The 57454-nt window shown below is 70.5% G+C and carries 46 protein-coding genes, 1 tRNA gene and 1 pseudogene (2 of these 48 running past the window's edge); 25 read left to right on the top strand and 23 right to left on the bottom strand.

All coding sequences use genetic code 11. The features are described from left to right. The 3 genes and pseudogenes from LQ326_RS17515 to LQ326_RS17505 all read right to left on the bottom strand — a co-directional run. On the bottom strand, window positions 1-66 hold the 5' end (the start) of the coding sequence (locus tag LQ326_RS17515) for an MBL fold metallo-hydrolase (protein ID WP_234537753.1). The gene continues 858 nt to the left of window position 1, outside the view; only the first 66 of its 924 coding nucleotides appear in the window; its start codon is at window positions 64-66; the stop codon falls past the left edge of the window. Window positions 67-171: 105 nt separating this feature from the next. Continuing rightward, window positions 172-327 (bottom strand): annotated as a pseudogene (locus tag LQ326_RS17510) (transposase); the annotation flags it as partial. A 481-nt stretch (window positions 328-808) separates the two neighbouring features. After that, window positions 809-1777 (bottom strand): LysR family transcriptional regulator, encoded by a 969-nt coding sequence (locus LQ326_RS17505; protein WP_234537704.1) that lies wholly within the window; start codon window positions 1775-1777, stop codon window positions 809-811. 92 nt (window positions 1778-1869) lie between these two features. On the opposite strand from LQ326_RS17505, the gene LQ326_RS17500 reads away from it, so the two are divergent. Further along, window positions 1870-2715 (top strand): alpha/beta hydrolase, encoded by an 846-nt coding sequence (locus LQ326_RS17500; RefSeq protein ID WP_234537702.1) that lies wholly within the window; start codon window positions 1870-1872, stop codon window positions 2713-2715. After that, window positions 2712-4109 (top strand): MFS transporter, encoded by a 1398-nt coding sequence (locus tag LQ326_RS17495; RefSeq protein ID WP_308401946.1) that lies wholly within the window; start codon window positions 2712-2714, stop codon window positions 4107-4109. The genes LQ326_RS17500 and LQ326_RS17495 overlap by 4 nt, the downstream gene beginning before the upstream one ends. 313 nt (window positions 4110-4422) lie before the next feature. Here the strand turns inward: LQ326_RS17495 and LQ326_RS17490 are convergent, their stop codons facing one another. The 3 genes from LQ326_RS17490 to LQ326_RS17480 form a co-directional block, all read right to left on the bottom strand. After that, a complete protein-coding gene (locus tag LQ326_RS17490; protein WP_234537697.1) occupies window positions 4423-4845 on the bottom strand; it encodes a hypothetical protein in 423 nt (140 codons plus the stop codon). Next, complete coding sequence (locus LQ326_RS17485) at window positions 4842-5666, bottom strand: IS5 family transposase (RefSeq protein WP_234537695.1); 825 nt, start codon at window positions 5664-5666, stop codon at window positions 4842-4844. The genes LQ326_RS17490 and LQ326_RS17485 overlap by 4 nt, the downstream gene beginning before the upstream one ends. Before the next feature lie 211 nt (window positions 5667-5877). Continuing rightward, window positions 5878-6255, bottom strand: coding sequence for a hypothetical protein (locus LQ326_RS17480; protein WP_234537693.1), 378 nt, complete (start codon window positions 6253-6255; stop codon window positions 5878-5880). 206 nt (window positions 6256-6461) lie between these two features. On the opposite strand from LQ326_RS17480, the gene LQ326_RS17475 reads away from it, so the two are divergent. Further along, window positions 6462-7427 (top strand): recombinase zinc beta ribbon domain-containing protein, encoded by a 966-nt coding sequence (locus LQ326_RS17475; protein ID WP_234537751.1) that lies wholly within the window; start codon window positions 6462-6464, stop codon window positions 7425-7427. Here LQ326_RS17475 and LQ326_RS17470 read toward each other — a convergent pair. From LQ326_RS17470 to sucC, 4 genes are all read right to left on the bottom strand, one after another. Next, window positions 7409-7493 (bottom strand) — tRNA-Leu (locus LQ326_RS17470). The two genes, LQ326_RS17475 and LQ326_RS17470, sit on opposite strands and share 19 nt — an antisense overlap. 745 nt (window positions 7494-8238) lie before the next feature. After that, on the bottom strand, window positions 8239-9798 hold the full coding sequence (locus LQ326_RS17460; protein WP_234537691.1) for an aldehyde dehydrogenase family protein: 1560 nt from the start codon (window positions 9796-9798) through the stop codon (window positions 8239-8241). Between the two features lie 3 nt (window positions 9799-9801). After that, window positions 9802-10698: a succinate--CoA ligase subunit alpha gene (gene sucD / locus LQ326_RS17455; RefSeq protein WP_234537689.1), complete on the bottom strand. Its 897-nt coding sequence runs from the start codon at window positions 10696-10698 to the stop codon at window positions 9802-9804. 11 nt (window positions 10699-10709) lie between these two features. Next, window positions 10710-11840, bottom strand: a complete 1131-nt coding sequence (gene sucC, locus LQ326_RS17450) for an ADP-forming succinate--CoA ligase subunit beta (RefSeq protein WP_234537688.1) — start codon at window positions 11838-11840, stop codon at window positions 10710-10712. 144 nt (window positions 11841-11984) lie between these two features. Here sucC and LQ326_RS17445 point away from each other — a divergent pair, with 144 nt between their 5' ends. The 5 genes from LQ326_RS17445 (at window position 11985) to LQ326_RS17425 (ending at window position 19989) form a co-directional block, all read left to right on the top strand. Continuing rightward, the gene (locus tag LQ326_RS17445) at window positions 11985-13667 is read left to right on the top strand and encodes a thiamine pyrophosphate-binding protein (protein WP_234537687.1); all 1683 of its coding nucleotides are present in this window, start codon (window positions 11985-11987) and stop codon (window positions 13665-13667) included. A gap of 11 nt (window positions 13668-13678) precedes the next feature. Beyond that, window positions 13679-14911 (top strand): formyl-CoA transferase, encoded by a 1233-nt coding sequence (gene frc / locus LQ326_RS17440; RefSeq protein WP_234537686.1) that lies wholly within the window; start codon window positions 13679-13681, stop codon window positions 14909-14911. A gap of 4 nt (window positions 14912-14915) precedes the next feature. Further along, window positions 14916-17075 carry an acetate--CoA ligase family protein gene (locus LQ326_RS17435; RefSeq protein ID WP_234537685.1) on the top strand — a complete coding sequence of 720 codons (2160 nt, stop codon included), beginning with the start codon at window positions 14916-14918 and terminating at the stop codon, window positions 17073-17075. Between the two features lie 126 nt (window positions 17076-17201). Next, a complete protein-coding gene (locus tag LQ326_RS17430) occupies window positions 17202-18590 on the top strand; it encodes an OFA family MFS transporter (RefSeq protein WP_234537682.1) in 1389 nt (462 codons plus the stop codon). A gap of 1 nt (window position 18591) precedes the next feature. Continuing rightward, window positions 18592-19989 carry an OFA family MFS transporter gene (locus tag LQ326_RS17425; RefSeq protein WP_234537679.1) on the top strand — a complete coding sequence of 466 codons (1398 nt, stop codon included), beginning with the start codon at window positions 18592-18594 and terminating at the stop codon, window positions 19987-19989. Window positions 19990-20173: 184 nt separating this feature from the next. On the opposite strand, the gene LQ326_RS17420 is transcribed toward LQ326_RS17425, so the two are convergent. Then, complete coding sequence (locus LQ326_RS17420; protein WP_234537677.1) at window positions 20174-22594, bottom strand: tetratricopeptide repeat protein; 2421 nt, start codon at window positions 22592-22594, stop codon at window positions 20174-20176. A 522-nt stretch (window positions 22595-23116) separates the two neighbouring features. Between LQ326_RS17420 and LQ326_RS17415 the strand changes: the two genes are divergently transcribed. Together LQ326_RS17415 and LQ326_RS17410 are read left to right on the top strand one after the other, a co-directional pair. After that, window positions 23117-23299 carry a hypothetical protein gene (locus tag LQ326_RS17415; RefSeq protein ID WP_234537675.1) on the top strand — a complete coding sequence of 61 codons (183 nt, stop codon included), beginning with the start codon at window positions 23117-23119 and terminating at the stop codon, window positions 23297-23299. 432 nt (window positions 23300-23731) lie between these two features. Then, window positions 23732-24724 (top strand): WD40 repeat domain-containing protein, encoded by a 993-nt coding sequence (locus LQ326_RS17410; protein WP_234537674.1) that lies wholly within the window; start codon window positions 23732-23734, stop codon window positions 24722-24724. A gap of 110 nt (window positions 24725-24834) precedes the next feature. On the opposite strand, the gene LQ326_RS17405 is transcribed toward LQ326_RS17410, so the two are convergent. From LQ326_RS17405 to LQ326_RS17395, 4 genes are all read right to left on the bottom strand, one after another. Next, entirely contained in the window at window positions 24835-25512 is a 678-nt protein-coding gene (locus tag LQ326_RS17405) for a GntR family transcriptional regulator (protein ID WP_234537672.1), read from the bottom strand. Between the two features lie 136 nt (window positions 25513-25648). After that, window positions 25649-26596 carry a beta-ketoacyl-ACP synthase III gene (locus LQ326_RS17400; protein WP_234537670.1) on the bottom strand — a complete coding sequence of 316 codons (948 nt, stop codon included), beginning with the start codon at window positions 26594-26596 and terminating at the stop codon, window positions 25649-25651. 147 nt (window positions 26597-26743) lie between these two features. Then, window positions 26744-26878 carry an MFS transporter small subunit gene (locus tag LQ326_RS47915; protein ID WP_258574734.1) on the bottom strand — a complete coding sequence of 45 codons (135 nt, stop codon included), beginning with the start codon at window positions 26876-26878 and terminating at the stop codon, window positions 26744-26746. Further along, on the bottom strand, window positions 26853-28181 hold the full coding sequence (locus LQ326_RS17395; protein WP_234537667.1) for an OFA family MFS transporter: 1329 nt from the start codon (window positions 28179-28181) through the stop codon (window positions 26853-26855). The genes LQ326_RS47915 and LQ326_RS17395 overlap by 26 nt, the downstream gene beginning before the upstream one ends. A 267-nt stretch (window positions 28182-28448) precedes the next feature. On the opposite strand from LQ326_RS17395, the gene LQ326_RS17390 reads away from it, so the two are divergent. From LQ326_RS17390 to fdhD, 5 genes are read left to right on the top strand one after another with little or no spacing between them, the layout of a single operon-like run. Next, entirely contained in the window at window positions 28449-29420 is a 972-nt protein-coding gene (locus LQ326_RS17390; protein ID WP_234537665.1) for a 2-dehydropantoate 2-reductase, read from the top strand. After that, complete coding sequence (locus LQ326_RS17385; protein ID WP_234537663.1) at window positions 29417-31336, top strand: molybdopterin oxidoreductase family protein; 1920 nt, start codon at window positions 29417-29419, stop codon at window positions 31334-31336. Before LQ326_RS17390 ends, LQ326_RS17385 begins: the two co-directional genes overlap by 4 nt. Before the next feature lie 5 nt (window positions 31337-31341). Beyond that, entirely contained in the window at window positions 31342-33159 is a 1818-nt protein-coding gene (locus LQ326_RS17380; RefSeq protein ID WP_234537749.1) for an NADH-ubiquinone oxidoreductase-F iron-sulfur binding region domain-containing protein, read from the top strand. Continuing rightward, window positions 33156-34016: a 2Fe-2S iron-sulfur cluster-binding protein gene (locus LQ326_RS17375; protein WP_234537661.1), complete on the top strand. Its 861-nt coding sequence runs from the start codon at window positions 33156-33158 to the stop codon at window positions 34014-34016. The genes LQ326_RS17380 and LQ326_RS17375 overlap by 4 nt, the downstream gene beginning before the upstream one ends. Window positions 34017-34023: 7 nt before the next feature. After that, window positions 34024-34872, top strand: coding sequence for a formate dehydrogenase accessory sulfurtransferase FdhD (fdhD, locus tag LQ326_RS17370; protein ID WP_234537658.1), 849 nt, complete (start codon window positions 34024-34026; stop codon window positions 34870-34872). Window positions 34873-34997: 125 nt separating this feature from the next. Here fdhD and LQ326_RS17365 read toward each other — a convergent pair whose 3' ends face one another. After that, a complete protein-coding gene (locus LQ326_RS17365; protein WP_234537655.1) occupies window positions 34998-35525 on the bottom strand; it encodes an isochorismatase family protein in 528 nt (175 codons plus the stop codon). 92 nt (window positions 35526-35617) lie between these two features. After that, a complete protein-coding gene (locus LQ326_RS17360) occupies window positions 35618-36667 on the bottom strand; it encodes a bile acid:sodium symporter family protein (protein ID WP_372496881.1) in 1050 nt (349 codons plus the stop codon). Between the two features lie 159 nt (window positions 36668-36826). Between LQ326_RS17360 and LQ326_RS17355 the strand changes: the two genes are divergently transcribed. The 3 genes from LQ326_RS17355 (at window position 36827) to LQ326_RS17345 (ending at window position 40990) form a co-directional block, all read left to right on the top strand. Continuing rightward, entirely contained in the window at window positions 36827-37690 is an 864-nt protein-coding gene (locus LQ326_RS17355; protein ID WP_234537652.1) for a LysR substrate-binding domain-containing protein, read from the top strand. 483 nt (window positions 37691-38173) lie between these two features. Continuing rightward, complete coding sequence (locus LQ326_RS17350; RefSeq protein ID WP_234537649.1) at window positions 38174-40000, top strand: AMP-dependent synthetase/ligase; 1827 nt, start codon at window positions 38174-38176, stop codon at window positions 39998-40000. Between the two features lie 153 nt (window positions 40001-40153). Further along, the gene (locus LQ326_RS17345; RefSeq protein ID WP_308401945.1) at window positions 40154-40990 is read left to right on the top strand and encodes an aldo/keto reductase; all 837 of its coding nucleotides are present in this window, start codon (window positions 40154-40156) and stop codon (window positions 40988-40990) included. A gap of 106 nt (window positions 40991-41096) precedes the next feature. On the opposite strand, the gene LQ326_RS17340 is transcribed toward LQ326_RS17345, so the two are convergent. After that, window positions 41097-41708: an antibiotic biosynthesis monooxygenase gene (locus LQ326_RS17340; RefSeq protein WP_234537647.1), complete on the bottom strand. Its 612-nt coding sequence runs from the start codon at window positions 41706-41708 to the stop codon at window positions 41097-41099. A gap of 226 nt (window positions 41709-41934) precedes the next feature. Here LQ326_RS17340 and LQ326_RS17335 point away from each other — a divergent pair, with 226 nt between their 5' ends. Continuing rightward, window positions 41935-42630, top strand: a complete 696-nt coding sequence (locus LQ326_RS17335) for a glycoside hydrolase family 75 protein (protein ID WP_234537646.1) — start codon at window positions 41935-41937, stop codon at window positions 42628-42630. 238 nt (window positions 42631-42868) lie between these two features. Here the strand turns inward: LQ326_RS17335 and LQ326_RS17330 are convergent, their stop codons facing one another. Then, entirely contained in the window at window positions 42869-43786 is a 918-nt protein-coding gene (locus LQ326_RS17330) for a class I SAM-dependent methyltransferase (RefSeq protein ID WP_234537643.1), read from the bottom strand. An 87-nt stretch (window positions 43787-43873) separates the two neighbouring features. Between LQ326_RS17330 and LQ326_RS17325 the strand changes: the two genes are divergently transcribed. Beyond that, a complete protein-coding gene (locus LQ326_RS17325; RefSeq protein WP_234537642.1) occupies window positions 43874-44773 on the top strand; it encodes a phytanoyl-CoA dioxygenase family protein in 900 nt (299 codons plus the stop codon). Here the strand turns inward: LQ326_RS17325 and LQ326_RS17320 are convergent. Continuing rightward, window positions 44751-46466 carry a glycoside hydrolase family 6 protein gene (locus LQ326_RS17320; protein WP_234537640.1) on the bottom strand — a complete coding sequence of 572 codons (1716 nt, stop codon included), beginning with the start codon at window positions 46464-46466 and terminating at the stop codon, window positions 44751-44753. The genes LQ326_RS17325 and LQ326_RS17320 overlap by 23 nt on opposite strands. Window positions 46467-46532: 66 nt before the next feature. After that, the gene (locus LQ326_RS17315) at window positions 46533-48014 is read right to left on the bottom strand and encodes a cellulose binding domain-containing protein (protein WP_234537638.1); all 1482 of its coding nucleotides are present in this window, start codon (window positions 48012-48014) and stop codon (window positions 46533-46535) included. Window positions 48015-48294: 280 nt separating this feature from the next. Between LQ326_RS17315 and LQ326_RS17310 the strand changes: the two genes are divergently transcribed. Both LQ326_RS17310 and LQ326_RS17305 read left to right on the top strand, forming a co-directional pair. After that, window positions 48295-51213 carry a glycoside hydrolase family 48 protein gene (locus LQ326_RS17310; RefSeq protein WP_234537743.1) on the top strand — a complete coding sequence of 973 codons (2919 nt, stop codon included), beginning with the start codon at window positions 48295-48297 and terminating at the stop codon, window positions 51211-51213. Between the two features lie 262 nt (window positions 51214-51475). Continuing rightward, window positions 51476-54139 carry a cellulose binding domain-containing protein gene (locus LQ326_RS17305; RefSeq protein WP_234537636.1) on the top strand — a complete coding sequence of 888 codons (2664 nt, stop codon included), beginning with the start codon at window positions 51476-51478 and terminating at the stop codon, window positions 54137-54139. A 202-nt stretch (window positions 54140-54341) separates the two neighbouring features. Here LQ326_RS17305 and LQ326_RS17300 read toward each other — a convergent pair whose 3' ends face one another. Together LQ326_RS17300 and LQ326_RS17295 are read right to left on the bottom strand one after the other, a co-directional pair. Further along, complete coding sequence (locus LQ326_RS17300; RefSeq protein ID WP_234537633.1) at window positions 54342-55124, bottom strand: class I SAM-dependent methyltransferase; 783 nt, start codon at window positions 55122-55124, stop codon at window positions 54342-54344. Window positions 55125-55129: 5 nt separating this feature from the next. Further along, entirely contained in the window at window positions 55130-55435 is a 306-nt protein-coding gene (locus LQ326_RS17295; RefSeq protein WP_234537630.1) for a 4a-hydroxytetrahydrobiopterin dehydratase, read from the bottom strand. A 147-nt stretch (window positions 55436-55582) separates the two neighbouring features. Here LQ326_RS17295 and LQ326_RS17290 point away from each other — a divergent pair, with 147 nt between their 5' ends. From LQ326_RS17290 to LQ326_RS17280, 3 genes are all read left to right on the top strand, one after another. After that, complete coding sequence (locus LQ326_RS17290) at window positions 55583-56422, top strand: helix-turn-helix domain-containing protein (RefSeq protein ID WP_234537627.1); 840 nt, start codon at window positions 55583-55585, stop codon at window positions 56420-56422. An 86-nt stretch (window positions 56423-56508) separates the two neighbouring features. After that, window positions 56509-57372 (top strand): Sco1979 family transcriptional regulator, encoded by an 864-nt coding sequence (locus tag LQ326_RS17285; RefSeq protein ID WP_234537624.1) that lies wholly within the window; start codon window positions 56509-56511, stop codon window positions 57370-57372. A 17-nt stretch (window positions 57373-57389) separates the two neighbouring features. After that, window positions 57390-57454, top strand: the 5' end (the start) of a protein-coding gene (locus LQ326_RS17280) for an SAM-dependent methyltransferase (RefSeq protein WP_234537621.1). Its footprint extends 763 nt past the window's final position; the window shows 65 of its 828 coding nt (coding positions 1-65); it begins with the start codon at window positions 57390-57392; its stop codon lies beyond the right edge, outside the window.

The raw sequence follows: 57454 nt of genomic DNA, 5'->3' as shown, positions 1-57454 counted from the left end.
TGCGAAAGCACCGTGCCACTCGGTGACGCGGACGATCTCGAAATCCCCCAAGGTGAACATTTGCATGGCCCAACCATAAGGACCGGCCGGGTAGACCCTCAATAATCAGAAGTACCTCATGTATGCGTGATCGTCTCGCCTGAAGAGTCATGGATGGCGGCGTTTGTTCAGCGCCGAGCCGCCCAGGGCAGCGAACGAGGAGAGGAAGAAGAACCTTTTAAGCTGCTTGCTTCCCCGCCGGGAGGGTTGTTCGCCGCGGTTCGAGGAGCCCGAGTTCCGGGGCGCCGGGGCGAGACCCGGATAGGCGGCGAGGTGGCCGGTGGTGGGGCTTTCGGCCGTAGCAGGATGGCCAGGCACCGACGGCGGGCCTTACGAACGTGAGCCGGGGATCCGAACCCCTCCCAGCAGTGTGAGGACGACTGGATGCTGCAGCCCCGGGTCTCCAGGATCCGTTCCCGCGACGGATGGATAGGGTCTGTCAAACGAATGGCCCTGTCTCACTTTCGGTGATGACGGAGCAGCGACAGAGCCACTTCGTGTGGTTCGCGTATGCAGGGTGACTGTCCGCTTTGGTGCCGGTTGGGTTCAACGCAATACTGGAACCGCATGCCAGAGCGGCCCCAGCGCGCGGCTGCCGCGCGGGTGCCGATCTGAAACGGCGGTGGCCGATCAGCAGGCCTGCCAGATGCCCACACTGTGGCGGGAAACGTCGAGCGTGGCAGCGCGAGTCGTGCCGACGGTGGTGCGGAGCTCGGTGCCGAAGCACAGGAACGGGGTGAACTTCTCCCACTCGTCCGGCGAGGCGAAGTCAGGAAGGGGCCGAGTCGCGGTCGCCTTCTTCTTGTGGTCCGAGTGGGCCGAGCCGGTGGTCGAGCGCGGCACCGACTTCGGGGCAGTTCTTGCGGATGACGTCGAGGAAGGCGTTCAGTGCCGGGGAACGGTCCCGGGCGCCGAAGGACAGGACCAGATCGGGCAGAGGTGTGTGCGGGGTCACCTCGCAGAACCACGTGCCCCGTCGTGGGGCCGTCAGCATGCGAGAGGGTCCCAGACCCACGCCCATCCCGCAGGCGGCGAGGCCGATGATGGTGTGGATGTCCCTGGCGACGGTCGCGCCGGAGAGCGCCGGGGAGTCCTTGCCCAGGAGGGTCCGCAGCCCGGTGACGACGGCGGGCTCGTCCTCCCCCGGCGCAACGATCAGTGGCTGTCGCCGCAGCTGGTCCACGTCCACCGACGACTGGCCTGCGTACGGGTGCGTGCTGCTCACGACCGCGACCAGGTGGTCGTGTCCGATCGGGACCGATACCAACTGCTCGGCCCCGACGTCCCCTGCCCGGCCGAGGCCGATCGCCACGTCCAGTTCGCCGGCGACGAGCGCAGCCGTGCTGCGCCTGGTCGCCATCTCGTGCAGTTCCAACCGCACGTCGGGCCGTTCGCGGCCGAACCGGCCGAGGACGTCCGGCAGGGGTTCGAGCAGCGCGGAGGCAATGAACCCCAGGCGCAGTCGTCCCGTCTCGCCGCGCGCTGCCCTGGCCGCGTCGACCGAGGCCGCCGCGATCTCGTCGAGCGCCCTGCGCGCCCGGGAGAGGAAGGCCGCGCCCGCAGCCGTCGGAAACACCCCCTGACGGGTGCGATCGAACAAGCGGGCGCCCACTTCCCGTTCGAGGTCGGCAATCTGCTTGGACAGCGGAGGCTGCGCGATGCCCAGCGCACCGGCTGCCCGGCCGAAGTGTGCGTGCTCGGCGAGGGTCAGCGCGTACCGCAGGTGTCGCGCCTCCATGTCAGCCTCCCAGTCATATCTGACATGTATCGTCGGCCAGCTTGTCAGATCTTTCGCTAGATGATCGAAGCCGGGTCGCGTGGAATGCGGTCATGACTGATTCTTCCTCCACAGACACCGTCTTCGTCTTCGTGCACGGGGCCTGGCACGGCTCCGGGCAGTGGGCGGCGACGCAGCGTGCACTCGCCGCACTCGGTGCTGCGAGCATGGCCATCGACCTGCCGGGGCACGGCTTCGACGCGCCACTGCCCAGCGGATACCTCCAGCCGGGCCAGCCGGGCCTGTTGACCGAGAAGTCCGCGCTCGCCACCGTGACGATGGACGACAGCGCCGAGGCCGTGCTGGACACGCTGCGCCAGGCCCGCCACCACCGTCGTGTCGTGCTCGTCGCGCACAGCGCGGGCGGCGGCCCCGCATCACTGGCCGCCGAGCGCGCACCCGTACTCGTCAACGAGATCGTCTACCTCTCGGCCTTCGTGCCCGCCGGCCGGCCCCGGTTCTTCGACTATCTCGGCTCGCCCGAGAACGCCACGGCCCGGGGCCAGAGTCTCAACCTCGGCGACCCCGGGGAACTGGGCGCCGTGCGGATCAACCCGCTCTCGCAGGATCCCGCCTACGTCGAGGAACTGCGGCAGACTCACTACCACGACACCGCTCTGGACCGCTTCGACCGCTGGCGCTCGGCACTGAGCCCCGATCTGCCGCTGGCGATCCCAACCACCCCGGTCATCGTGACTCCACAACGGTGGGGGCGCATCCCGCGGACCTTCCTGCGCTGCGCGGAGGACCGGGCACTGCCCACGGCCGTCCAGGATCTGATGATCGCGGAAGCCGACCGGGTCATGCCCGGCAACCCGTTCACCGTGCGCACCCTCCCAGGCAGCCACAGCCCATTCGCCGCCCGGCCCCGTGAGCTCGCCGCGGCTCTGCTGCCGTGAGCGGCGGACGCCTCATCCTGCCGGTGGTACTCAGCGCCACTTTCATACAACTGCTCAACGTCACTGTCGCCCAGGTGGCTGCGCCGACGATACAGGCCGGCCTGGGCGCCGGTCCGGGCGCCGTGCAACTGATCCTCGCCGGATACACCCTGACGTACGCGTGCCTGCTCATCCCCGCCGCACGGCTGGGCGACCGGTACGGCTACCGCCGACTGTTCGTGACGGGCACCGTGATCTTCACCGCAGGTTCGCTAGCCAGCGCGTGTGCCCCCGACACCGCATCGCTGATCACGGCCCGGCTGGTGCAGGGCGCGGGCAGCGGTCTGGTCGCCCCGCAGGTCCTGTCGCTCATCCAGGCCGCCACTCCCGCGACACGCCGGCCGCATGCCCTCGGCCTGTACGGCGCCACCATGGCCGTCGCGTCACTGGCCGGGCCGCTGATCGGCGGCCTCGTCCTCAGTGCCGATCTCTTCCGCCTCGGCTGGCGGCCGGTGATGCTCCTCACCGTGCCGGTGGCGCTCGCGTCGCTGGCCGGAGCGACCGCGCTGCCTCGCACCCGCGGGGCGGACGGACTCCGCGTCGACAAGCAGGGTGCGCTGCTGGTCACCGTGGGAGCCGGCGCGCTGGTCTTGCCCCTGGCGCTGGGGCGGGAAGCAGGCTGGCCCTGGTGGACGTGGGCCGGTTTCGCCGTGGCCGTGGCGGCTCTCGGCCACTTCGTCCGGAGCCTCCCGCACCGGCCTGACCCGCTGATCCATCCCACGGTGCTGCGTGACCGGTCGGCTCGGAGGGGCACGTTGCTGGTGTTCGTGTTCAACACAGGTGTGCCCTCCTTCACCTACCTCCTCTTCCTCCACCTTCAGTCCGCCGTCGGGTACTCGGCCCTGGCGGCCGCGCTGACGTCAGCACCGTTTGCCGCCGCAGCCGTCGTCGGCAGCAGAGCCGCACCCGCTCTCACCCGCCGGCACGGGCCGACGGTTCTCACCGTCGCGTCCCTGGTGCTGGCCGGGATGTGCCTGGCGCTGGCCCCGCTCGTCGGCTCGGCGGCGGGACGCCAGGCGGCACTGCCCGTGCTGGCCGTCGGCGGAGCCGCGTTCGGCGCCTTCACCGCGTCGGTGTTCACCCTGGTCCTGGCCGAGGTACACGGCCCCGCCGCCGGTTCGGTCTCCGGACTGCTGCCCACAGCACAGCAGCTCGGCGGATCCATCGGAGTGACCGCGGCCGGACTCGCCTACTACGCCCCCGCCGCCGATACGGACACCGCGTTCTGGCACGCCATGCTCTACCAGGTCGCCGCCTTCACGATCACCGCGCTGATCAGTCTCCGGCTCCGCGACCGGCCTGGCACCGAGCCCGTACACGGCCACAGCAGTCGGAGCGGAACGGCACGCATGTAAGGCGCGCAGCTGACTCCGAAGACGGCGTCTTCCTGCTTCCTTAGGGTTTGCAGAGGAACAACATGCGGGCGCATGGTGCGCTGACCTGCGATGTCAAGCCGCAGAACCCGCAAGTTATTTCACGGCAAGCCCTTAGCTTGAGATAAAATCTCAGGGCTCGCGCAGGGAGATGTTCGAGTCCCCCACATGGGGAAACGCCGGACACGGCGACAGCCCCATGATCCTCGGGTTGTGAGAGTGCGGGATGTGAGCTGATGTCCGTTTCGGGGTTGGGTCTGGGTGAGGAGCTTTGGTCGGCGGGGCGAGTGGACGGTCAGGGGCGGGGCTGAGCGAACAGGCCGGGCTCCGGTTCGGTGAGGATGCCCCGTGTGACCAGGCGTTTCAGCTTGGACCGGATGCCTTCGGTGTTCTTCGGGACGATGGGCAGGTCGAGGGCCTGGCAGAGGTCGCGGGCGCGCAGCGGCTTTTCGGTGTCCGCGAAGGCGGTGAGGATCTGCTGGCAGGCCGGGTGGTCCGGGACGTCGGGCCGGGCCGGTTCGTCGGCGGGGGCCGGTGCGGAAATGTCGAAGAGAGTCTTGCGGGTGATGCGCAAGTTCTCGCTCTCCGCGTCGAGTTCCCCCAGCCGGGCGGTGAGGTCCTCAATGCGGGAGCAGATCTCTCCAGCCTGCTCGCCGAGTTCGGCCTCACGGGCCTCGATGTACTCCAGAACGGCGCTGATCTGCGGGTTGTCGCTCACGCTGTCCTCCAGGAGGCGATGGTGGATCCGGTGAGGCGGCGGGCCATGACGGAGGTCATCGCCCAGAACACCCGGGAGCGGGCGGGCCGGTGCTCGTAGTCGCGCACGAGACGCCGGTAGAACATCAGGATCCCGTTGGTATGCTCGATGATCCACCGCTTGGCCTGCGGGACGAAGCCGGTGTCGGCCGGGTTGCGCTCGACGATCTCCACGTCGATGCCGTACTGCTTGCCGTGATCGACCACGGTCTTCTTGAGCCTCTGGTCGACAAGGGCTTTTGGGACCCTGTCGGTCTGTGCGGCCACGCCGTCCAGCAGGGCGGTGCCCGCGGCGTTGTCGTGCGCGGACGCCGGCAGCACGACGGCCTCGACGACCAGGCCCAAAGTGCCCATGGCCAGGCATCTCTTCCTGCCCGGCACCCGTTTCGAGGCGTCCTTGCCGGTCGTGGTGGCCGGCACCCCGACGGAGACGCGGATGCTCTGGGTGTCCATGACGATCAGGCTCGGGTCGGCTAATCGCTTCTTCTTCTCCCCTAGATGCCAGCGCAGCAGGTCGTGCACGGTCTGGTCGGTGCCGTCGTCGCGCCAGAGGTAGAAGTAGTACTTCACCGCACCGGGCGGAGGCATGTTGTGGGGCAGGAACTCCCACCGGCAGCCGGTGCGGTTCTGGTACAGGATCGCGTTCACGATCTCCGGCATCGCGTATTTGCCCTGGTGACCGCTGACCGAGGGATGCTGGGCCTTCCATGCCGTGATCACGGGTTCGATGAGCTCCCACTGCTCATCGGTGAGATCGCTCGGGTACGGCTTGCCCATGTCCATGCCGCAACCCAAGCGAACCTCGAACGTCCGACCGGCAGCGATGCCCCAACGTCACACCATCGAGCGACGACCAGCCGGACGGAAGGTCACATCCCGCACTCTGACAGTCAGGGGCCCCATGGTCGTGGGCCCCGACCAGCCCTGTCCCTGGCGGCAGGCGATCAAGCCGACGGCCGCCAGGCCTGTCAACGTTCAGATCCCGCCTCCATGATCATGATGGAGAGATCTCCCGCAGTGTGCCGAGCACGCGGGCCAAACGGAGGGCGAGGCTGTTGCCTTGGTCCGGTCCGTCGGCAAAACCTCGGCAGATTGCCGGCGATTCGGTTCCGAGGGTTTTGTGACAGACCACGTGCCCCTCGGTTTCGCGCGCCCGGGTGACCATGGATGCGACACGTCCGGGCTGCAGGTGCATGAGGTTGCCCGGGTGGAAGATGCAGGAGTCACAGCGGCGGGCGCATACCCGGACGGCGCCGGTGAGCGGGTCAGCAACCTCGTCGTACGGCCCACCGCCTTCGGGCTCGGCGCCGCCGTCGTCGAAGGCGTGCCGCATCGTCAACTCGGCGTCGCCGCACGGGGCGTGCCGGTTCATCGTCATCCTTCGCAGCCCGCGTGCCCGCAGCCTCCGCAGAAACCACCGCTGTTGCACGGGCACGGGCAGGCCCCCCTCGCATGGTCCCGCGGGGCCGTCTGTCGTCCCGGGGCCGGGGCGAGCTTGGCGGGAAGCGGGATGCTGTGGGGGTCGGGTGCCGTGTACCGGATGACCACGGTGAGCAAGCTACTGAACTTGAATGGGTGATGTCGGGCTGGTCGGCTGCGATCCTCATCAACCCCCGCTACACCGGCTACGAGATCTGGAACAAACAGCGCAAGGAGGAGCACCTCTACGACATCGACGACGTCACCCTCGGCCACCGCACCCGCATGACACACAACCCGGTTGAACAGTGGGTGTGGTCCAATGACACCGCTCACGCGGCCATCGTCACCACCCAGCTCTTCGACACCGTCAAGAAGATCCGCCAGCAGCGCGCCCGCATGCCACAGCGCCTCGAACGCCCCGGCCGACAACAGCAGGGGCAACGGACGTACGCACTGCGCGGACGCGTGCGATGTGAGACGTGCGGGCGCAAGATGCAGCCCGCGACGATCCGCAACACCGTCTACTACCGCTGCGAGTTCAAGGAACAGGAACAGTCCCTCCACCCCGGCATGAATCACCCCCGGGCCGTCTGCCTCCGGGAGGACGTGGTCTGCCGGGCCCTGGACCGATGGATCGCGAAAGCCTTCGCCCCCGACCGGCTCGCCGCCACCCTCACCGCCCTTGCCCAAGCCAGCGCGGCAGCGAATGCGGCCAAAACACTCACGCCGGAGCAGACGCAGGCCCGCAAAATGGTCAAGGAGTGCGAGCGGCGTCTCGCCCGCTACCAGGCCGCCCTCGAAGCCGGCGCCGACCCCGCCGTCGTCACTCAATGGATCAACGAGGCGCAGGCGGACAAGGAGGCAGCACGCAAGAAGCTCGACACGCCACCTGCCGCCACTCCAAAGAAGGAGACCCCCTCAGCGCCGACCAGATCCGGGAGATCACTGAGAGACTCAGACACATCGCACAACGCGTGCAGGTCGTCGACGCAGAGAAGAAGAGCCCGCTCTACGAAGCCCTCGGGATCACGATCAGTTACGAAAACGCACGTAGGGCCACGACCGTTAGGTCGAGGCCCTCATCCGCGTATCGCTATAGCGAGTGTCCGAGGGGGGACTTGAACCCCCACGCCCGATAAAGGGCACTAGCACCTCAAGCTAGCGCGTCTGCCATTCCGCCACCCGGACTAGGTGTCTGCCGCCTGACCGGGGGTGTTCCCCGCGGCGACAGACACAACAATACCAAGCTTTCGGAGTGCCTTTCACCTGCGTTTCCGTTGGCATTCCCGCAGGTGGGCACCGTCCCAGTGCGTGCCCGGCCCGCTACCGCCCGGGCAGCGGCGCACGCAGCGCCCGGATCAGGGTCGCGGCCGTCGCGTCGTCCAGCGGCGCGAGAAATCGTCTCTCGGCCGCCGGCCGCGCCTCCTCGGCCCGCCCATGCGCCGGCGCCCGGCGTCGGTCAGTTCGACGATGTTGCGCCGTCGGCCCGGCGGACCGCGCCGGCGCTCGACCAGCCCGCGCCGTTCCAGCCCGTCCAGGAGCGCCACCATCGTCGTGCGGTCCACCCCCGGCGCCCCGCCACCTCGGTCTGGACAGCGGCTCGGACCCGGCGATTGCCCGGGCCGCCGCACAACACCGTGGAGTTCGTCACCGAACGCGCCCAGGTACTGGACGCGCGCTGCGCCGCCCTGGGCCGGTATCCGGCGGAGATCGTCCGCTCGGTCCAGGTCCTGGTGTCGTACGACGACCCGGCGGTGACCCGGCCGCCGGCGACCGCCAGCGCGTCACCACGTCGGCACCGCCGACCTGCCGCCCTCCCCGATGGGGCCGTGTGCCACGGGCACCGCCCTGGTACCCGCCGGAGCGAACTACATCGTGCCGAGCCCGCCCCGCCCCTCGCCGCATGGGGTGGCCCGGCGGCTCGCCGAGCGAGTCACCGCCCCGGTGCTCGCCCCCGTCCCGGCATGAGCTGGTACTCCGGGAAGTTCCCCGGCAGCCGCTCCCCCGCCGGTCCCTTCGTCACCGCCCGCACCAGCAGTTCCCCGCCGACGAAGGCTCCCCGCCAGGACGCGCCGAAGCCGCCGAAGAGTTCGTCGCGGTCGCCGCGGGAGCGTGGCTTGCCGTGGCCGACCTTGAAGGCGCGGATCTGCGGGGCCAGGCGGGCGAAGGTGGCCTCGTCGTCGGTGGAGAGCGTGGCGACCAGCGCGCCGTTGGAGGCGTTCATGGCGGCCAGCAGTTCGGCCTCGGTGTCGACCAGGACGATCGTGTCGACCGGGCCGAAGGGTTCCGCGTGGTGGAGCGGGGAGGAGGGGGGCGGGTTGAGGAGGGTGACCGGGTGGACGTACGACGACGTGTCCTGGCCGGGCAGGAAGCGGGCGTCGGCCGGACTGCCGCGGTGCAGGGGGACGGCGCCGCGGTCGACGGCCTCGGCGACCTGGTCGGTCAGGTCCTTGGCCTTGGCCGCGTTGATCACCGGACCGAAGTCCAGCTCGGGCGGCGGGTCGGCGGGGTCGGTGACCGCGAGGGGGTGGCCGATGCGGAGCCGGCGCACCGCCGGGAGGTAGGCGGTGAGGAACGCGTCGAACAGCTCCCGCTGGACGACGAAGCGCGGGTAGGCGGTGCAGCGCTGTTTGCCGTAGTCGAAGAGCTTGGGGACGACGGCGGTGAACGCGGCCCAGTCGGTGAAGTCCCAGATGCCCCAGGTGTTGAGTCCCTCCTGTTCGAGTACGTGGCGCTTGCCGAGGTCGGTGACGGCCGTGGCCACCGCCGCTCCCGTGTCCCGGCCGCCGACGAAGCAGACGCAGCCGATCTCGGTCGCCCGCACCAGCGCCTGTGACAGCTCGCCGCCGCTGCCGCTGAGCAGGGTGACGGGCAGGCCCTCCCGGGCGGCCAGCGCGCAGGCCAGGGTGAGACAGGCGACCCCGCCGTCCGTCGGGGTCTTCGCCACCACCGCGTTGCCCGCCAGAGCCTGGACCAGTACCGCGTGAACGAGCACGCTCATCGGGTAGTTCCAGCTGGCGATGTTGGACACCGGCCCGTCCAGCGGGCTCCGCCCCGCGAGCATCGGCTCGATGCCGTCGACGTACCAGCGCACCCCGTCGATCGCCCGGTCCACGTCCGCCCGGGCGAGCCGCCAGGGCTTGCCGATCTCCCAGACGAGCAGCAGGGCGAGGAGGTCGCGGTGCTCGGTCAGGGCGTCCAGGGTGGCGGCCACTCTGGCCCGGCGCTCCGCCAGGGGGACGTGCCGCCAGGCGCGGTGCTGGTCGAGGCAGGCGCGGACGGCCCGGTGCGCGGTGTCGCGGTGGAGCCGCGGGGCGCCGGCGATCGGGCTGCCGTCGACGGGGCTGGTCGCGGGCAGCGGCCGGCCGTCGGGCCGCCAGGCGGCGGACCAGAGGTTGAGGACCCGGTCGTCCCGGAAGGCCTCGGGGGCGACGGTCAGGCAGCGCGTCCAGGCGTCACGCCACGCGGTGCCGGGCTTCTGCACGAAAGCCATGGTTCAGCTCCCCTCGGGCTGCCGGGTGTCGAGCAGTTCCAGGACCAGCCGGGCGGTCTCGGTCGGGGTGCTCCCCACCCGCACCCCGGCCGCCTCCAGCGCCTCCCGCTTGGCCCGCGCGGTGCCGGCCGAACCGGAGACGATGGCGCCCGCGTGCCCCATGGTGCGGCCCTCGGGCGCGGTGAACCCGGCGACGTAGCCGACGACCGGCTTGGTGACGTGCTCCCGGATGTAGGCGGCGGCCCGCTCCTCCGCGTCGCCGCCGATCTCCCCGATGAGGACGACGAGTTCGGTGTCGGGGTCCTCCTGGAAGGCGCCCAGGCAGTCGATGTGACTGGTCCCGACGACCGGGTCGCCGCCGATGCCCACGCAGGTGGAGAAGCCGATGTCCCGCAGCTCGTGCATGAGTTGGTAGGTCAGCGTGCCCGACTTGGAGACGAGACCGATCCGGCCGGGCTTGGCGATGTCGGCGGGAACGATGCCCGCGTTGGACTGGCCGGGGGTGATCAGCCCGGGGCAGTTGGGCCCGATGATGCGGGTGCCCCTGCCCCGGGCGTACGAGGTGAAGGCGACCGAGTCGTGGACCGGGACGCCCTCGGTGATCACCACCGCGAGGCCGATGCCGGCGTCGGCGGCCTCCAGTACCGCCGCCTTGGCGAAGGCGGGCGGCACGAAGACGACGGTGACGTCCGCGCCGGTGGCCGCCATGCCCTCGGCGACGGTGCCGTAGACCGGGACGGTACGTTCGTCGAAGCCGACGGTCCGGCCGGCCTTGCGCGGGTTGACGCCGCCGACGACGTTCGTGCCCGCGGCGAGCATCCGCCGCGTGTGCTTCATGCCCTCGCCGCCGGTCATGCCCTGGACGAGGACCCTGCTCTCCTTGGTGAGGTAGATCGCCATGTCCCGGCTCCTCAGGCGGTGTGGGCGAGTTCGGCGGCGCGGTGGGCGGCGCCGTCCATGGTGGTGGCGTGTTCGACCAGGGGGTGCGCGCGGCCGTCGAGGATCGCCCGGCCGCGCGCCGCGTTGTTGCCGTCGAGGCGGACCACCAGCGGTTTGGTCAGCCGGACGGTCTCCAGCGCCTGGACGATGCCGTCGGCGACCGCGTCGCACGCCGTGATCCCGCCGAAGACGTTGACGAGGACGGACTTCACGGCCGGGTCGGAGAGGATCACCGACAGTGCGTCGGCCATGGTCCGGGCGGACGCCCCGCCGCCGATGTCCAGGAAGTCGGCGGGCCGTGCGCCGCAGCCGGCCACCGCGTCCAGGGTGGACATCACCAGGCCCGCGCCGTTGCCGATGACGCCGACCTCGCCGTCGAGCTTGACGTAGTTGAGCCCCTTCGCGGCGGCCGCCGCCTCCAGCGGGTCGTGGTGCCCGCTCTCGTCGGCGCCCCAACGGGCCTGCCGGAAGCGGGCGTTGTCGTCGAGGGTGACCTTGCCGTCGAGTGCCAGTATCCGGCCTTTCGTGCTGCGCACGAGCGGGTTCACCTCGACGAGCAGCGCGTCCTCGCGGACCAGCACCTGCCACAGCCGTACGAGGACGTCGGCCGTCTGCGGCGGCAGCCCGGCGGCCGCGGCGATCTCCTGGGCCTTGGCGGAGGTCACGCCGACCGCGGGATCGACGGGGACCCGTGCCACCGCCTCGGGCCGGGTCGCGGCCACCTCCTCGATCTCCGTGCCGCCCTCGGCGGAGGCGATCGCCAGGAAGCCGCCGGCCGCCCGGTCGAGGACGTAGGAGACGTAGAACTCGCTCTCGATGTCGACGGGCTGGGCCAGCATCACCTTGCCGACCCGGTGTCCCTTGATGCGCATGCCGAGCATCTGACGTGCCGTGAGTTCCGCCGCGGCCGGGTCGGCGGCCTGCTTCACTCCGCCCGCCTTGCCCCGGCCACCGGTCTTGACCTGCGCCTTCACGACGACCCTGCCGCCGAGCCGACGGGCGATCTCGCGGGCCTCCTTGGGCGAGTCGGTGACCTCGGCCCTCGGCACCACGATGCCGTGTTCCTCGAAGAGTTCCCTTGCCTGGTGTTCGTACAGGTCCATTTCGGCTCCTGTCTGGAAAGTGCCGCACGCCCCCTGGACACCACCCACCGGATGCGGGATAACAAGGTTCATACAGTATTCGTCGACTGTATGCAATGTACCGCGAGAGCGTTCCCACCCCCTACGAAGGGACAGGACTCCGCCATGCCCGACGACACCCAGGACGTGATTTCCGGTGGTCATCTCGTTGCCAAGGCGCTGAAGGCCGAGGGGGTCGACCGCATCTACACCCTGTGCGGCGGCCACATCATCGACATCTACGACGGCTGCGTCGACGAGGGCATAGAAGTCGTCGACGTCCGCCACGAGCAGGTGGCCGCCCACGCCGCCGACGGCTACGCACGCATCACCGGCAGGCCGGGGTGCGCGGTCGTGACCGCGGGTCCGGGTACGACCGACGCCGTCACCGGGGTCGCCAACGCCTTCCGCGCGGAGTCCCCGATGCTGCTGATCGGCGGCCAAGGGGCGCTCAGCCAGCACAAGATGGGGTCCCTGCAGGACCTGCCGCACGTCGACATGATGGCGCCGATCACCAAGTTCGCGGCGACCGTCCCGGACACCGCCCGCGCCGCCGACATGGTCTCCATGGCGTTCCGTGAGTGCTACCACGGTGCGCCCGGCCCCTCCTTCCTGGAGATACCCCGCGACGTCCTGGACGCCAGGGTCCCGGCGGAGAAGGCCCGCATCCCCAAGGCGGGTGCCTACCGGGCCGCCACCCGCTCGGCCGGCGATCCCGACGCCGTGGAGAAGCTCGCCGACCTCCTCGTGCACGCCGAGAAACCGGCCATCCTGCTCGGCAGCCAGGTCTGGACGACCCGCGGCACCGCGGCCGCCATCGATCTCGTCCGCACGCTCAACATCCCGGCGTACATGAACGGCGCGGGACGCGGCACCCTCCCGCCCGGCGACCCGCACCACTTCCAGCTCTCCCGCCGGTACGCGTTCTCCCACGCCGACGTCATCGTGATCGTCGGCACCCCCTTCGACTTCCGCATGGGCTACGGCAAGCGCCTCTCCCCCACCGCCGCCGTCGTCCAGATCGACCTCGACTACCGCACGGTCGGCAAGAACCGGGACATCGACCTCGGGATCGTCGGGGACGCGGGTCTGGTGCTGAAGTCCGTCACCGAGGCCGCCTCGGGACGCGTCGACGGGGGTGCCTCCCGGCGCAAGGAGTGGCTCGACGAACTGCGGGCCGCCGAACAGACGGCGATCGAGAAGCGGTTGCCGCAGCTGCGCTCGGACGCGTCGCCCATCCACCCGTACCGGCTGGTCAGCGAGATCAACGACTTCCTCACCGAGGACTCGATCTACATCGGCGACGGCGGCGACATCGTCACCTTCTCCGGGCAGGTCGTCCAGCCCAAGTCGCCGGGCCACTGGATGGACCCGGGCCCGCTCGGCACCCTCGGTGTCGGCGTCCCCTTCGTGCTCGCCGCCAAGCAGGCCCGCCCGGACAAGGAAGTGGTCGCCCTCTTCGGCGACGGCGCCTTCTCCCTCACCGGCTGGGACTTCGAGACCCTGGTCCGCTACGACCTCCCGTTCGTCGGGATCGTCGGCAACAACTCCTCGATGAACCAGATCCGTTACGGCCAGGCCGCCAAGTACGGCAAGGAGCGCGAGCGGGTCGGCAACACCCTCGGCGACGTCCACTACGACAAGTTCGCCCAGCTGCTGGGCGGTCACGGCGAGGAGGTCCGCGACCCCGCCGACATCGGCCCCGCCCTGCGCCGGGCCCGGGAGTCGGGCAAGCCGTCACTGATCAACGTCTGGGTCGACCCGGACGCGTACGCCCCCGGAACCATGAACCAGACCATGTACAAGTGAGGTGAACGCCGATGACCGCCAAGGCACTCGAGGGCATTCGCGTCCTCGACATGACCCACGTCCAGTCGGGCCCCTCCGCCACCCAGCTGCTGGCCTGGCTCGGCGCGGACGTCGTCAAGCTGGAGGCGCCGACCGGTGACATCACGCGCAGGCAGCTGCGCGACCTCCCGGACGTCGACTCCCTCTACTTCACGATGCTCAACTGCAACAAGCGGAGCATCACCCTGAACACCAAGACCGAGCGCGGCAAGGAACTGCTGACCGAGCTGATCCGCCGTTCGGACGTGATGGTGGAGAACTTCGGCCCGGGCGCGGTCGACCGGATGGGGTTCACCTGGGACCGCATCAAGGAGATCAACCCGCGGATCGTGTACGCCTCCATCAAGGGGTTCGGGGACGGGCCGTACACCGACTTCAAGGCCTACGAGGTCGTCGCCCAGGCCATGGGCGGGTCGATGGCGACCACCGGCTTCGAGGACGGTCCGCCGCTGGCCACCGGCGCGCAGATCGGCGACTCCGGCACCGGCGTGCACACGGTGGCCGGGATACTGGCGGCACTCCTCCAGCGGGAGCGCACCGGTCGCGGCCAGCGCGTCAACGTCGCCATGCAGCACGCGGTGCTCAACCTCTGCCGGGTGAAGCTGCGCGACCAGCAGCGCCTCGCCCACGGCCGGCTCGCCGAGTACCCCAACGAGGACTTCGGCGACGAGGTGCCCCGCTCCGGCAACGCCTCCGGCGGCGGCCAGCCCGGCTGGGCGGTCAAGTGCGCGCCGGGCGGCCCGAACGACTACGTGTACGTCATCGTGCAGCCGGTCGGCTGGCAGCCGATCACCCGGCTGATCGGCCGGCCCGAGCTCGCGGACGACCCCGAGTGGGCGACCCCGGAGGCCCGGCTGCCCAAGCTCAACAAGATGTTCCAGCTGATCGAGGAGTGGTCCTCGACGCTCCCCAAGTGGGAGGTGCTGGAACAGCTCAACGCCCACAACATCCCGTGCGGGCCGATCCTCTCCACCAAGGAGATCATCGAGGACGAGTCGCTGGTCGCCAACGAGATGGTGGTGACCGTCCCGCATCCCGAGCGCGGCGAGTTCGTCACCGTCGGCAGCCCGCTCAAGCTCTCCGACTCCCCTGTCGAGGTCACCGCCTCGCCGCTGCTCGGCGAGCACAACGAAGCGGTCTATGTCGGCGAACTCGGTCTCGGCGACGAGGAGTTGCGCCTGCTCAAGTCGAACGGAGTGATCTGACGTGATGGCAGAGGACCGAAAGCCGCGGGTCCGTGAACTCCTCGACGCGGTGCGGGCCGAGGGCCGTACGGCCCTCACCGCGCCGGAGGGCAAGGTGATCGCCGACGCGTACGGGATCGCCGTACCGGGCGAGGAGCTGGCCACCGACGTCGACGAGGCGGTGGCGTACGCGGCGCGCTTCGGCGGGCCGGTGGTGATGAAGATCGTGTCGCCGGACATCCTGCACAAGACCGACGCGGGCGGGGTGATCGTCGGCGTCGAGGGCGCGGCGGACGTGCGCGCGGCCTTCCACCGGATCGTCGAGAACGCGCGCGCCCACGCCCCCGGGGCCCGGATCGAGGGCGTCCAGGTGCAGGAGCTGCTGCCGAAGGGGACGGAGGTGATCGTCGGCGCGGTCACCGACCCCACCTTCGGGAAGGTCGTCGCCTTCGGCCTGGGCGGGGTGCTGGTCGAGGTACTGAAGGACGTGACCTTCCGGCTCGCGCCCGTCACCGCCGACGAGGCGCTGTCCATGCTGGACTCCGTCAAGGCGGCCGACGTGCTGCGCGGCGTGCGCGGGCAGGCCGGTGTGGACCGGTGGGCGGTCGCCGAGCAGATCCGCCGGGTCTCCCGACTGGTCGCGGACTTCCCGGAGATCGCCGAGGTGGACCTCAACCCGGTGATCGCGACCCCGGAGGGCGCGGTCGCCGCCGACATCCGGATCATCCTCGCCGAACGGCAGCCGCCACCGCGCCGGAAGTACTCCCGCGAGGAGATCCTCACCGCCATGCGCCGGCTGATGCAGCCCCGCTCCGTCGCCGTGATCGGCGCCTCCAACGAGCCGGGCAAGATCGGCAATTCGGTGATGCGCAACCTCGTGGACGGCGGGTTCGCCGGGGAGATCCATCCGGTGAACCCCAAGGCCGATGACATTCTGGGCCGCAAGGCGTACAAGAGTGTCACGGACGTTCCCGGTGAGGTGGATGTGGCCGTCTTCGCCATCCCCGCCAGATTCGTGGCAGCGGCGCTGGAGGAGGTGGGCCGGAAGCGGATTCCCAACGCCGTCCTGATCCCGTCCGGTTTCGCGGAGACCGGCGAGCACGAGCTCCAGGCCGAGATCGTCGAGATCGGCGAACGCCACGGCATCCGCCTCCTCGGCCCGAACATCTACGGCTACTACTCCACCTGGCAGGACCTGTGCGCCACGTTCTGCACGCCGTACGACGTGAAGGGCGGCGTGGCGCTGACGTCGCAGTCGGGCGGGATCGGCATGGCGATCCTGGGCTTCGCGCGGACCACGAAGACGGGGGTGTCGGCGATCGTCGGCCTCGGCAACAAGTCGGATCTTGACGAGGACGACCTGCTGACCTGGTTCGGCGAGGACCCGCACACCGAGTGCATCGCGATGCACCTGGAGGACCTGAAGGACGGCCGCGCCTTCGTCGAGGCGGCGCGGAACACCGTGCCGAAGAAGCCGGTCGTGGTCCTCAAGGCGGGCCGTACGGCGGCCGGGGCCAGGGCGGCCGGTTCGCACACGGGCGCGCTCGCGGGCGACGACGCGGTGTACGACGACATCCTGCGGCAGGCCGGGGTGATCCGGGCGCCGGGCCTGAACGACATGCTGGAGTACGCGCGGGGCCTGCCGGTGCTGCCGGCCCCGCGGGGCGACAACGTCGTGATCATCACCGGCGCGGGCGGCAGCGGCGTGCTGCTGTCCGACGCGGTGACCGACAACGGGCTCTCCCTGATGGAGATCCCACCGGACCTGGACGAGGCGTTCCGCCGCTTCATCCCGCCCTTCGGGGCCGCCGGCAACCCGGTGGACATCACGGGCGGCGAGCCGCCGTCGACGTACGAGGCGACGATCCGGCTCGGCCTCGAGGACCCGCGGATCCACGCGCTCGTCCTCGGCTACTGGCACACCATCGTCACCCCGCCGATGGTGTTCGCGGAGCTGACCGCGCGGGTGGTCGCGGAGTTCCGGGAGCGGGGTGTGCAGAAGCCGGTCGTCGCCTCGCTCGCGGGGGACGTCGAGGTCGAGGAGGCCTGCCAGTACCTGTACGAGCGGGGGGTCGTGGCATACCCGTACACGACCGAACGGCCGGTGGCCGTGCTCGGCGCCAAGTACCGCTGGGCGCGGGCGGCCGGGCTGCTGGGGAGCGGACTGTCGGGGGGCGGGTCATGACATAGCCGAGGAAGGGGCCGGCCGGCGGAGCGCGTCCCCGGCCGGCCCCGGGACCCGTGCGCGCACGAAAGGCATTGGACAGGGGGCGCTGGCCAGAACTTTCGACGCAAGGGGTGCTGAGCGAACATGTCATCCATCGATCTACCGGCGTCCGTCCCCTTCAGGGAGGTGACGGACCGCAACGGCCGCAGGTACCGGATCGGCGAGACAGACGTCGATCTCATGGGCCGGACCCGGACATGGATGGTCGTCCTGCCCTGGGTGGGCATGATGGGCATCAGCTCCGCCGCGTACGCGTTCGCGTCGGCGGAGGACACGCTGCACGAGGCGTATCTGTGGAGCAGCGGGCGCATCTTCTGGCTGCTGGGCGTCTGGGTGTTCTGCCAGGCGGCCGTGGCCTTCCCGGCCGGACGGCTGCGGGAGAGCGGACGGCTCGCCGCCCGTACGGCCATGCTGGTCGGCGCGGCCTGCACGCTGGTGGGCTGTCTGGCGCCGGCGTTCGCGCCGAACGTGATCGTCGCCTGTCTCGGCTTCGGCGTGTGCGGCGGTACCGGCGCCGGTCTCGTCTACGCGACCTGCGTGAACATGGCCGGCAAGTGGTATCCGGAGCGCAGGGGCGGCAAGACGGGCTTCGTGAACGGCGGTTTCGCGTACGGGTCCGTGCCGTTCGTGTTCCTCTTCCCCTCGGTACTCGACCTGAGCGACTACCGGGTCGTGCTGTCTTCGGCCGGCATCGGCCTGTGCCTGGTGGTGGCGTCGGCCGGCTGGTTCTTCAGGGATCCGCCGAAGAACTGGTGGCCGCCGCACGTCAATCCGCTGAAGGGCACTCAGGATCCGCGCGTACGGCGGGCGTTGGCGAAGAACCCGCCGGCGGTCAGGCAGTACACCCCCGGGGAGGCCGCGCGTACCCCCGTTCTGTGGATGATGTGGTGCTGCCTGCTCTGCACGGCCTGCGTCAATGTCTTCGGCATCGCCTTCCAGGTGCCGTTCGGCGAGGACATGGGGTTCGCGGGCGGGATCGTGGCCACCGCCCTGTCGTTGAAGGCCGTCGTCAACGGCACCGGGCGCGGGGTCGTCGGCTGGATCTCCGACCGGTACGGCCGCCGCAACACCCTGATCATCGTCTGCGTCGTGCTCGGCACCGCGCAGTTCGGTGTGCTGGTCTCCGGCCAGGTGCACAGCGTGCCGTTCTTCCTGTTCTGCTCGATGGTCTCCGGATTCGGCGGCGGGGCGGTCTTCCCGCTCTTCGCGGCCATGACGGCGGACTACTTCGGTGAGAACAACAACGCCACCAACTACGGAATGGTCTACAGCTCCAAGCTGGTCTCCGGCCTGGTGGGCTCCGGTCTGGGCGCGGTCGTCGTCGGTGAGTGGGACTACCACGGCGCGTTCGTGCTCGCGGGCTCCGTCGGCCTGGCCTCCGCAGTGCTGGCTCTCTTCCTCAAGGCACCGGGCAGGCCCAGCGCCCGGCGCATCGTCCCCAACCCGCATCCGCTCGGCGAGGAGATGGCGTGACATGTCGGCAGACCCTGTAGCCACGAACAGCACCGGCGCCGGACGGCGTCCGTACCGCGAGGTCACGGACGCCCGCGGCCGGGTGTACCGGATCGGCGAGACCGACCGGGACATCCTCGGCCACTCCCGCAACATCATGGTGTACCTGCCGTGGATCGCCATGATGGCCATCAGCGTCTTCGAGTACGCGTACGGCTCCGCGGAGGACACCCTGTCCCACGCGCACGGCTGGACGCAGTCCAACACCTTCTGGATCCTGAGCGTCTGGGTGTTCTTCCAGGCCGGCATCGCCTTCCCGGCGGGCTGGCTGCGCGAGAAGGGCGTCCTGACCGCGCGCCGCGCCATGTACACCGGCTCCGTGATGTGCCTGATCGGTTTCCTGGCCCTCTCCCACATCAGCGAGATCTGGCTGGCGATCACCGGCTTCGGCGTGATCGGCGGTCTCGGCTCCGGCCTGGTCTACGCGACCTGCATCAACATGGTCGGCAAGTGGTTCCCCGAACGCCGCGGCGCCCGCACGGGCTTCGTGAACGGCGGCTTCGCCTACGGCTCGCTGCCCTTCATCTTCATCTTCAACTACGCCTTCGACACGGCCAATTACCACAGTGTTCTGGACCTGATCGGCGTCTACGTGATGGTCGTGGTGCTGGTCTCGGCGTTCTTCTTCAAGGACCCGCCGAAGAACTGGTGGCCGGCCGACATCGACCCGCTCACCCACTCGGGCGCCGCCAGGACCGCGACGGCCCTCGCCAAGAACCCGCCCGCGGTACGGCAGTTCACCCCGAAGGAGGCGATCCGCACCGGCATGCTCCCGCTGATGTGGGTCTCGATCGTCATGACGGCAGGTGTCTCGATCTTCGGCATCTCGTTCCAGGTCGACTTCGCGAAGGACATCGGCTTCGGCCCTCTCGTCGCGGCCTCCTCCATGGGCGTGATGGCGGTCATCAACGGCATAGGCCGGGGCGTGGTGGGCTGGCTCTCCGACCGCCTCGGCCGAAAGCCGACCCTCGTCTTCGTCATCGTCGTCCTCGGTCTCGCCCAGTTCGGCGTGATCTGGGCCGGTGACGTCAAGAGCGAGTGGCTGTTCCTGTTCTTCGCCTTCCTCTCCGGCTTCGGCGGCGGCGCCTTCTACCCGCTCTTCGCCGCCCTCACCCCGGATTACTTCGGCGAGAACTACAACGCCACCAACTACGGCCTCGTCTACAGCGGCAAGCTCGTCAGCGGCCTCTTCGGCGGCGGCCTGGGCTCCATGGTGGTCGGCGCCTGGGGCTACGACGGGGCGTACGCGCTGGCCGGCGGCGTCTCGATGCTGGCGGCGGCGACAGCCCTGCTGCTGCGGCAGCCGGGGCGGGGGACGGCCACGGCGGTGGGGGCGGTCCAAACCCAGACCGCCACCTGACGGTTACCACCGAGCCTCGGGCCGAAGGTCCACCCGGTAGTGAGTCCCGGACCAGCCTCCGGGACTCAGCCGCTTCCAGAACACGGCATGCGTCGCCTTGCCGGACAACGCTGTGCCCGGTCCCGAGGGCGTCCGCCCGTACCCGGAACCAGAGGCTTCCCACGTTCGTTTCTCTCCGTGCAGGTCACCCGGCACCCGGGTCTCGGTTGCGATAACGGGCCAGTAGCTCTCGGGCCGCCTTTACGAGAGGAGCGTCCGCGGGCAGCACACGTTCCATGTCGGACAGCAGCCGAACCAGTTCGGTGATGGCGTCGGGAATGGCGGCGTCTCCCGTTTCCCCCAGTCTGCGTGCGTAGTTGTACCGGGCGATCAACAGATACGGATCGTCTTCGCGCAGGGCACGCCTCATGTCGATCAGCAGCTGCGCAAGGTGAGCCACGGCCCGGCGAGGGTCCCCGGCCTCGCCGTACCAGAAAGCAAGGTCCAGCCGGACCGCAAAGACCCGGCGATCGTCCCGGCGCAACGCCTGGATCATGTCCGTCCGAAGGCTCCGCAACTCTCTGGCGGCCGCGTCCGGATCTCCCGACTTGCCCCGCCAGACGGCGAGCCTGTGGCGGGTGACCAAGGTGTCGGGATGGAGTTCGCCGAGGATCCTCTCTCTTCTGGGTACGAGTTCGGTGAGCGCGGCCACGGCCCCTTGCGCGTCGCCCGCCTCCCCGAGCCAGCGAGCGTGATCGTTGCGGGCGCTGAGGGTGTCGGGGTGGTCGGCCCCCATGACACGCCCCAGGTCCGGCAGCAGTTCGGCGAACTCGGCCGCAGCCCGTTCTGCGTCTCCTGCTTCCCCCTGCCAGCGGGCGAGGCTGTGCCGGGTGGCGAGAGTGCTGCGGTGATCCGCGCCGAGTACGCGCGTCATATCGGGCAGGAGATCGGCGAGGTCGGCCACGGCGCGGTCTTGTTCCCCCGCCTCTCCTCGCCAGCGTGCCAAGTCGTGCCGGACGCCGAGAGTGTCGGCGTGGTCATCGCCCAGGACCCGCCGGTGGTCCAGCAGCAGTTCGGCGAACTCGGCCGCGGCGCGGACCGCATTTCCTGCCTGCCCCCGCCAGTAGGCCAGTCCGTGCCGGACGGCGAAGGTCTCGGGGTGATCGGCGCCCAGCGTGTTCTTCAGGCGGGGCAGTAGTTCATCGAGCGCTTCCACGGCTCCCACAGCGTCCCCGGCCTCCCCCTGCCAGTAGGCCAGATGACCGCGTGCGATGAAGTAGTCCGAGTGCTCGTGCCCCAGATATCGGTGCACGGACCGCGCCAGGGCCTTGAAATAGTCCCGGGCTGCGGCGGCCCGGCCGACTCCTCCGAGGCTGGTACCCAGTCTGAACAACACTCCGTGTGTGTCCGGGGTGTACAGCACGTCTTCGGCACAGCTGGTGAGCGCGCCGGCGTTGGAGCGCAGCGCGGCGGCCAGTCCCATGTCCCGTTCGCCGCCAGGCCACACGTCCAGGAGTGCATCGGCTGTACAGCGGGCGCACTCGGTCCTGTCCTCGTCTGCGAGGCGTTCGGTCACGGCCCGCTGAATCAACTGGTGGATGCGTACCGCCCCGCTGCCAGCCCGGGCATCGTATTCGATGAGGCTGAACTGACGCAGATTCGCCAGGGCGTCGGCGGCGTCCTGAGTTTCGGTGCGGCCTTTCCCGGCCGCACCTGGGCGAGCGGCGTGGCCGGTCAGGTAGCCCCGGGCCGGCGGGCTCAGCAGGACCGGCTCGGGAATGCCGTTCGGATCGAGCAGGCTGAGCACGTGGAGCATGGGCCGAGCCAGTCCCTGGGGTGGCTGCTGGTCGGCGAGGTCGATGGACAGGTCCCAAGCCGCTGCCACGGTGAGGGCTTGGTCGTCGGGCAGCCCGGTATCGGTGGGCAGCACGTCATCGAGTGATCTGGCCCGGTTGGCCAGACGCGCGCGGTAGGTGGCGCAGTCCAGACCACGGTTGACCATGTAGGGGATGGCCTGTGCAAGAGCCAGAGGCAGCCGTCCGAGGTCTTCGGCCAGTCCCGCCGTTTCCTCCGCGGTGTCGTGCAGCCCGTGGCGAGCAAGTTTGGCGGTGAGGTATTCGACCGCTTCCCGAGTGGTGAACCGGTCGACATCGACGCGGCTGCGTCCCGTGGTCAGGAAGACCGCATCGCGGTTACGGGTGGTGACCAGGGTGCGCCCGTGTGGAACATCGGGAGGCCATAGATTCTGCAGGGCCTGAACATGCGGAACGTCGTCGAGCACCACCAGCCACCGCGCACCCAGCCGCCTACGGCCGGTGCCCGGGGCCTGCTCCAGCCATTTCCGGAACAGCTGGACCGCTGCCTGAGGTTCGTCCCGGCCGGCACCCAGCAGTCTGACCGAGGCACCGGCGAAGGCGTCAATGACCGCTGATCGGGAGGTGGCGTTCACCCACACCAGCACCTCCGCCCTGCCGGACTCGTACAGATCGCGAGCGTACTGGGCTGCCAGTTGGGTCTTGCCGACACCGCCCGTCCCGCACAGGATCCACTGCCGTGCCCCCTGCTGGAGCAACGCGTCAAACAGCTCAAGTCGCCCCTGGTAGCAATCTGCCCGAGCAGGCACCACGCCGAACTCTCCTCGCACCACACGCCCCCGGCCAGGCCGCCCGGCCTGGTGCTGGCCCACCGCCTCCCGACGCAGGGCCTCCCACGTGGCCCCGGAGTGTTGCGGATACCCGGCACCATTCCTGGCCCGGTGAGCCAAGAACCCGACCAGTGCCTTCAGAGTGCCTTTGTGCTGATCAGAGGGAACGGCCACGCCACTCACCCACCCATGAAGAGTGGTACGAGATGCACCGCATACACGGGCCATAACGTTGACGCTGGGCCTGTTCGCGGCCTCATACAGAGCTTGAAGCTCCCCTGTGAACCGCGTGACTTCAGGTTCATTCGGCTGTGCGGCCACGCCCACCCCCACGGGACCGACGACCTGTCCGGACCGGATGACACCCAGACGTTAATTCAATGAAGTTGACCTGGGAAGACAGCCATCCAGCCGTTCCGGACACTTCCTCAGGCCGCCCGTATCTGGGGTCATGACTCCACCAAGCACGCGCTTGGCACGCAAGTGCCGTGGAAGGTGCCCGCCATGACCGCCCTGTCCCAAATCCTCGACGGCACGATGCTGCCCGCCGGTATCGGCGCCGTTCTGTACGCCGGCACGGTAACGGTGGTCGCCCTGACCGCGGCCCTGGCCCGCGACCCGAGCCGACGCCAGGACGCCTGCAAGGCACTCGCAGTCCTCCTGCGCCGCAAGAGTGCCGGCCGTTGACGCGACGTCAGGGCCCTGGTCGACTTGCATGTCTTCACCGGACCCTTGGACGTACCTGATGAGGACCTGTCGGCTTGAGCGCTGTTGTCGTTCCGATCTCGAGCGGTGTCCGTCGAACGGAAGTCACGGGAGTCTCGGCCGGGTGGTCGCGGTGTGCTGCCCGGAAAGACGACGCCTCTGACGAACTCGCGCCCCGGGCAGGGGGCTCGTGATCCAAGATACCGGATAGCCCGACCGGGGGCGGCGGCCGAGGCCGTCGCCGTGGGAGCGGCACTCGCCCCGGATCAGCCGCAGGACGACGTACGCGTGCCGGTCGGTCCCGCCTGGTCGGCCCTTCTGCCTGTGCCGCGACCCCGAGTAGGCGCGGGGCCGCAGGGCCCCGTAGATTCCCGGTGGGGGGCCCGACCGAGGGGCACCGGAGTGGGGGCGCCGATGTCCGTGGAGTCGATACCGGTGAAGGCGGCGCCGAAGTCGCTGGTGTGGCAGGGGGACGAACTGGTCTGCGCGGTCGACGGCGGCCGGCGCTGGGGCCGCGGCGGGGAGGAACTGAAGGCGGCCGCCTTCACGTGGAGCTCTCCGTTCGACGCCGGGACCGCCTCGGTCTCGGGGCCGTACTCCGCCGTGTACCAGGAGCGCGGCACCAAAGGGGTGTTGTGCGAAGGCGAACGGATCGTGCGAGAGCTGAACCGCAGCTACTACCACGCACCGGACTACGACTACCCGCTCGCCCTGGGCGCGTTGGGCAACGGCCGCGAGGTCGTCGTCCATTGCCCCGACGAATACAACGTGCTCCAGATCGAGGACGCGGCGAGCGGCGAGCGGCTGACCGTCGGCGAGCGCGAGCCGCAGGACGTCTTCCACTCCAGGCTGAGCCTGAGCCCGGACGGCCGGTACCTGCTCTCGATCGGCTGGTACTGGCAGCCCTTCGGGGCGGCCCTGGTCTACGACACGGCGCTCGCGCTCAGCGACCCGGCCACCCTGGACGGCGGCGGTGTGCTGCCGTATGCGGCGGTCATGAACGGCGAGGTGACGGCGGGCTGCTGGCTCGACACCGACCGGCTGGTCCTGGCGACGGGGGCGGAGGAGTGGGACGAGGAGGAGACGGCCGGGCTGCCGCCTCGCCACCTGGGTGTGTGGTCGGTGCCGGAGGGACGATGGCTCCACCGCAACCCGGCCGGCGATGCCGATCCGGGTGTCCTGCTCCTGCCCCGCGGCGATCAGGTGATCTCGTTTCCCGGTCACCCGCGGCTGCTCGACGCGGCCACCGGGCGGCTCGTCGCGGAGTGGCCCCAGGTCGGCGTACCCGCCAAGGGCACGTGTTTCGGCGGCAGGCATGTCCCGACCCCCGTTGCCGCCCTCCACCCCGACGGCACCCGGCTGGCGGTCGCGCAGGCCGGCGGCATCGCCCTGATCGCCCTGCCCTGAGCCGCCGTCCCCTGGCGCACCCGGTCGTGAGCCGTCCTGCTGCGAGCCACCCGGCCGTACGGGCCGTGATCACGGAGCCTGCGGTCCGGGCCCGCCGCCGGACCTTGCGGTCAGCTCGTCGCCCGCCCGAGATACGACCGGCGCGTGTGCTCGGTGTGGTCGCGCATCAGCAGCGTGGCGCGCTGCTCGTCACGGTCCACGATGGCGGCGATCAGGCCGCGGTGCTCGATCCAGGACTGGCTGCCGCGCTGCCGCGCGACCGGTGTGTAGTACCAGCGCACCCGGCGGTCCACCTGCGCGGCCAGTTCGGCCAGCACGGTGTTGCCGGCGAGTTCCATGATCTTGGCGTGGAACCGGGCGTTCATGGCGACGGCCCCGTCCACGTCGTCGGCCCCGACGGCCTTCTCGCCCTCCGCGCACAGGTCCTCCAGGGCCTTGATGCCGGTGGCGTCGGCGTTGGCCGCGGCGAGCCGTGCCGCCTCCGCCTCCAGGAGGGTGCGGACGGTGAGGAGTTGGTCGGCCTCCTCCTCCGTCGGCTCGTGCACGAACGCGCCCTGCGCGGGGCGGAGGTCGACCCAGCCGTCGGTGTTCAGCCGCTGGAGTGCCTCGCGCACCGGCTGCCGGGAGACGCCGAGGTGGCCGGCGAGTTCGCTCTCGACGAGGTGCTGGCCGGGCTGGAGAGCGCGGGTGGTGATGAGTTCCAGCAGCGCCTCGTAGACGCGGTCGCGCAGCGGGCCGGGGCGTTCCAGCTTCGGCACCGCACCCTGCGGCAGTCCGGCAGACAGCATGGTCTCCCCCTCCTCGGCAGACGCGCGGCGAGTCCGTCCCAGTATCGATTGGCTTTCGTCTACAGTCTACGGTGCGCAAGGGCCAGTCGGAGCGGGAGTCAGGCGTGTCACAGCGCGGTGCGCCCCCGGAGAGACATCAGGGACAGCGGACGACCTGACCGGCGTACGACAGGTTGCCGCCGAACCCGAAGAGCAGGATCGGGTCGCCGCCTGACACCCGCCCCTGCTCGACCAGCTTGGACAGCGCGAGCGGGATGCTCGCGGCCGACGTGTTCCCGGATTCGGTGACGTCGCGGGCCACGACCGCGTTGACCGCGCCGATCTTCTGCGCGAGCGGCTCGATGATCCGCAGGTTCGCCTGGTGCAGGACGACCGCCGCGAGGTCGGCGGGGGCGATCCCGGCCCTCTCGCAGGCGCGCCGGGCGATGGGCGGCAGCTGGGTGGTGGCCCAGCGGTAGACGCTCTGCCCCTCCTGCGCGAACCGGGGCGGGGTGCCCTCGATCCGTACGGCGTGGCTCATCTCGGGGACCGAGCCCCACAGCACCGGCCCGATGCCGGGCTCCTCGCCGGGCCCGCACGCCTCGACCACGGCGGCGCCCGCGCCGTCACCGACCAGGACGCACGTCGTACGGTCGGTCCAGTCCGTCACCTCGGACATCTTGTCGGCGCCGATGACGAGGGCGCGGGTGGCGGCGCCCGCGCGGACGGTGTGGTCGGCGGTGGCGAGCGCGTGGGTGAAGCCGGCGCACACGACGTTGACGTCCATCGCGGCGGGCTGCGGAATGCCGAGCCGGGCGGCGACCCGCGCGGCCATGTTCGGGGAGCGGTCGATCGCGGTGGAGGTGGCGACCAGGACGAGGTCGATGTCCGCGGGGGTAAGGCCGGCCGCGGCGAGGGCCTTGGCCGCGGCGTGGGCGGCCAGTTCGTCGACGGGTTCGTCGGGTCCGGCGATGTGCCGGGTGTTGATGCCCACCCGGCTGCGGATCCACTCGTCACTGGTGTCGACCATGCCCGCGAGGTCCTCGTTGGTGAGTACCTTCGCGGGCTGGTAGTGGCCGACGGCGGCGATGCGCGAGCCGTTCATGGGTGGTGGGTCCCCCTCGTTGCCTCGGTATGGGCTCACCAGTCTGTTCAGTGACTCACGGGTACGACGGCACGTAAGGCCACAGGAAACGGGCGCCCGAGTTGTCGGCTTCTTGCAGACCCTCGGACGCCCGAGCATTCCGGGTGGTCATCCGTTGAACAGCTGTGTCGCCTTCTGTACGAGTTCGTACACCCCGTAGGCGAACGGCGCGCCCACCCAGATCCAGGCGACCGCGATCAGCCAGCGGCGGTCGGGCTCACGCAGGCTGCTGTCGTTCGACATCGACGGCCTCCCTCGGGGTGGGGACGTGGTGGCGGGCGTGGACGGGCCGGACCAGCTCGTTGGCGACGAACCCGACGACGAGCAGGCCGATCATGATGCCGAAGGACAGGGTGTAGAGGTCGGAACCGTGCTTGCCGGCGCCCTTCTGGTGGTCGGCGATCCAGTTGACGATCAGTGGTCCGAGCACACCGGCGAGGGACCAGGCGGTGAGCAGCCGGCCGTGGATGGCGCCGACCTGGTAGGTGCCGAAGAGGTCCTTCAGGTAGGCGGGGACGGTCGCGAAGCCGCCGCCGTAGAAGGAGAGGATCACCAGCGCGCAGAGGATGAACAGGGGTTTCGACGAGTCGCCGAAGAGGGCGATGAGCAGGTACATCAGGGCGCCGACGCCGAGGTAGACGCGGTAGATGTTCTTGCGGCCGATGAGGTCGGAGGTGGACGACCAGCCGATCCGGCCCGCCATGTTGGCGGCGGACAGCAGGGCGACGAACCCGGCCGCCGCGGACACCGACACCGGGGTGGAGCTGCCGGCGAAGAAGTCCGTGATCATCGGGGCGGCCTTCTCCAGGATGCCGATGCCGGCGGTCACGTTCATGCAGAGCACGACCCACAGGCACCAGAACTGCGGGGTGCGGATCGCGCTGTTCGCGGAGACCTGCACGCCCTCGAATGCGCTCGGCGCGTCCTCGACCGGCCGCTCCGTGCGCGGCACCCGGATCAGCAGCACGCCGAGGGTCATGAAGACGGCGTACGACAGCCCGTGCACCAGGAAGGCGACCGCGATGCCATCGTTGTCACTGCCGAAGGACGAGAGCATCTGCGCGGACCACGGAGAGGCGATCAGCGCGCCGCCGCCGAAGCCCATGATGGCGATGCCGGTGGCCATGCCGGGCCGGTCCGGGAACCACTTGATCAGCGTGGAGACCGGCGAGATGTAGCCGATGCCGAGCCCGATGCCGCCGACGAAGCCGTAGCCGAGGACGATCAGCCAGAACTGCCTGGTCTCGGCGCCGAGCGCGGAGACCAGGAAGCCCGAGGAGAAACAGATCAGGGCGACCGTCATGGCCCAGCGCGGCCCGTTGCGCTCGACGAGGGTGCCGCCGAACGCGGCGGACAGCCCGAGCATCACGATCGCGAGCTGGAAGGGCAGCGCGCTCTCGGTGCCGCTCAGGTTCAGCGCGGATTCGAGCGGCGGCTTGAACACGCTCCAGGCGTAGGCCTGGCCGATGGAGAGATGGACGGAGAGGGCGGCGGGCGGGACGAGCCAGCGGCTCCAGCCCGGCGGTGCTACAGGGGGGCTGCTCATGAATCCCGAACGGTAGGGCCGGGCCGGGTGGTTGAGAAGGCAACGGCTCGATCGTATGCGATGAGCGGTATCCAGAATGCGCCGAACGGTCGCTGCCCGAACCCTTGTCGGCGTCGGCTCCATACTGTAGACAATATTTCGTCGACACGATGCGGCCGAGGCGCGCAAGAGCTCGAGGCCGCACCGGATCCGGCCCCGAACGCGGCACGAAAGAGGCCACGTCCGAGGCCACCTCCGCGGTATCCCTCAAACCGAACGGAGTGTTCCGTGAAAGTCGCAGTCCTCGGCGCCGGTGCGATCGGCGCCTACGTCGGTGCCGCGCTCCACCGCGCGGGCGCCGATGTGCATCTCATCGCCCGTGGACCCCACCTGACGGCCATGAGGCAGTACGGAGTACGGGTGCTGAGCCCGCGCGGCGACTTCACCGCGCACGCCCACGCCACCGACGACCCGGCCGAGGTCGGCCCGGTCGACTATGTCTTCCTGGGGCTGAAGGCCACCTCGTACGCGGCGTGCGGGCCGCTGATCGAGCCGCTGCTGGACGAGCGGACGGCGGTGGTCGCCGCCCAGAACGGCATCCCCTGGTGGTACTTCCACCGGCACGGCGGCCCCTACGAGGGCCACCGCGTCGAGAGCGTCGACCCGGACGGCGCCGTCAGCGCCGTACTCGCCCCCGAACGCGCCCTCGGCTGTGTGGTCTACGCGGCCACCGAGCTCGACGCCCCCGGTGTGGTGCGGCACTTGGAGGGCACCAGGTTCTCGGTCGGCGAGCCGGACCGCAGCGTGTCCACGCGCGGTCTGCGGTTCAGCGAGGCCATGCGGGCCGGCGGGCTGAAGTGCCCGGTGGAGCAGGACCTGCGCAACGACATCTGGCTCAAGCTGCTCGGCAACATCTCCTTCAACCCGATCAGCGCGCTGGCCCGCGCCACCATGCGGCAGATGTGCCTGCACGGCGGCACCCGCCGGGTCATCGAGATCATGATGCGCGAGACGCTCGACGTCGCCGAGGCGCTCGGCTGCGAGATCCCGGTCTCCATCGAACGCCGGCTGGCGGGCGCGGAGAAGGTCGGCGACCACCGCACCTCCACGCTCCAGGACCTGGAGCGCGGCAAGCCGCTGGAACTGGACGTCCTGCTCGCGGCCGTCGTCGAACTGGCGGACATCACCGGCGTGGAGGTGCCCACCCTGCGCACCGTGCACGCCATCTCGGACCTGCTCGCGCTGAGGAGCGCCGCATGAGGAAGAGGCAGCAGAAGACCTACACCCGGCTCACCCACCCGCTGGTCCGCGACTCCCGCGACGAGCCGTTCCGGCAGGCGGGCTGGGCGGAGGCCCTGGACCGCGCGGCCCGCGGACTGGAGCGCAACCGGGACGCGTTCGGGATGTTCTCCTGTGCCCGCGCCACCAACGAGATGAACTACGTGGCGCAGAAGTTCGCCCGGGTGGTGATGGGCACCCACAACGTCGACTCCTGCAACCGGACGTGCCACGCGCCGAGCGTCGCCGGTCTGACGGCCGCCTTCGGCTCCGGGGGCGGCACCTCCTCGTACGAGGAGATCGAGCACACCGACGTCATCGTGATGTGGGGCTCCAACGCCCGCTTCGCGCACCCGATCTTCTTCCAGCACGTGCTGAAGGGGATCCGGGGCGGGGCCCGGATGTACGCGGTCGACCCGCGCCGCACCTCGACCGCCGAGTGGGCGGAGAGCTGGCTCGGGCTGAACGTCGGCACGGACATCCCGATGGCGCACGCGATCGGCCGGGAGATCATCCACGCGGGTCTGGCCAACGAGGCGTTCATCGAACGGGCGACCAGCGGCTTCGAGGAGTACAGGGCGCTCGTCGAACCCTGGACGCTGTCCCTCGCCGAGAAGGTGACGGGCGTACCGGCGCGCGCGATCAGGGAGTTGGCGCACGCCTACGCCCGCGCCGAGCGCGCCCAGCTGTGCTGGACCCTCGGCATCACCGAGCACCACAACGGCACCGACAACGTCCGCGCCCTGATCAACCTCTCCCTGCTCACCGGCCAGGTCGGCCGGTACGGCGCCGGGTTGCAGCCGCTGCGCGGGCAGAACAACGTGCAGGGCGGCGGCGACATGGGCGCCATCCCCAACCGCCTGCCGGGCTTCCAGGACATCCTCGACCCGGCGACGCGGCTGAAGTTCGAGTCCGCCTGGGACACGGTCATCCAGCCGCACTACGGGCTGAACCTCACCGAGATGTTCGAGGCGATGGAGGACGGCACGCTCCGGGCGGTCTACTGCATCGGCGAGAACCCGGCCCAGTCGGAAGCCGACAGCGAGCAGGCCGTACGCCGGCTCCAGGCCCTCGACTTCCTCGTCGTCCAGGACATCTTCCTCACGAAGACGGCGGAACTGGCGGACGTGGTGCTGCCCGCGACCGCCGGCTGGGCGGAGACCGAGGGCACGACCACCAACAGCGAACGCCGGGTCCAGCGGGTACGCCGTGCGGTCACGCCGCCCGGCGAGGCCCGTGAGGACATCGACATCATCTGCGCGCTGGCGGCCCGGCTCGGCCATGACTGGAAGTACGCGGACGCGGAGGCCGTCTGGAACGAGCTCCGCTCCGTCTCCCCGGACCACTACGGGATGACGTACGACCGTCTCGCCGAGCACCAGGGCATCCAGTGGCCGTGCCCGAGCACCGAGCGCCTCGAACCGACGTACCTGCACGGCCGGTTGTGGGAGACGGACCCGGACAGGCGCGGGACGCCTGCGCCGTTCGGGCTGGTGCGGCACGATCCGCCGGTCGACCTCACCGACGAGACGTACCCCATCCGGCTCACCACCGGGCGACGGCTCGACTCCTACAACACCGGTGTGCAGAGCGGCGGTTTCGCCTCCCCGCTGCGGCGCGGCGAGTACATCGAGCTGTGCCCGGAGGACGCCGAGCGGTACGGGGTGGCCGCCGGCGAGGAGGTCCGGGTGTCCTCGCGGCGGGGCGCGGTGGTGGCCCCGGTCTGGATCGACACGGCGCTGCGCCCCGGTCTCGCCTTCATGACCATGCACTTTCCCGACGAGGTGGACACCAACCAGCTGACCATCGAGGCCAACTGCCCGATCGCGGGGACGGCGGAGTTCAAGGCGTCGGCGATCCGTGTCGAGAAGCTTCCGGTCGCGACCATCGTGAGGTGACGCAGGTGGACCTGCACTTCGGCGACAGCAAACCGACGGACGACGAACGCGCCGCCGTGGACGCCCTGTTGGGCCCACCGGAGTCCTCCTGGGAGGGCGCCGACCGCACCGACGCGGATCTGCGGTGGGCGCGCGGCGGCCGGGCGGCCCGGGACCGCCGCGACCTGCTGCTGCCGGGGCTGCACGCGATCAACGACCGGATCGGCTGGATCAGCGAGGGCGCCCTCGGCTACCTCTGCCGCCGTCTGACGGTACCCCCGGCGGAGGCCTACGGCGTCGCCACCTTCTACGCGATGTTCTCGGTCCGGCCCCGCCCCGCGACCGTCCTGCGCGTCTGCACGGACCTGGCCTGCGCGGCGGCCGGGGCGTCCGCGCTGTGCGCCGGCGTGGAGGCGGGCCTCGGCCCCGGGGCGCACGTCGAGCGCAGTCCCTGCCTGGGCCTGTGCGAGCGCGCCCCGGCCGCCCTCGCCGTCCGGGCCGGGGATCCGGTGCGTACGGCGGTGGCGGCACCGGCGACCGTGGCGGCGGCCGTCCTCGCGGCCACCGCGCCCGACTCGGCACCCGAGGAGCCGCCGGCGGCGCTGGCCGTACCCCAGGCGGGGCAGGAAGGCCTGACCCTGTTGCGGCGGGTGGGCGTGGTCGACCCGTCCTCGCTCGACGACTACCGGGCGCACGGCGGTTACACCGCCCTGCGGCACGCCTTCGCGCTCGGCCCCGCCGGGGTCATCCGCGAGGTCACCGACTCGGGCCTGGTCGGGCGCGGTGGCGCCGCCTTCCCCACCGGCCGCAAGTGGCAGGCGACGGCGTCCCAGCCCGGCCGGCCGCACTACCTGGTCTGCAACGCGGACGAATCGGAGCCCGGCACCTTCAAGGACCGCGTGATCATGGAAGGCGATCCGTACGCGCTGGTGGAGGCGATGACGATCGCGGCGTACGCGATCGGGGCGCACCGGGGCTTCGTCTACCTCCGCGGCGAATACCCGCGGGCGACCCGCCGTCTCCGGCACGCCCTCGGCCAGGCGCGCGCCCGTGGTCTGCTCGGCGACGACATCCTCGGCCAGGGCTTCTCCTTCGACATCGAGATCCGGCGCGGCGCCGGGGCGTACATCTGCGGTGAGGAGACGGCCCTGTTCAACTCCATCGAGGGGTACCGGGGCGAGCCGCGCTCGAAGCCTCCGTTCCCGGTGGAGCAGGGGCTGTTCGGCAGACCGACGGCCGAGAACAACGTGGAGACGCTGGTCAACGTCCTGCCGATCCTGACCATGGGCGCCCCGGCCTACGCGGCGACCGGCACGGCAAAGTCCACCGGCCCCAAGCTCTTCTGCGTGTCGGGGAGCGTGGCCCGCCCCGGCGTCTACGAACTGCCCTTCGGGGCCACCCTCGGCGAGCTCCTCCGGCTGGCAGGCGTGCGCGAGAACCTGCGGGCGGTTCTGCTCGGCGGTGCCGCGGGCGGTTTCGTACGGCCCGACGAACTCGGCATCCCGCTCACCTTCGAGGGCACCCGTCAGGCGGGCACCACGCTCGGCTCGGGCGTGGTCATGGCCTTCGACGACAGCGTGCCCCTGCCCCGGCTCCTGCTCCGTATCGCCCAGTTCTTCCGGGACGAGTCCTGCGGGCAGTGCGTGCCCTGCCGGGTCGGCACGGTCCGGCAGGAGGAGGCGCTGCAGCGGATCGTCGCGCGCGGCGGCCCCGAGGCGGCCGGGGACATCGCGCTGCTGCGCGAGGTGGGGCGGGCCATGCGGGACGCCTCGATCTGCGGTCTCGGCCAGACCGCGTGGAACGCCGTGGAATCCGCCATCGACCGTCTGGGGGCGTACGAATGACCGTGACACCGCTCGGGATCCCGCGCCGGCTGCTGGAGTTCGCGATCGACGGCCAGCAGGCGCGGGTCCCGGAGGGTTCGACGATCCTGGACGCCTGCCGGGCGGCCGGGAAGGACGTGCCGACCCTGTGCGAGGGCGACACCCTGCGTCCGAAGAACGCCTGCCGGGTGTGCGTGGTGGAGGTCGAGGGGTCGCGGACCCTCGTGCCCGCCTGCTCCCGGAAGGCCGAGCCGGGGATGGTCGTGAGGACCGGCGGCGAGCGCGTCCGGCACAGCCGGAAGATCGTCCTGGAACTGCTCGCCTCCTCGGTGGACCTCTCGACGACCCCGCGCGCCGCCGAGTGGATCAAGGAGTACGAGGCGAAACCGGACCGCTTCGGTCCGGGCGCGGCCCGCGTGAACGAGGAACCGAGGATCGACAACGAACTGTACGCGCGCGACTACGGTAAGTGCATCCTCTGCTACAAGTGCGTGGACGCCTGCGGAGACCAGTGGCAGAACACCTTCGCGATCTCTGTCGCCGGACGCGGCTTCGACGCCCGGATCGCCGTCGAGCACGACGCCCCGCTGACCGACTCGGCGTGTGTCTACTGCGGGAACTGTGTGGAGGTATGTCCCACCGGGGCGCTGTCGTTCAAGTCGGAGTTCGACATGCGGGCGGCGGGTACCTGGGACGAGTCCCGGCAGTCGGAGACGACCACCGTGTGCGCGTACTGCGGTGTGGGCTGCAGCCTCACGCTCCATGTGCAGGACAATGAGATAGTCAAGGTCACCTCGCCGCACGACAGCCCGGTGACCCACGGCAACCTCTGCATCAAGGGCCGTTTCGGCTACCAGCACGTACAGAACCGGGGCTGATCAGACCATGGGACGAGTCACGGAACGACGCAAGGTCATCCGCATCCGCGACGGGGCGGTCTCCGCCCGGCCGGACACACTGGTCGCCGAGGAACCGCTGGAGATCAGGCTGAACGGGAAACCCCTGGCCATCACCATGCGCACACCCGGCGACGACTTCGCGCTGGCGGCCGGGTTCCTGGTGAGCGAGGGCGTGCTGGCGGCCGCCGGCGACCTGCAGAACATCGTCTACTGCGCGGGCGCCACCGCCGACGGCTCCAACACCTACAACGTGGTCGACGTGCGGACCACGCCGGGCGTCGAGCTCCCCGACTTCACCCTGGAGCGGAACGTCTACACCTCCTCGTCCTGCGGGCTGTGCGGCAAGGCGAGCCTGGACGCGGTGCGTACGACGGCCCGCTGGCCGATAGCCGACACTCCCCCGGTCCGGGTCGGGCCCGAGCTGCTCGCGAGCCTCCCCGACCGGCTCCGCGCCTCGCAGCGGGTGTTCGACCGGACCGGGGGGCTGCACGCGGCGGCCCTGTTCACGGAGGACGGCGAGCTGCTGGACATCCGCGAGGACGTGGGGCGGCACAACGCGGTGGACAAACTGGTCGGCCGGGCCCTGCAGAACGGCGACCTGCCGCTGTCCCGCACCATCCTGCTGGTCTCCGGGCGGGCCTCCTTCGAGCTGGCCCAGAAGGCCGTGATGGCGGGCATCCCGGTGCTCGCTGCGGTCTCCGCGCCGTCCTCGCTGGCGGTGGACCTGGCGGCGGAGACCGGACTGACCCTGGTCGGTTTCCTGCGGGGCGGCAACATGAACGTGTACGCGGGCGAGGACCGCATCGCTCTGCGGGCCGCGGCCGCCCAGGGCTGACCGGTCCCCCGCGGCACGGCGGCGGGGCCCCGACCGGCGGGGAGCGCCCCCTGCGCCGCAGGGGCCCCGCCTCGGCCGGAGCCGGCGGAAGGGTACCTGGTCCGAGCGGTCAGCGGGTCAGGCGGTCAGGCGGGGACGAGGCGGACGTCGGCGGCGGTCACGACGGTGCCGAGGCGCGGGAAGTCGAGGCGGACGGAGGCCTCGTGCTCGGGGCCGGTGAGGGCGGCCATGGCGTCCTCGACGAAGACCAGGTCGTAGCCGAGGTCGGCGGCGGCACGGGCGGTGGACTCGACGCCGAGGTTGGTGGCGATGCCGCCGAACACCAGCCGGGTGACGCCGAGTCCGCGCAGCCGGTCGTCGAGTTCCGTGCCCTGGAAGCCGCCGACGGTCCGCTTGACGATCTCCACGTCCCCTTCCTTCCGGAGTCCGGCCACGAGTCCGCTGCCCGGCGGCTGCTCGGCGAGGGAGGGCCGTTCGACGCGGACGAGCACCACGGGCGCGCCGGCGGCGCGGAAGGAGTGGGCCAGCTCCTCGGCGGTGTGCAGGACTGCGGTGCCTTTGCGGGGCTCCAGGGGCAGCGCGACGATGCGGTCCATCAGATCGACGAGGACGAGGGCGGTGTGCGCCGGGTCGAGCGGCAGGGGTGCGGTCATGACGGAACGTTACCTCTGATGAGCCGTCCGTACCGGAAATACGGATCAACAAGCCCGTGAACCGGTCGCGTTCGGCAGCCGGCCGCGGGCGCTCAGCGGCTCCGGGGCCCGGTGCCGGCCGCGGGCCGTGACCCCGCCGCCGGGGCAGCGGGGGGTACGGTCTCCTCCCGGGCCTCGGGGTCGTGGGCGCGGCGCTTGGCGATGACGGCGCAGACCATCAGCTGCATCTGGTGGAAGAGCATCAGCGGCAGCACGGCCAGCGAGGCGTGGGTGCCGAACAGCACGCTGGCCATGGGCAGCCCGGAGGCGAGGGACTTCTTCGACCCGGCGAACTGGATGGCGATGCGGTCTCCGCGGCCGAAGCCGAGCGCCTTGGCGCCGTACCAGGTCAGCAGGAGCATCACGGCGAGCAGGACGGCCTCGACGGCGAGCAGCCCGGCCAGCCGGACCGCGCTGACCTGGTGCCAGATGCCCCGGACCATGCCCTCGCTGAACGCGGTGTAGACGACGAGCAGGATGGAACCGCGGTCGACCAGGCCGAGGATCTTCTTGTGCCGGGCGACGAAGCCCCCGATCCAGGGACGCAGCAGCTGCCCGGCGACGAACGGCACCAGCAGCTGGAGCACGATCTTCACGATCGAGTCGGCGGAGAACCCGCCCCCGCTGTTGCCGAGCAGCGCGGCGGCGAGCAGCGGGGTGAGGACGATGCCGACGAGCGAGGAGAAGGAGCCGGCGCAGATCGCGGCGGGCACGTTGCCGCGGGCGATGGAGGTGAAGGCGATCGACGACTGGATGGTGGAGGGCACCAGGGTGAGGAAGAGGAGGCCCTGGTAGAGCGGATGGGTGAGCAGGACCGGCACCAGCCCGCGGGCCGCCATGCCGAGCACCGGGAAGATCACGAAGGTGCAGACCAGGACCGTGACGTGGAGCCGCCAGTGGCGCAGTCCGTCGACGGCCTCGCGGGTGGACAGGCGGACCCCGTAGAGGAAGAAGAGGAAGGCGATCGCGGCCGTGGAGGCACCGGAGGCCACGTCGGCGGCCGTGCCCCGGGCCGGGATGAGCGCGGCGAGGCCTACCGTCCCGATCAACAGCAGGACGTACGGGTCGATCGGCATCCAGCGGGGCCAGCTCAGGCGTTTCACGGTGCTCCACTTGCGGGTCGGTCAAGGTGGCGGGCCGGGCGGGTACGGCCGGGGTCTCGCCGGGCCGGGAGGCCCCTCTCCATCGTCCTCCTCGGCCACTTGATCGGGAATCCGGTATACCGCTCTGACTGCCATCATGTTCCGCGATAACCTGGGGGTGTGTACGACCCTTCGCACCTGCGTACCTTCCTGGCGGTGGCCCAGACGCTGAGCTTCACCCAGGCGGCCCGGCGGCTCGGGCTGCGCCAGTCCACGGTGAGCCAGCACGTTCGCCGGCTGGAGGAGGCGGCCGGCCGTCAGCTGTTCTCCCGCGACACGCACTCCGTGGAGCTGACCGAGGACGGCGAGGCGATGCTCGGCTTCGCCCGCCGGATCCTGGAGGTGCACGAGCAGGCGGCGGCCTTCTTCACCGGCACCCGGGTGCGTGGCCGGCTCCGCTTCGGCGCGTCGGAGGACTTCGTCCTCACCCGGCTGCCGGAGATCCTGGAAGGCTTCCGCTACGACCACCCCGAGGTCGACCTCGAACTGACGGTGGAGCTCTCGGGCACCCTGCACGAGCAGCTGGCCGCCGGAAAACTGGACCTGGTGCTGGCCAAGCGGCGCGCCGAGGACCCGACGGGCGAGCTGGTCTGGCACGACGAGCTGGTGTGGATCGGCGCGGAACGGCTCCGCCTGGACCCCACCCGTCCGGTCCCGCTGATCGTCTATCCCCCGCCGGGCATCACCCGCGCGCTGGCCCTGGAGGCACTGGAGCGCCAGGGCCGCGACTGGCGGATCGTCTGCACGAGCGGCAGCCTCAACGGCCTGATGGCGGCGGCGCGGGCGGGCCTCGGCGTGATGGCCCATTCGAGGGGCCTGATCCCGCCGGGCCTGTTCCGCGTCCCGGACCGGGCGGGCCTGCCGGAACTGGGGAAGGTCGACTTCGTACTCGCACCGGGCCCGAGACGATCACCGGCGCAGACGGCGGCGGACGCGCTGGCGGCGGCGATCCTGGCAAGCGGAGCCCGCTTGCGACACCCCTGACCGCAGCGCCCCGGAAGGGGCGCGGGGCCGAAAGACGTGCGGCTGCCGCCGCGCGGGCGCGTCCGGACGCGCCGCGTCCCGCGGCACCGCCGTCACGACGACGCGCGACGGCCCGGCGTCGGCCGCGGCGGAAGCCGCCTCGCCGTGGACGGCCCGCGGGGGTGACGAAATCGGCGGCGCCGGCGCTGTCTTCAGAGGGTGCCGCTCTCCCCGGCCCGACCGGCGGGTAACCGGCCGGGGGCCGTAATCGGGTCGTACAGATTCCGTGGAGATTGCCGGGCCGGAACTTACCGAACCGTAGGGATTCTGTCCGACCCTTCCCCATGTGGGCGCATTTCGCGGACGTGAGCGCTGCCATACGAGAGCAATGGACGTTTTCGTACCCCCTCCCGAACGGTCTTCCGGTGGGGTAGCTTTCACGGCGCCATGCGGAGCGTCACTACGACCGTCACTGTGGAGTGAGTGAGGAGCGGGGAGCGGGGTTTGCGCGAGTTCACCAACCCGCCGTTGCCGTCGGCACCGCCGGTCGGCGGTCTGGCCGACAGTGTGTTCGAGCGCGCCCGGACGGACCCGCTGCACGTCGCACTGGGCCGCAAGGACGAGCTCGGCCGGTGGCGCGATGTGACCTCCGCCGAGTTCCGCGACGAGGTCCTCGCCCTCGCCAAGGGGCTCCTCGCCCGCGGCATCCGATTCGGCGACCGGGTCGCGGTCATGTCCCGCACCCGCTACGAGTGGACGCTGTTCGACTTCGCGCTGTGGACCATCGGTGCCCAGGTGGTGCCGGTCTACCCCACCTCGTCGGCGGAGCAGTGCTTCTGGATGCTGTACGACGCGGAGTGCACGGCGGCGATCGTGGAGCACGAGGACCACGCGATGACGATCGCCACCGTCATCGACCGGCTGCCGCGGCTGCGCCAGCTGTGGCAGCTGGACTCGGGGGCGGTGCAGGAGCTGTACGACGCGGGCGCGCACCTGGAGGACGAGGTGGTGCGCCGGCACCGGCAGGCGGTCACGCCGGACTCGGTCGCCACGATCATCTACACCTCGGGCACCACCGGGCGCCCCAAGGGCTGTGTCCTCACGCACGGGAACTTCATGTACGAGGCGGACACGGTCGTCGCCCGCTGGGAGTCGGTGTTCCGCGCGAAGAAGGGCGAGGAGGTCTCCACCCTGCTCTTCCTGCCGCTGGCGCACGTCTTCGGGCGCATGGTGGAGGTGGCGGCGATCCGGCACGGGGTGCGCTTCGGCCACCAGCCGCAGCTGCACGCGGCGGCGCTGCTGCCCGACCTGGCCGCGTTCCGGCCGACGTTCATCCTGGCCGTGCCGTACATCTTCGAGAAGGTGTTCAACGCGGCGCGGCGCAAGGCGGAGAAGGAGGGCAAGGGCGGCCCGTTCGAGAAGGCGGTCGAGATCGCGGTCAGGTACGCGGACGCCGTCGAGGCCAAGGCGTGGGGCACCGGCCCCGGCCCGTCGGCGTCGCTGCGCATGCAGCACCAGCTCTTCGACAAGCTCGTCTACGCCAAGGTGCGCTCCGCGATGGGCGGCCGGATCCGCAACGCCATGTCCGGCGGCTCGGCCATGGACCGCCGGCTCGGTCTGTTCTTCGCCGGCGCGGGCGTGCAGATCTACGAGGGCTACGGCCTGACCGAGTCGACGGCGGCGGCGACCGCCAACCCGCCCGAGCGCACCCGGTACGGCACGGTCGGCCAGGCCATTCCGGGCACCACCGTGCACATCGCGGACGACGGGGAGATCTGGCTGCACGGCGGCAACGTGTTCCAGGGCTACCTCAACAACCAGAAGGCCACCGACGCCACCCTGCACGACGGCTGGCTGGCCACCGGTGACCTGGGCTCCCTCGACGAGGACGGCTATCTGACCATCACCGGCCGCAAGAAGGAGATCCTGGTGACCTCCGGCGGCAAGAGCGTCTCCCCCGGTGTCCTGGAGGAGCGGGTCCGGGACCATCCGCTGGTCAACCAGTGCATCGTCGTCGGCAACGACCGCCCCTACATCGCCGCTCTGGTCACCCTCGACACCGAGGCGGTCGAGCACTGGCTGACCATGCGGGGCAAGCCGCAGATGTCCGCCGCCCAGCTGGTACGGGACGCCGACCTGGAGACCGAGGTGCGGCGCGCGGTGGTGGCCGCCAACACCCTGGTGTCGCAGGCCGAGTCGATCCGTACGTTCCGTATCCTCGCCCAGCCGTTCACCGAGGAACACGGGCTGCTGACCCCGTCGCTGAAGCTGAAGCGCAAGGCGATCGAGAACTCCTACGCCAACGAGATCGAGGCCCTGTACCGGGCCTGAAGTCCCGTCGGCCGACATCGACCCGACACGTCCGACGACGCGCGGCGGACCCGCCGCTCCCCGCTCGCGGATATCGCGATCAGGAATGCATCCGGGCCGGTGATCGTTGACGATGGGAGTACCACCTGTCGACAACCTAAGGATCGAGAGCTCGTGAGCAGCAAGGTCCCCCCGAAAATCCTCAACAACGGCGTGGAGATGCCTCAGCTGGGCTTCGGCGTGTGGCAGGTGCCGGACGACGAGGCCGAGCGGGCCGTCGCCACGGCGCTGGAGGCCGGGTACCGCAGCATCGACACAGCGGCGATCTACGGCAACGAGGCGGGCACCGGCAGGGCGATCGCCGCCTCCGGCGTTCCGCGTGAGGACGTCTTCGTCACCACCAAGCTCTGGAACGCCGACCAGGGATACGACGCCACGCTGCGCGCCTTCGACGCGTCGCTGGCGCAGCTGGGTCTGGACTACCTGGACCTGTACCTCATCCACTGGCCGCTGCCGGCCCGGGGCAAGTACATCGACTCGTACAAGGCGTTCGAGAAGCTGCTCGCCGACGGCCGGGTCAGGGCGATCGGCGTCTCGAACTTCCTTCCGGAGCACGTGGAGCGGCTGATCGCGGAGACCTCGGTCATCCCGGCGGTCAACCAGATCGAACTGCACCCGTATCTGCAGCAGCACGCGTCCCGGGAACTCCACGAGGAGCAGGGCATCGCCACCGAGGCCTGGTCGCCGCTCGGCCAGGGCAAGGGGCTGCTGGAAGTGCCGGCGCTCGTCGCCATCGCGCAGAAGCACAACCGCACCCCGGCCCAGGTCGTGCTCCGCTGGCACATCCAGCTGGGCAACGTGGTGATCCCGAAGTCCGTGACGCCGTCCCGGATCAAGGAGAACATCCAGGTGTTCGACTTCAGCCTGGACACCGAGGACCTCGCGGCGATCAGCGCGCTCAACGAGGACCGGCGCATCGGCCCGAACCCCGCGGTCTTCGACATGGACTGAGCGAGAAGCACGGCACGGAGCGGGCGGGAGCCCGGTCCACCCCGGCCGTCCCGCCGTACGCACGGCGGGACGGCCGTTCGCGTCGCCGGCCCCGGCGCGGGGCGCGTCAGCCGGGGCGCACATCCGCGTGGACGACCTCGAACTCCTCCAGGCCGACCACGGTGACCTGCGCCTTGGCCGCGTCCGCGCTCCGGGCCGCCGCCTGCCCGGCGCGCGAGGCGGCCATGGAGGCGTGGTCCACGTAGAGCGAGCCGACCATCCCCCGGCCCCGCTGCCGGTCGACGAACAGGGAGCACCGGGCGAAGCCGGGCACCGCTTCGAGCCGGGGTATCGCCGAGGAGCGGAACGTCTCGACGAACAGGTCCGTGTCGGCGGGGGCGAACTCGACGCGGGTGGAACGCATGCCGCCGCCCGCTCTCGGCGGCTGCACCGAGTGGAAGACGGCCGCCTCGTAGTTCTCGACGGCGACGGTGCCCGCGAACGGCTCCAGCATCGGCCCGCGCCGCTCGCACATCACCTGGTCGCTGTTGCGCCGGGCCGCCTCGGAGCCCCACCAGCTCACCGCGAGCAGTTTGCCGAGCTCCCGGTCGACGAAGACGTCGGCACCCCGGTACCCGGGGCGTTCTTCGAGCAGTTCGCGCCCCTCGTTGTTCAGCACCCTGATGGCAGCCTCGGCCTTCGCCGGATCGCCGGTCACGTACACCGTGCGCACGAACATGGCCCCTCGCCTCCCAGGAGCCACCGGAGCCACCGTCCGAACCCCGCACGGCTCCTGTGTGAATATCCGGAATGTTCTGCCCCATCAGTCTTCCGTCCCGGACTTATCGCCGCAATATGCAAGAAATCACCGATGTGACCTCCAGGGCTTGACGCGAACATGCCGCCGGGTCCACCTTGTACGACACCCGGTCAGGAAACTTTCCTAACAGAAGGGCACCCCCACAGTGCGCATCCGAACACTGACCCTTGCCGCGGCCTCCGGGGCCGCTCTGCTGGCCGCCGGAGTGCTTCCCGCGAGCGCGTCCGGCGCCGCCGTACCGAAGTCCGCCCAGGAGGGCTCGGTCAGCGCGGCGGAACTGCTCGCCAAGGTGACGTCCTGTTCCCAGATCTCCAACGGCAAGTACCAGACCGACGACGAGACGTCGGCCACGATTCCCGTCTGCGGCAAGAACGGCGCGGTCTTCTGGAAGGCCGACATGGACATCGACTGCGACGGGCAGCGCACCACCAACTGCAACGAGGACCGCGACCCCTGGTACCAGGACGACACCGCGTTCCACCAGTCGGACGGCAAGCCGCTGCGGGCCGAGTCGCTGCCGTACGTCGTGGTCCCCAGCTCCAGCGGCATCTGGAACTACTCCAGTGCCGGCATCAAGGGCGGCGGAGTGGTCGCCGTCGTCTACGGCAACAAGGTCGAGTACGCGGTGGTCGGCGACACCGGCCCCACGAACATCATCGGTGAGGCCTCGTACGCCACCGCCAACGCGCTCGGCATCGACCCCGACCCGGCGACCGGCGGCGCCGACTCCGGCGTGACGTACATCCTGTTCAAGAACTCCAAGGCGTCCCCCATCGAGAGCCACAGCGCGGCGGTGTCCCTCGGCAACCAGCTGGCCGAGCAGTTCCTGGCCGACAACTGACGAGGTCTTTCGCGCCGGCACCGGCCCGGGGCGGGCGGCCCGGTACCGCACGGTACCGGGCCGTTCCGGCATCACAGCCCTCGACGCGACCGTCCGCGCGGCGGGCGCGGACGCCGGCGGCGTGCTCTGCCTCTCCGCGCGCCGCCGGGTGTGGCCCCTCGCCGCCACCGGCGCCCAGCGCGGCCTGCGCGACCGCCCCCTTTCCCGCACCCCGGACGCTCTGCGTCTCCAGGTCCGCTCAGGCGGGCCGGACCGCCGTGTGCACGGTGCGGACGCCGAGGACGAACAGGTCGGACCTGCGGTGCAGGCTCGCCGGGTCGGCCGGGTCGAGGAGGCGCTCCAGGGTGGCGCGGTCGTCGGCGTGGAGATCGCCGCTGAGGGTGTCCCGGATGCGGGAGAAGATCTCGACGGCGTAGGCGCGGGCCCGGTCGGAGGCGGGAGCGGGCAGGTCGATCAGGAAGCTGCGGGTGCGGGCGTACTTGAGGCCGGCGGAGGACAGCAGCGTCGGCCAGTCCTCGGCCTCGGCGACCGCGCCGGGCAGTTCGGCGCGCATCCGTGCGAACCACTCCTCCTGGAGCGCGTCCAGCCGGGCCTGGAGTCCGGGGCGGCCGATGCCGATGTCGCGGGGCAGGAAGCGGCTGGGCAGGCCGCCTTCGAGGATGGCCAGGGTGCCGCCGGGGGCCAGCCGCTCGCCGAACGCGGTGAGCGCGGCCCGCTGGTCACCGAGGTGGTGCAGGCTGTGCCCGGCCCACAAGAGGTCCGCCGGGTAGTCCAGCTGGTCCAGCACACCCGGGAGTTCACCGGCGAGCACGCCGAAGCGGTCGGCCACGCCCTGCCGCTCGGCACGGGCGCGGGCCCGGTCCAGGAGCGGTTCGCTGCCGTCCACGGCCAGCACCCGGGCACCCGGGAACACCTCGGCGAACAGACACGACACCACCCCCGGCCCACTGCCGACGTCGACGATCAGCCCCGGCTCGGTGACCTCCTTTCCGAGCCAGCCGAGCGCGCTCTCGTAGAGAGGCGCGAGGAGTTCCGCCTGCGACTCCAGGTGACCGGCCATCTCGGCCCAGTCGATGTCGGTGTTCGAGTGCGCCTGATGGTGATCGTGGGGGTGCGTGTGCCGGTGGGTGTCCGTGTGGTGGTGGTCGTGCGTCATGGGCTCAGCCTCTCGTCCGGGTGCCGCCAGGGTGCGACGACGCACCGCCCGGATGCCAGTCGTGTTGCCGGGGCGGCAAAAAACCGGATGCGGATGGCAAGGCGCACGGTCCACGATGACCGGGTGGACGACGAACTGGTGGCACGCTTCCTGACCGACGGTTTCGTGAAGATCGAGGGCGCGTTCCCGCCACGGGTCGCCGAGGACTGCACCCGGCTGCTCTGGCGCGAGACGGGGTACGACCCGGCGGACCCCGGTACCTGGAAGGACCCGGTGGTGTGGGTGGCGGGGATGGCCCAGGGCCCGTTCGCGGCGGCCGTCAACTCCCCCGTGCTGCATGAGGCGTTCGACCTGCTGGTGGGCGAGGGCCGCTGGGTGCCGCGCTACTCGCTGGGCAGCTTTCCCCTGCGGTTCCCGCACGCGGCGGAGCCGGACGACGCGGGCTGGCACATCGAGGGGAGTTATCTCCCGGAGGGCGAGAGCTGGTACTTCACCAATCTGCGCTCCCGGGACCGGGCCCTGCTGATGCTGTTCCTGTTCTCCGAGGTGACGGAGACGGACGCCCCGACCCGTATCCGGATCGGCTCACACCTCGACGTGCCACCGCTGCTGGAGCCGTACGGCGAGGCCGGTGTGTCCGGGCTGGAGATCGCCCCGCGTCTGATCGAGGCCTCCGCCCACCGCCCGCTCGGGTACGCCACCGGCCGTCCCGGTGACGTCTACCTCTGCCATCCCTTCCTGGTGCACGCGGCCCAGCCCCACCACGGCACCCGCCCCCGTTTCATGGCGCAGCCGCCGTTGCTGCCCGCCGCCCCCTGTGAGCTGGAGCGGCGGGACGGGAACTACTCGGCGGTGGAGCGTGCAATCCGCCGGGGCCTGGACCCCCGCGCCCCCAAGGGGCGCGGGGAACTGCGCGACCAGCCACAGACGGCCCGCAGCGTCGATCTCAGCTCGGCCGACGGGCCTACAGCGGCGGATAGGCGTTAGCCATCAGCTGCTGGAACTGGGCGGAGAACCAGTGCCCGGACAGCGGCGCGTTCGGCAGGGCGCCGGACATGTTGTTGCCGTTGCGGGCGTTGCCCGTGTACGTCGGGTCGCACATCCGGTCGAAGCCCTTGCCCTCGTCGTTCGGGATGGCGGTGCTGGAGCCGTCGGACTCACCCGGCGGCTTCATCCAGACGTAGGCGTCGATCCCGGCGGCCGGGCTGGCCTGCGGGCGCTCACCGAGGCCGGCTCCGGCCTGGTTGCACCAGTTGCCGACATGGATCCGGCGGTCGTAACGGCCGCCGTCGACGTACGCGTCCACGCTGGTCGTCGGGCCGGGACCGGCCGGCCGCGCGCTGCCGCCCCAGCCGTTGCGGGAGGTGTCGATCAGCATGCCGATGCCGGAGTTGAAGCCGACCGAGACCAACTCGGTGCGGAAGGCCTGTGCGAAGGAGAGCTCGTCGACGTAGCGGTTCCAGTCGACCCACTTGGACTGGCGGACGGAGGTGCCGTTCACCGTGTCGTTGATGGTGAAGTTGTTCTCCTTCAGGGCGCTGTAGTTGGCCGTGTCGGTGATGAACCCCTGGACGTCGTCGACGGTCGCGCCCTCGGCGTTGGCGGCCTGGTAGAGGACCTGGGCGGAGGAGGCGAAGTTGTCGTCCCAGCCCAGCCAGCCGTGGTGGCCGGCGTCGAGGTAGTTGTAGACGTTGGGGATCGCACCGAGCTTGGCGAGGGCGTAACCGACGCCCTTCACGTAGTTGCCGTTGGCCAGCATGGTGTCGCAGTTGGGGGTGGCGGTGGCCCGGCTGCCGGTGTTGGTGACCAGGTTGGGCAGCGAGTCGATCTCGACGGTGGTGACGATCCGCAGCGAGGCGTACTTGCTGTCGGAGAGGATCGCCGCGATCGGGTCGATGAACTGCGTCTTGTACTTGTCGATCTCCGTCGGGCCGAGTTCGCCGTTCGAGGCGAGGGCGGAGCAGTCGCGTCCGGGCAGGTCGTAGATGACCAGCTGGACGACCTCCTCGCCGCTGCCCTTCTGGGCCAGGGCCGCGTCCAGGTGGTCGCGCAGGCCCATGCCGCCGTTCACCCCGTTGATCGCGGCGATGCGGTCGAGCCAGACGCCGGTGGGCTGGTCGGAGACGCGGGTGCCGCCCGGTTCCGCGGCGGCCAGCGCCGACCACTCCGGGTTCACGTACACCTTGGCACCGGAGTACGGGTTGTCGACGCGGGTGCCGGAGCCGCCGCCGTTACCGGTGCCGCCGCCACCGCTGCCGTCGTCGACGTTGCAGGTGACGCCGTCGAGAGTGAAGGAGGTGGGGATCGCGTTCGTGCCGCTGTAGGTGCCGTTGAAGCCGAAGCTGACCGAACCGCCGGTCGCCAGAGCACCGTTGTAGGTCTCGTTGGCTGCGGTGACGGCGGTGCCGCTCTGGGAGAGCTTGGCGCTCCAGGAGCTGGTCACCTGCTGGTTGCCGGCGTACGACCACTTCAGCGACCAACTCGACTTCGCAGCCGCGTTGTTGGTGACGGTGACCGCGGCGGTGAAGCCGGCGCCCCAGTCGTTCTGGATCTTGTAGTCGACGGTGCAGGGAATCGCGGAGATCGCCGCGTCGGCGGCCGGGGTCACGGCGGCCGCCGGCCCGGACACCCCGGCGACGAGCGCCAGGGCGGCGAACACCGCTGTTCTGGTACGACTCATGAGTGCGGGTTCCTTCTTGTTCGATGGACGTGCTTCTTCCGTGGACGTGCTGGTTCGGTAGGCGTGTTACGGGTTGATCGCCTGGAGGTGGTCGCGCAGCCCGGCGCCGTACGCCGTGGGCGTACCGCTGTAGTCGGAGATCAGGGACGGACCCGAGGAGCAGTCCCAGGTGTTCCAGGTCCAGCCCAGGTAGGACAGGCCGCGGTCGTCGAACCACTTCATGGCCTGGTCGACGAAGGCGTGCGAGCAGGTGTTCTCGCCGATCTCCCCCGCGACCAGGGGGACCTGGGCCGCGACCGGGGCGAGGGTGGAGTTCCAGCAGCTCGCGTCGGCGCAGGTGTTGAAGTTGTAGCCGTGGTACGCGGCAACGAGATTGCCGGCCGGGTCGGTGGGCTTGTACGTCAGCCACTGGCTGAGGTCGTTGGAGTACGCGAGCCCGCCGATCATGATGACGTTCCGGGCACCGGCGCCCCGGATGCTGTCCACCAGGTCCTGCGTCCCGGCCACTTCATAACCGATGCCGGGGCAGGTGCCGCCGTCCCGCCAGCACTGCCAGGCCTGGGCGGTCGTCGAGGTGGCCCGGTCCGGGTAGGGCTCGTTGAACAGGTCGAAGACGGCCGCCTGGTCGTCCTTGAAGGCGCCGGCCACCGAGGACCAGAACGACGGGGCGTACTGCGCGTCCGGCATCGGCTTCTGGCAGGTCGCGTGCACGTCGGAGCAGCCGGACGAGTTGCCGGTGTACTGGCCGTAGGACCAGTGCAGGTCGAGGATCGGTGTCAGGCCGTACGACTCGACGCGGGTCACCAGTTCCTTGACCGCGTCGATGTAGTTGGCGCCCGCGTACTCGGGTTTGACGTTGGACAGGCCCAGCCAGCACTCCTCGTTGAGCGGGATGCGGACGGCGTTGGCCTTCCAGTCCGCGATCGCCTTGATGGCCGTGTCGTCCACCGGGCCGTCCCAGATGCCGTAGCCCTGCACGCACATGAACTCGCCGCCGGAGCGGTTCACGCCGAGGAGGCGGTGAGCCGTGCCGCCGGCGTCCACGAGCTTGGTGCCGGAGACGTGCAGGGCCGGTGCCGACCCGGTGGCGGGCGGGCCGGTCGGAGTCGGCGTGGGGGTCGGCGTGGGCTGCGCGTCGACGTTGCACGTCGTGCCGTTGAGCCTGAACTCCGTGGGTACGGCGTTGCTCCCCGACCAGGAGCCGAGGAACCCTGCGCTGACGCCGGCGCCGGTGGCGAGCGAGCCGTTCCAGCTCTCGTTGGCCGCGGTGACCGTCGTACCGGACTGGGACCACTTGGCGTTCCAGCCCTGGGTGACCTCCTGGCCGCCTGCGAAGTCGAAGCTCAGGCTCCAACTGCTCATGGCGGCCATGTTGTTGGTGATGGTCACAGAGCTCTGGAAACCGGTGTCCCACTCACTCGTGACCGCGTACTGCACCGTGCACGCGGGTGTGGCGCCGGACGCCGACACCACCGGCACCAGTGCGGCCCCGACAAGGGCGACCGCACCGGTGACGGCTAAAAGAACCGAACGCGGGGGGTGTCGCATGAGCGACTCCTTGCAGCTCGGGCGCGTCGTGACGGACGCGTCGACTGAATGGAATCGCTCCCACTGGTGCGAAGGAAGGTAGCGCCAAGTGCGAGCAAAGAACAGAGGGGCTGCCTGAGTTTCCGCTCGGTGACGTCTGTCGAATCTTTTCGACTCTTCGACACTCTTGACCGCACCATGCCACATCTCCACTATGGGAGCGCTCCCACTGGTTCAAGCCTTGACTTCTCCCCGAGCCGCAAGCGCAAGGAGGAACCAGCACATGCGACCCGGACATGCCATGCAAGCCGGGAGGAAACGCAGAGCCGTACGGCGGTTGTGGACCGCCGTCGTCGCGGCCCTCGCCCTGCCGCTGTCGATGCTCGCCGTCGGAACGGTTCCCGCCCACGCGGCGACCGTTCAGTGCAGCGTCGACTACAAGACCAACGACTGGGGCACCGGTTTCACCGCCGACCTCACGATCACCAACCGCGGTACGGACGCGATCAACGGCTGGACCCTGACGTACGCGTACTCGGGCAACCAGAAGCTGTCGAACGGCTGGAACGGCACCTGGTCCCAGTCCGGCGCCTCGGTCACCGTGCAGAACGCGTCGTTCAACGGCACGATCGCGGCGGGCGCGGCGGTGTCGACGGGCGCCCAGTTCTCGTACACGGGAAGCAACGTGGCGCCGACCGCCTTCGCGATCAACGGCACGACCTGCGCCGGTGCGCACCAGCCGCCGGTCACCGTGCTGACCAGCCCGAGCGCGGGTGCGGTCTACACGCAGGGCGACGCGGTGCCGCTGGCGGCGACCGCGGCGGCCGCCGACGGCGCGACGGTCAGCAAGGTGGAGTTCTACGACGACACCACGCTGCTGGGCACCGACACCTCGGCGCCGTACACGCTCTCGGTCTCCAGTCTGGCCGCGGGCAGTCACTCCCTGGTGGCGAAGGCGTACGACAGCCTGGGCGCGTCCGCGTCCTCGGCGCCGGTCGGCATCACGGTCTCATCGGGTCCCGCCGTCGTGGCCTCGCCGACCCAGCTGGGCATCGAGCAGGGCGCCACGGGCACGTTCGGGGTGAGTCTGTCGAAGCAGCCGAGCGCCAGTGTGACCGTGTCCGTGGCCCGCACGGCCGGCAACACCGGGCTGTCGGTGAGCGCCGGATCGTCGCTCACGTTCACACCGTCCAACTGGAGCACCGCGCAGAACGTGACCGTCCTGGCGGACTCCTCCGGTACCGGGACCGCGACGTTCACGGCCTCGGCGACCGGCTACAGCGGCGCCACGGTCACCGTGACCGAACTGGCCGCGTCGAACGCCTACGACGCCCGCTTCCTGGACCTCTACGGGAAGATCACCAACCCGGCGAACGGCTACTTCTCCCCCGAGGGCATCCCCTACCACTCGGTCGAGACACTGATCGTCGAGGCCCCCGACCAGGGCCACGAGACCACCTCGGAGGCGTACAGCTACCTTCTGTGGCTGCAGGCCATGTACGGCAAGGTCACCGGTGACTGGTCCAAGTTCAACGGCGCGTGGGGCCTCATGGAGAAGTACATGATCCCGACCCACGCCGACCAGCCGACCAACTCCTTCTACAACGCGTCCAAACCGGCGACCTACGCACCGGAGCTGGACACCCCGAACGAGTACCCGGCGAAGCTGGACACGTCGGTGCCGGTGGGCTCGGACCCGATCGCCGGTGAGCTGAAGACCGCCTACGGCACGGACGACGTGTACGGCATGCACTGGCTGCAGGACGTCGACAACGTCTACGGCTACGGCGACACACCGGGCGGTTCCTGCGAGGCCGGTCCGACGGCCGCCGGCCCCTCCTACATCAACACCTTCCAGCGCGGTCCGCAGGAGTCGGTGTGGGAGACGGTCCCGCAGCCGACCTGCGACGCCTTCAAGTACGGCGGTACCAACGGGTACCTGGACCTGTTCACGGGCGACTCGTCCTACTCGAAGCAGTGGAAGTACACGGACGCCCCGGACGCCGACGCGCGTGCGGTGCAGGCCGCGTACTGGGCGGACGTGTGGGCTAAGCAGCAGGGCAAGGGCGGTGACGTCTCGGCCACCGTGGGCAAGGCGGCGAAGATGGGCGACTATCTGCGCTACGCGATGTACGACAAGTACTTCAAGAAGATCGGCAACTGCGTGGGTCCGACGACCTGCCCGGCCGGCACCGGCAAGGACGCCTCGGACTACCTGCTCTCCTGGTACTACGCCTGGGGCGGCGCGACGGACACCAACGCGGGCTGGGCGTGGCGGATCGGGTCGAGCCATGTGCACGGGGGTTACCAGAACCCGCTGGCCGCCTACGCGTTGAGCTCGTACGCCGACCTGAAGCCCAAGTCGGCGACCGGGGCCTCGGACTGGGGCACCTCGCTGACCCGGCAACTGGAGTTCTACCGCTGGCTGCAGTCCTCCGAGGGAGCCATCGCCGGTGGCGCGACGAACAGCTGGCAGGGACGGTACGCGAGCCCGCCGTCCGGTACGCCGACGTTCTACGGCATGTACTACGACTGGGAGCCGGTGTACCACGACCCGCCGTCCAACCAGTGGTTCGGTTTCCAGGCCTGGTCGATGGAGCGGGTCGCCGAGTACTACCAGCAGACCGGCGACGCCACGGCGAAGACGGTCCTCGACAAGTGGGTGGCGTGGGCGCTGTCCAAGACCACGATCAACCCGGACGGCACCTACCTGATCCCGTCGACACTCCAGTGGTCGGGGCAGCCCGACACCTGGAACGCGTCGAGTCCGGGGGCGAACAGCGGACTTCACGTCACGGTCTCCGACTACACGAACGACGTGGGTGTCGCCGCCGCGTACGCCAAGACGCTGACGTACTACGCCGCCAGGTCCGGTGACGCGACGGCGAAGTCCACGGCCAAGGCGCTGCTCGACGGCATGTGGAACAACTACCAGGACAGCCGGGGAATCGCGGTGCCGGAGACGCGGGCCGACTACAACCGCTTCGACGACAGCGTGTACGTGCCGAGCGGGTGGAGCGGGAAGATGCCGAACGGGGACGCGGTCAACTCGTCGTCGACGTTCGCGTCCCTGCGGTCCTTCTACCAGAAGGATCCGGCGTGGTCGAAGATCCAGAGCTATCTGGCGGGCGGCGCCGCGCCCGTGTTCACGTATCACCGGTTCTGGGCCCAGGCGGACATCGCGCTGGCCATGGGTTCGTACGCGGAGCTTCTCGAATAGTCCCCGCCGGACGCTCCGCGGGTCGGGCCGTGGCGGCTGCGGGTCGGTGGTGGCTGGTCGCGCTCCTGTGGCGGTAGCCGCACCTACCGGCAGCACCGCGCTCCTTCGGGGGCCCGGTACAGGCACCGTACTTCTCGCGGAACCGTCTGGAAGCTCCGTGTGCGTGTCCCGTCACCGGACGACGGGACCCCGGCCGGGCGGCCCCCACCCGCACTGGGGGCCGCCCGGTCCTCGCACGTCTCCCTGATGGAAGGACCCCACCGTGCGAAGAACCCGCATCCTCACAGCGGTGCTCGCGCTCACGGCCGGCCTGCTCGCCGGCGCGCCGCCCGCTCTCGCCACGAGCGCCCCGAAGGTGACGCTCGCCGCCGACACCTACACCTGGCACAACGCCCGGATAGACGGCGGTGGATTCGTGCCGGGCATCGTGTTCAACCGCTCGGAGAAGAACCTCGCCTACGCCCGTACCGACATCGGCGGTGCCTACCGGTGGTCGGAGGCGACGAAGACCTGGACGCCGCTGCTGGACTCGGTCGGGTGGGACGAGTGGGGGCACACGGGGGTGGTGAGTCTGGCCTCCGACTCCGCCGACCCGGACAAGGTGTACGCGGCCGTCGGGACGTACACCAACAGCTGGGACCCGACCGACGGTGCCGTGCTGCGCTCGTCCGACCGGGGCGCCAGCTGGCAGAAGACCGACCTGCCGTTCAAGCTGGGCGGCAACATGCCCGGCCGGGGCATGGGCGAGCGGCTGGCGATCGACCCGAACAAGGACAGCGTGCTGTACCTGGGCGCGCCCAGCGGCAACGGCCTGTGGCGGTCCACGGACTCCGGGGTGACCTGGTCCCAGGTGACGGACTTCCCCGACGTGGGCACCTACGTGCAGGATCCGACCGACACCACCGGCTACGCCTCCGACAACCAGGGCATCGTGTGGGTCACCTTCGACGAGTCGACCGGTACGGCCGGTACGGCGACGAAGACGATCTACGTCGGGGTCGCCGACAAGGACAACGCGGTGTACCGCTCGACGGACGCGGGCGCGACCTGGACGAGGCTCGCCGGTCAGCCCACCGGGTACCTCGCCCACAAGGGCGTGCTGGACGCGGCGAACGGCTACCTCTACCTCGCCTACAGCGACAAGGGCGGTCCGTACGACGGCGGCAAGGGCCGGCTGTGGCGGTACGCGACGGCGACCGGCACCTGGACGGACATCAGCCCGGTCGCGGAGGCCGACACGTACTACGGCTTCTCCGGGCTGACGGTCGACCGGCAGCACCCCGGCACGGTGATGGCGACGGCGTACAGCTCCTGGTGGCCGGACACGCAGCTCTTCCGCTCCACGGACAGCGGGGCGACCTGGACGAAGGCGTGGGACTACACGTCGTACCCGAACCGCTCGAACCGCTACACCATCGACGTCTCGTCCTCTCCCTGGCTGACCTTCGGCGCGAACCCGTCGCCGCCCGAACAGAGCCCGAAACTGGGGTGGATGACGGAGGCGCTGGAGATCGACCCGTTCGACTCGGACCGGATGATGTACGGGACGGGGGCGACGCTGTTCGGCACCGAGGATCTGACGCAGTGGGACAGCGGCGGCCAGTTCACGGTCAGGCCGATGGTGCAGGGCCTGGAGGAGACCGCGGTCAACGACCTGGCCGCTCCCCCGTCCGGCGGGGCCCAGCTCTTCAGCGCGCTGGGTGACATCGGCGGCTTCCGCCACACGGATCTGACCAAGGTCCCGTCGATGATGTACACGTCCCCGACGTTCACGACGACCACGAGCCTGGACTTCGCCGAGGCGAACCCGGACACGGTGGTCCGGGTGGGTGATCTGGACTCCGGTCCGCACATCGCGTTCTCGACGGACAACGGCGCCAACTGGTTCGGGGGGACGGATCCCTCGGGGGTGAGCGGCGGCGGCACGGTCGCGGCCGCCGCCGACGGGAGCCGGTTCGTGTGGAGCCCGGCCGGCACCGGCGTGCAGTACGCGACGGGCTTCGGCTCGTCCTGGGCGGCGTCGAGCGGGATCCCGGCGGGCACGGCCGTCGAGTCCGACCGTGTCGATCCCAGAACCTTCTACGGCTTCAAGTCCGGGAAGTTCTACGTGAGCACGGACGGCGGGGCGACCTTCACGGCGTCCGCCGCTACCGGACTGCCGAGCGGTGACAGCGTACGGTTCAAGGCCCTGCCCGGGACCAAGGGCGACGTATGGCTGGCCGGCGGGGCGGCGGACGGCGCGTACGGCCTGTGGCACTCGACCGACGGCGGCACGAGCTTCACCAGGCTCGCGAACGTCGACCAGGCCGACACGATCGGCTTCGGCAAGGCGGCGCCGGGAGCCTCGTACCAAACCCTTTACACCAGCGCGAAGATCGGCGGGGTACGCGGCATCTTCCGCTCCACGGACAGGGGTTCGACCTGGACCCGCATCAACGACGACGCCCACCAGTGGGGCTGGACCGGCGCTGCCATCACCGGTGACCCGCGCGTCTGGGGCCGGGTGTACGTCTCGACGAACGGCCGGGGCGTGATCTACGGAGACACGTCCGACACCGGCGGGGGCGGAGGCGACGATGGCGGGGGCACCGGTCCCACGCCCTCCGGTGCCTGCACGGTCGCCTACACCGTCACCAACCAGTGGACGGGCGGCTTCCAGGCGGACGTCCGGCTCACCAACACCGGCTCCACGGCCTGGAGCGGCTGGTCCCTCGGCTGGTCCTTCCCCGACGGGCAGACCGTCGGACAGCTCTGGAACGCCGACTGGACCCAGTCCGGCACAGCCGTGACAGCCAGGAACGTCGGCTGGAACGGCACGGTGGCCTCCGGTTCCTCGGTGTCCTTCGGCTTCACGGGTACATGGACCGGCAGCAACACGGAACCCACCGCCTTCAAGCTGGGCGACCAGACCTGCGCGGTCGCCTGAGAAGCGGGGGCGCGTGCCGCACCGGGCACGCGCCCCTCCGGTGTGCTCCCGGACCGAGCCGGTGAACCCGTCGGGGCCGGTGCCGGGGCGGGCGCCCGCCGGCCGGACCTCCCGGCGCCGGTGCGGACGCTGACCACGCCCCGGCCGAGGGCCTCGGCCCGGCGGGCGGTGGCCGTGGGCTGGGCGGTACGGCCGGCGGCGGTCAGGCCGCCGGCTTCCTGAACGCCCGTACGCGAAAACGCGGGTCGGGCCGGCGGCGGTCCTGGTCGGGCAGGGCCGCCAGCCGCTCGGCGAACTCCTCGGCGCGGGGGTCGTCGGGCGGGAGCATCGTGAACCAGCCGCGCCGCAGATCGGCGCGGGTGGAGCGGGGGCTGCGGCCCTGGCCGATGCCGGTGAAGACCGCCTCTCCGGCAGGCCGCAGGCCGCTCGCCAGGGCGTACGCGGTCACATCCGCGGCGGCGTCGGACGCCGGGCGGCGCGGGCGGGCGGCGAGCACGGCGTCGATGTCGCTGCCGACGTCGTGCGCGGCGGCCTTGTCGACGGTGGTGACGTACACCCCGCCGGGCCGCAGCACCCGCGCGCACTCGGCGACGATCGCGTGCACCTCGGTGGCGTCCGCCATGAGGTGGAGCAGCCAGACGGTCGTGACGGCGTCGAACGTGGCGTCGGCGAAGGGAAGCCGACGGCTGTCGGCGAGCAGCACGGCTCCCGGCAGCCGGGTCGCCGCCATCCGTGCCATGCCCGGTGATCGGTCCGCGCCCGTGACCCGGAGCGCGGGTCGGGCCGCGGCGAGCCGGCGGGTGACGATGCCGGTGCCGCAGGCGACGTCGAGGAGACGGGCCGGGCGGCCGGGGCTCTCCGTGCCGCCCGAGCCGGGGGCACGGTCGGGTATCAGGGTGAGGACGGCGTCGGCGGCTGCCTCGGCGCGGGCCTCCCCGCCGCGGGTCGCGTCGTAGGCGGCGGCTTCCTTGTCGTAGTCGAGCACACGGCTCAGTGTGCTCCGTGGCCTGCGGCGATGTCCTCCACCCTGTGGGCGAGTTCGAAGTCCTTGCCGGTGACGGCGCCGCCCACGCTGTGGGTGTTCACGGTGAGCGCGACGGTGTTGTAGCCGAGGGTGAGGTCGGAGTGGTGGTCGAGCTCGTCCTGGATGCGGGCGATGTGCACGACCAGGGCGACGGCGGCGAAGTGCGAGTCGAGGCGGTAGGCGCGGGCGAGCCTGTCACCCTCCTGCGACCAGCCGGGCAGCTCGGCCAGCCGGTCCTCGATCTCCTGCTGCGACAGCGGTGCGACGGCCATGGTGCGGCTTCCTTCCCGGGTACCGGCGAGGGGTGTACGTGCGTTCAGCCTGCCATGGCCAGGTCCGCCGGGCGGCGATCGCACACCGCCGTCAGCGCGTCGCCGGTGCGTCGCCGAGGGTGCCGCTCCTCGACTACGGTCGTAGGCATGACCATCGTCGCGTCCGGTCCCGCCGCCACCCCGACCGCCCCCGACGGCAAGGGCGTCGGCCCGCTGCTGCGCGCGTGGCGGGAGCGGCGGCGGGTGAGCCAGCTGGAGCTGGCACTGCGTGCCGACTCCTCGGCCCGGCACATCAGCTTCGTCGAGACGGGCCGGTCCCGGCCGAGCGAGGAGATGGTGCTCCGGCTGGCCGAGCACCTGGACGTGCCGGTACGGGAGCGCAACGCCCTGCTGCTGGCCGCCGGTTACGCCCCGCGCTACCCGGAGACCCCGCTGGACGACCCCGCCCTGGCGGCGCTGCGCGACGGCATGGAGCGGCTGATCCAGGGCTACGAGCCGTATCCGGCGCTGGTCGTGGACGCCACGTACACGGTGGTCGCCGCCAACCGGGGCATCGCGATGCTCCTGGAGGGCGTCCCGGAGTCCCTGCTCGCGCCCGCCCCGAACGCGATGCGGCTGACCCTGCACCCGGAGGGGCTGGCGCCGCGCATCCGCAACCTGCGCGAGTGGCGCGGGCATCTGCTGGAGCAGATGGAACGCCAGATCGCACTGCACCGCTCGGAGGCGTTGCGGGAGTTGTACGAGGAAGTCGCCGGCTACTCGGCACCGGCCGGCGCGGGCGTCGACGAGCCCGCCGAACCCGCCCGACCGGTCGCGTACTTCGCGCTGCCGCTGCGGATCGAGCACGCGGGGCGGGTGCTGTCGTTCGTGTCGTCGATCTCGACGTTCAACACGCCGATGGACGTGACGGTCGCCGAGCTGGCCATCGAGACGTTCCTGCCCGCCGACCCGGCGACCGCCAAGTACCTGCACACGTTGGTAAGTTGATCCCAGGAGTTTCCTCGGTCAGGTGTGCGACGCGGCATCCCGTGACACACTGCTCCCCGTACTTGTGCACGTAGGGGAGGCGTGGCGTGAGTGAACGGCGTGCTGCGCCCACAGTAGGGCAGGTCGTGCTCGGCAAGCGGCTGCAGGAGCTGCGTGAGGCGGCCGGCCTGGGACGGGACGAGGCGGCGCGGGTACTGCGGGTGGCGCAGGCGACCGTCCGGCGGATGGAGATGGCCGAGGTCGCCCTGAAGATCCCCTACATCCAGGTGCTGCTGGAGACGTACGGGGTGCCCACGGAGGAGCAGGCCGCTTTCGTGCGGCTCGCGGAGGAGGCCAACCAGCCGGGCTGGTGGCAGCGGTTCCACGACGTGCTGCCGGACTGGTTCAGCCTGTACGTGAGCCTGGAGGGCGCCGCCCGGGTCATCCGCTCCTACGAACCGCACTTCTTTCCCGGCCTGTTGCAGACCGAGGCGTACGCGCGGGCCGTGATGGAGGCCGGGACGATCGGCCACAGCGATCCCACGGCCGTCGAGCGGCATGTGGCGCTGCGCATGACCCGGCAGCGGCTGCTGGAGCAGGACGATCCGCCCCATCTGTGGGTGATCATGGACGAGACGGTGCTGCGGCGCCCGGCGAGCACCCACTCCGAGGTGATGCGCGACCAGGTCGACAAGCTCCTCGCCTACATCGAGCGGGACCGGGTGACCCTCCAGATCGCCGAGTTCGCGAGCGGCCCGCACCCGGGGACGTACGCGCCGTTCACGCTCTTCCGGTTCGCCGAGCCGGAGCTGCCCGACATGGTCTTCACCGAGTATCTGACCGGCGCCCTGTACCTGGACTCCCGCGACGAGGTCGAGGCGCATCTGGAGGTCCTGGACCACATGACGGCCCGGGCGGCCTCGGCACAGCGGACCGAGGAACTGCTGCGGGAGTACCGCGACAAGATCTGATGTGAGGAGCAGGGACCGTGACAGCGCCCGAGCCCGAGCCCGAGCCCGTCCCGACCGCGATCGACACGAGCCGGCCGCATCC

Source organism: Streptomyces shenzhenensis, from assembly GCF_021462265.1.
Classification (GTDB): Bacteria; Actinomycetota; Actinomycetes; order Streptomycetales; family Streptomycetaceae; genus Streptomyces; species Streptomyces shenzhenensis.
The sequence above is the reverse complement of the archived record's forward strand: the minus strand, read 5'-3'. Positions and strand labels throughout refer to the sequence as shown.

What these genes read in the sequence shown, in the direction of transcription:
- LQ326_RS17375 (WP_234537661.1), top strand. Translation starts at nt 33,156, where the DNA reads ATGACCGTGACACCGCTCGGGATCCCGCGCCGGCTGCTGGAGTTCGCG.
- LQ326_RS17400 (WP_234537670.1), bottom strand. Translation starts at nt 26,596, where the DNA reads ATGAACGGCTCGCGCATCGCCGCCGTCGGCCACTACCAGCCCGCGAAG.
- LQ326_RS17295 (WP_234537630.1), bottom strand. Translation starts at nt 55,435, where the DNA reads ATGGCCGTCGCACCGCTGTCGCAGCAGGAGATCGAGGACCGGCTGGCC.
- LQ326_RS17395 (WP_234537667.1), bottom strand. Translation starts at nt 28,181, where the DNA reads ATGAGCAGCCCCCCTGTAGCACCGCCGGGCTGGAGCCGCTGGCTCGTC.
- LQ326_RS17485 (WP_234537695.1), bottom strand. Translation starts at nt 5,666, where the DNA reads ATGGACATGGGCAAGCCGTACCCGAGCGATCTCACCGATGAGCAGTGG.
- LQ326_RS17330 (WP_234537643.1), bottom strand. Translation starts at nt 43,786, where the DNA reads ATGACGCACGACCACCACCACACGGACACCCACCGGCACACGCACCCC.
- LQ326_RS17415 (WP_234537675.1), top strand. Translation starts at nt 23,117, where the DNA reads ATGACCGCCCTGTCCCAAATCCTCGACGGCACGATGCTGCCCGCCGGT.
- LQ326_RS17365 (WP_234537655.1), bottom strand. Translation starts at nt 35,525, where the DNA reads ATGACCGCACCCCTGCCGCTCGACCCGGCGCACACCGCCCTCGTCCTC.
- LQ326_RS17445 (WP_234537687.1), top strand. Translation starts at nt 11,985, where the DNA reads ATGCCCGACGACACCCAGGACGTGATTTCCGGTGGTCATCTCGTTGCC.
- LQ326_RS17325 (WP_234537642.1), top strand. Translation starts at nt 43,874, where the DNA reads ATGCGGATGGCAAGGCGCACGGTCCACGATGACCGGGTGGACGACGAA.
- LQ326_RS17430 (WP_234537682.1), top strand. Translation starts at nt 17,202, where the DNA reads ATGTCATCCATCGATCTACCGGCGTCCGTCCCCTTCAGGGAGGTGACG.
- LQ326_RS17290 (WP_234537627.1), top strand. Translation starts at nt 55,583, where the DNA reads ATGACCATCGTCGCGTCCGGTCCCGCCGCCACCCCGACCGCCCCCGAC.
- frc (WP_234537686.1), top strand. Translation starts at nt 13,679, where the DNA reads ATGACCGCCAAGGCACTCGAGGGCATTCGCGTCCTCGACATGACCCAC.
- LQ326_RS17340 (WP_234537647.1), bottom strand. Translation starts at nt 41,708, where the DNA reads ATGTTCGTGCGCACGGTGTACGTGACCGGCGATCCGGCGAAGGCCGAG.
- LQ326_RS17460 (WP_234537691.1), bottom strand. Translation starts at nt 9,798, where the DNA reads ATGGCTTTCGTGCAGAAGCCCGGCACCGCGTGGCGTGACGCCTGGACG.
- LQ326_RS17315 (WP_234537638.1), bottom strand. Translation starts at nt 48,014, where the DNA reads ATGCGACACCCCCCGCGTTCGGTTCTTTTAGCCGTCACCGGTGCGGTC.
- fdhD (WP_234537658.1), top strand. Translation starts at nt 34,024, where the DNA reads ATGGGACGAGTCACGGAACGACGCAAGGTCATCCGCATCCGCGACGGG.
- sucC (WP_234537688.1), bottom strand. Translation starts at nt 11,840, where the DNA reads ATGGACCTGTACGAACACCAGGCAAGGGAACTCTTCGAGGAACACGGC.
- LQ326_RS17310 (WP_234537743.1), top strand. Translation starts at nt 48,295, where the DNA reads ATGCAAGCCGGGAGGAAACGCAGAGCCGTACGGCGGTTGTGGACCGCC.
- LQ326_RS17475 (WP_234537751.1), top strand. Translation starts at nt 6,462, where the DNA reads ATGTCGGGCTGGTCGGCTGCGATCCTCATCAACCCCCGCTACACCGGC.
- LQ326_RS17500 (WP_234537702.1), top strand. Translation starts at nt 1,870, where the DNA reads ATGACTGATTCTTCCTCCACAGACACCGTCTTCGTCTTCGTGCACGGG.
- sucD (WP_234537689.1), bottom strand. Translation starts at nt 10,698, where the DNA reads ATGGCGATCTACCTCACCAAGGAGAGCAGGGTCCTCGTCCAGGGCATG.
- LQ326_RS17405 (WP_234537672.1), bottom strand. Translation starts at nt 25,512, where the DNA reads ATGCTGTCTGCCGGACTGCCGCAGGGTGCGGTGCCGAAGCTGGAACGC.
- LQ326_RS17410 (WP_234537674.1), top strand. Translation starts at nt 23,732, where the DNA reads ATGTCCGTGGAGTCGATACCGGTGAAGGCGGCGCCGAAGTCGCTGGTG.
- LQ326_RS17320 (WP_234537640.1), bottom strand. Translation starts at nt 46,466, where the DNA reads ATGAGTCGTACCAGAACAGCGGTGTTCGCCGCCCTGGCGCTCGTCGCC.
- LQ326_RS47915 (WP_258574734.1), bottom strand. Translation starts at nt 26,878, where the DNA reads ATGTCGAACGACAGCAGCCTGCGTGAGCCCGACCGCCGCTGGCTGATC.
- LQ326_RS17385 (WP_234537663.1), top strand. Translation starts at nt 29,417, where the DNA reads ATGAGGAAGAGGCAGCAGAAGACCTACACCCGGCTCACCCACCCGCTG.
- LQ326_RS17425 (WP_234537679.1), top strand. Translation starts at nt 18,592, where the DNA reads ATGTCGGCAGACCCTGTAGCCACGAACAGCACCGGCGCCGGACGGCGT.
- LQ326_RS17480 (WP_234537693.1), bottom strand. Translation starts at nt 6,255, where the DNA reads ATGAACCGGCACGCCCCGTGCGGCGACGCCGAGTTGACGATGCGGCAC.
- LQ326_RS17505 (WP_234537704.1), bottom strand. Translation starts at nt 1,777, where the DNA reads ATGGAGGCGCGACACCTGCGGTACGCGCTGACCCTCGCCGAGCACGCA.
- LQ326_RS17435 (WP_234537685.1), top strand. Translation starts at nt 14,916, where the DNA reads ATGGCAGAGGACCGAAAGCCGCGGGTCCGTGAACTCCTCGACGCGGTG.